General features: G+C 35.7%; 41 protein-coding genes (2 of these 41 running past the window's edge). 20 read left to right on the forward strand and 21 right to left on the reverse strand.

The window, feature by feature from the left end:
- The 3 genes from EW028_RS10390 to EW028_RS10400 form a co-directional block, all read right to left on the reverse strand.
- Positions 1-737: the start of a putative polysaccharide biosynthesis protein gene (locus tag EW028_RS10390; RefSeq protein WP_131520809.1), read on the reverse strand. 820 nt of this gene lie to the left of the window's left edge; 737 of the gene's 1557 nt are visible here — the first part of the coding sequence; the start codon lies at positions 735-737; its stop codon lies off the left edge, out of view.
- On the reverse strand, positions 734-1474 hold the full coding sequence (locus EW028_RS10395) for a WecB/TagA/CpsF family glycosyltransferase (protein WP_227744922.1): 741 nt from the start codon (positions 1472-1474) through the stop codon (positions 734-736). The genes EW028_RS10390 and EW028_RS10395 overlap by 4 nt, the downstream gene beginning before the upstream one ends.
- A 342-nt stretch (positions 1475-1816) precedes the next feature.
- Complete coding sequence (locus EW028_RS10400) at positions 1817-3667, reverse strand: S-layer homology domain-containing protein (RefSeq protein WP_131520810.1); 1851 nt, start codon at positions 3665-3667, stop codon at positions 1817-1819.
- A gap of 625 nt (positions 3668-4292) precedes the next feature.
- On the opposite strand from EW028_RS10400, the gene EW028_RS25630 reads away from it, so the two are divergent.
- Complete coding sequence (locus EW028_RS25630) at positions 4293-7586, forward strand: S-layer homology domain-containing protein (RefSeq protein ID WP_227744923.1); 3294 nt, start codon at positions 4293-4295, stop codon at positions 7584-7586.
- Positions 7587-7673: 87 nt separating this feature from the next.
- Positions 7674-9980, forward strand: coding sequence for a hypothetical protein (locus EW028_RS10410; protein WP_131520811.1), 2307 nt, complete (start codon positions 7674-7676; stop codon positions 9978-9980).
- 774 nt (positions 9981-10754) lie between these two features.
- Here the strand turns inward: EW028_RS10410 and EW028_RS25860 are convergent.
- Positions 10755-10877: a hypothetical protein gene (locus tag EW028_RS25860; protein WP_255501602.1), complete on the reverse strand. Its 123-nt coding sequence runs from the start codon at positions 10875-10877 to the stop codon at positions 10755-10757.
- A gap of 193 nt (positions 10878-11070) precedes the next feature.
- On the opposite strand from EW028_RS25860, the gene EW028_RS10415 reads away from it, so the two are divergent.
- From EW028_RS10415 to EW028_RS10440, 6 genes are all read left to right on the forward strand, one after another.
- Positions 11071-12258: an Ig-like domain-containing domain gene (locus tag EW028_RS10415; RefSeq protein ID WP_131520812.1), complete on the forward strand. Its 1188-nt coding sequence runs from the start codon at positions 11071-11073 to the stop codon at positions 12256-12258.
- 175 nt (positions 12259-12433) lie between these two features.
- A complete protein-coding gene (locus tag EW028_RS10420; RefSeq protein ID WP_131520813.1) occupies positions 12434-12787 on the forward strand; it encodes a hypothetical protein in 354 nt (117 codons plus the stop codon).
- Between the two features lie 96 nt (positions 12788-12883).
- Positions 12884-13255 (forward strand): hypothetical protein, encoded by a 372-nt coding sequence (locus tag EW028_RS10425; RefSeq protein ID WP_131520814.1) that lies wholly within the window; start codon positions 12884-12886, stop codon positions 13253-13255.
- 230 nt (positions 13256-13485) lie between these two features.
- Positions 13486-15249 carry a transglutaminase domain-containing protein gene (locus EW028_RS10430; protein ID WP_131520815.1) on the forward strand — a complete coding sequence of 588 codons (1764 nt, stop codon included), beginning with the start codon at positions 13486-13488 and terminating at the stop codon, positions 15247-15249.
- Positions 15250-15672: 423 nt separating this feature from the next.
- Positions 15673-17565 (forward strand): stalk domain-containing protein, encoded by a 1893-nt coding sequence (locus EW028_RS10435; protein WP_131520816.1) that lies wholly within the window; start codon positions 15673-15675, stop codon positions 17563-17565.
- Positions 17566-17631: 66 nt separating this feature from the next.
- Entirely contained in the window at positions 17632-20124 is a 2493-nt protein-coding gene (locus tag EW028_RS10440; protein WP_131520817.1) for an S-layer homology domain-containing protein, read from the forward strand.
- A 484-nt stretch (positions 20125-20608) separates the two neighbouring features.
- Here EW028_RS10440 and EW028_RS10445 read toward each other — a convergent pair whose 3' ends face one another.
- Positions 20609-21865 carry an HlyD family secretion protein gene (locus tag EW028_RS10445; protein WP_131520818.1) on the reverse strand — a complete coding sequence of 419 codons (1257 nt, stop codon included), beginning with the start codon at positions 21863-21865 and terminating at the stop codon, positions 20609-20611.
- Positions 21865-22542, reverse strand: coding sequence for a hypothetical protein (locus EW028_RS10450; protein ID WP_131520819.1), 678 nt, complete (start codon positions 22540-22542; stop codon positions 21865-21867). Before EW028_RS10450 ends, EW028_RS10445 begins: the two co-directional genes overlap by 1 nt.
- A 344-nt stretch (positions 22543-22886) precedes the next feature.
- On the opposite strand from EW028_RS10450, the gene EW028_RS10455 reads away from it, so the two are divergent.
- The 4 genes from EW028_RS10455 to EW028_RS10470 all read left to right on the forward strand — a co-directional run bounded on the left by EW028_RS10455 (position 22887) and on the right by EW028_RS10470 (position 31459).
- Complete coding sequence (locus EW028_RS10455; protein WP_227744928.1) at positions 22887-26897, forward strand: cell wall-binding protein; 4011 nt, start codon at positions 22887-22889, stop codon at positions 26895-26897.
- Positions 26898-27096: 199 nt separating this feature from the next.
- Positions 27097-28164 (forward strand): CAP and S-layer homology domain-containing protein, encoded by a 1068-nt coding sequence (locus EW028_RS10460; RefSeq protein ID WP_131520821.1) that lies wholly within the window; start codon positions 27097-27099, stop codon positions 28162-28164.
- A 221-nt stretch (positions 28165-28385) separates the two neighbouring features.
- Positions 28386-29297 carry a C40 family peptidase gene (locus EW028_RS10465; protein WP_131520822.1) on the forward strand — a complete coding sequence of 304 codons (912 nt, stop codon included), beginning with the start codon at positions 28386-28388 and terminating at the stop codon, positions 29295-29297.
- 233 nt (positions 29298-29530) lie between these two features.
- Positions 29531-31459, forward strand: coding sequence for an N-acetylmuramoyl-L-alanine amidase (locus tag EW028_RS10470; RefSeq protein ID WP_131520823.1), 1929 nt, complete (start codon positions 29531-29533; stop codon positions 31457-31459).
- A gap of 337 nt (positions 31460-31796) precedes the next feature.
- Here EW028_RS10470 and EW028_RS10475 read toward each other — a convergent pair whose 3' ends face one another.
- The gene (locus tag EW028_RS10475; RefSeq protein WP_131520824.1) at positions 31797-33767 is read right to left on the reverse strand and encodes an S-layer homology domain-containing protein; all 1971 of its coding nucleotides are present in this window, start codon (positions 33765-33767) and stop codon (positions 31797-31799) included.
- A gap of 276 nt (positions 33768-34043) precedes the next feature.
- Entirely contained in the window at positions 34044-35588 is a 1545-nt protein-coding gene (gene pruA, locus EW028_RS10480) for an L-glutamate gamma-semialdehyde dehydrogenase (protein ID WP_131520825.1), read from the reverse strand.
- 180 nt (positions 35589-35768) lie between these two features.
- Between pruA and EW028_RS10485 the strand changes: the two genes are divergently transcribed.
- On the forward strand, positions 35769-37106 hold the full coding sequence (locus tag EW028_RS10485) for an AAA-type ATPase lid domain-containing protein (protein WP_131520826.1): 1338 nt from the start codon (positions 35769-35771) through the stop codon (positions 37104-37106).
- A gap of 60 nt (positions 37107-37166) precedes the next feature.
- On the opposite strand, the gene EW028_RS10490 is transcribed toward EW028_RS10485, so the two are convergent.
- Positions 37167-38141 carry a proline dehydrogenase family protein gene (locus EW028_RS10490; RefSeq protein ID WP_036074906.1) on the reverse strand — a complete coding sequence of 325 codons (975 nt, stop codon included), beginning with the start codon at positions 38139-38141 and terminating at the stop codon, positions 37167-37169.
- Positions 38142-38719: 578 nt separating this feature from the next.
- On the opposite strand from EW028_RS10490, the gene EW028_RS10495 reads away from it, so the two are divergent.
- Positions 38720-39319, forward strand: a complete 600-nt coding sequence (locus EW028_RS10495; protein ID WP_131520827.1) for a TetR/AcrR family transcriptional regulator — start codon at positions 38720-38722, stop codon at positions 39317-39319.
- A 38-nt stretch (positions 39320-39357) separates the two neighbouring features.
- Here EW028_RS10495 and EW028_RS10500 read toward each other — a convergent pair whose 3' ends face one another.
- Together EW028_RS10500 and brnQ are read right to left on the reverse strand one after the other, a co-directional pair.
- Positions 39358-40725 (reverse strand): S41 family peptidase, encoded by a 1368-nt coding sequence (locus EW028_RS10500; protein ID WP_131520828.1) that lies wholly within the window; start codon positions 40723-40725, stop codon positions 39358-39360.
- 179 nt (positions 40726-40904) lie between these two features.
- Positions 40905-42224, reverse strand: coding sequence for a branched-chain amino acid transport system II carrier protein (gene brnQ / locus EW028_RS10505; protein ID WP_131520829.1), 1320 nt, complete (start codon positions 42222-42224; stop codon positions 40905-40907).
- Positions 42225-42474: 250 nt separating this feature from the next.
- Here brnQ and EW028_RS10510 point away from each other — a divergent pair, with 250 nt between their 5' ends.
- Complete coding sequence (locus tag EW028_RS10510; protein ID WP_131520830.1) at positions 42475-43368, forward strand: C40 family peptidase; 894 nt, start codon at positions 42475-42477, stop codon at positions 43366-43368.
- Positions 43369-43452: 84 nt separating this feature from the next.
- On the opposite strand, the gene EW028_RS10515 is transcribed toward EW028_RS10510, so the two are convergent.
- A complete protein-coding gene (locus EW028_RS10515) occupies positions 43453-44352 on the reverse strand; it encodes an accessory Sec system S-layer assembly protein (protein ID WP_131520831.1) in 900 nt (299 codons plus the stop codon).
- The gene (secA2, locus tag EW028_RS10520) at positions 44352-46715 is read right to left on the reverse strand and encodes an accessory Sec system translocase SecA2 (RefSeq protein WP_131520832.1); all 2364 of its coding nucleotides are present in this window, start codon (positions 46713-46715) and stop codon (positions 44352-44354) included. The genes EW028_RS10515 and secA2 overlap by 1 nt, the downstream gene beginning before the upstream one ends.
- 225 nt (positions 46716-46940) lie before the next feature.
- Here secA2 and EW028_RS10525 point away from each other — a divergent pair, with 225 nt between their 5' ends.
- The 3 genes from EW028_RS10525 (at position 46941) to EW028_RS25635 (ending at position 49950) form a co-directional block, all read left to right on the forward strand.
- On the forward strand, positions 46941-48008 hold the full coding sequence (locus tag EW028_RS10525; protein WP_131520833.1) for a glycosyltransferase family 4 protein: 1068 nt from the start codon (positions 46941-46943) through the stop codon (positions 48006-48008).
- A gap of 460 nt (positions 48009-48468) precedes the next feature.
- A complete protein-coding gene (locus tag EW028_RS10530) occupies positions 48469-48915 on the forward strand; it encodes a hypothetical protein (protein WP_227744924.1) in 447 nt (148 codons plus the stop codon).
- A gap of 3 nt (positions 48916-48918) precedes the next feature.
- Complete coding sequence (locus EW028_RS25635) at positions 48919-49950, forward strand: hypothetical protein (RefSeq protein ID WP_227744925.1); 1032 nt, start codon at positions 48919-48921, stop codon at positions 49948-49950.
- A gap of 204 nt (positions 49951-50154) precedes the next feature.
- Here EW028_RS25635 and EW028_RS26060 read toward each other — a convergent pair whose 3' ends face one another.
- The 8 genes from EW028_RS26060 to EW028_RS10570 form a co-directional block, all read right to left on the reverse strand.
- Complete coding sequence (locus EW028_RS26060; RefSeq protein WP_131520845.1) at positions 50155-50217, reverse strand: hypothetical protein; 63 nt, start codon at positions 50215-50217, stop codon at positions 50155-50157.
- Positions 50218-50389: 172 nt separating this feature from the next.
- Positions 50390-50593 carry a hypothetical protein gene (locus EW028_RS10545; protein WP_131520834.1) on the reverse strand — a complete coding sequence of 68 codons (204 nt, stop codon included), beginning with the start codon at positions 50591-50593 and terminating at the stop codon, positions 50390-50392.
- 120 nt (positions 50594-50713) lie between these two features.
- Complete coding sequence (locus EW028_RS10550; RefSeq protein WP_131520835.1) at positions 50714-51457, reverse strand: LytR/AlgR family response regulator transcription factor; 744 nt, start codon at positions 51455-51457, stop codon at positions 50714-50716.
- A gap of 4 nt (positions 51458-51461) precedes the next feature.
- Entirely contained in the window at positions 51462-52583 is a 1122-nt protein-coding gene (locus tag EW028_RS10555) for a sensor histidine kinase (protein ID WP_131520836.1), read from the reverse strand.
- 173 nt (positions 52584-52756) lie between these two features.
- Positions 52757-52903 (reverse strand): hypothetical protein, encoded by a 147-nt coding sequence (locus EW028_RS25295; protein WP_193767357.1) that lies wholly within the window; start codon positions 52901-52903, stop codon positions 52757-52759.
- Positions 52900-53502, reverse strand: coding sequence for an accessory gene regulator ArgB-like protein (locus tag EW028_RS10560; protein ID WP_131520837.1), 603 nt, complete (start codon positions 53500-53502; stop codon positions 52900-52902). Before EW028_RS10560 ends, EW028_RS25295 begins: the two co-directional genes overlap by 4 nt.
- Positions 53503-53970: 468 nt before the next feature.
- The gene (locus EW028_RS10565; RefSeq protein ID WP_004227597.1) at positions 53971-55029 is read right to left on the reverse strand and encodes an LCP family protein; all 1059 of its coding nucleotides are present in this window, start codon (positions 55027-55029) and stop codon (positions 53971-53973) included.
- 147 nt (positions 55030-55176) lie between these two features.
- Entirely contained in the window at positions 55177-55812 is a 636-nt protein-coding gene (locus EW028_RS10570) for a YigZ family protein (protein ID WP_131520838.1), read from the reverse strand.
- Positions 55813-55977: 165 nt separating this feature from the next.
- Here EW028_RS10570 and EW028_RS10575 point away from each other — a divergent pair, with 165 nt between their 5' ends.
- Positions 55978-57126, forward strand: coding sequence for a sensor histidine kinase (locus EW028_RS10575; protein ID WP_131520839.1), 1149 nt, complete (start codon positions 55978-55980; stop codon positions 57124-57126).
- Between the two features lie 35 nt (positions 57127-57161).
- Positions 57162-57671 carry the 5' portion of a response regulator transcription factor gene (locus EW028_RS10580; RefSeq protein ID WP_131520840.1) on the forward strand. The gene runs 165 nt beyond the window's last position, so 510 of the gene's 675 nt are visible here — the first part of the coding sequence; it begins with the start codon at positions 57162-57164; the stop codon falls past the right edge of the window.

Genomic DNA, 57671 nt, shown 5'->3' on the forward strand with positions numbered 1-57671 from the left:
ATTGTCACAGAACCGATCGCAATGGGAATCGAAATTTTTAAAATGGTTTTACTGTATTGAGAGAAATCTTTACCAGAATATTTCTCCTTACTCGTCACTTTTACAGAAGAACGGAAATATTTAAAGAGTAAATAGAAAAGTGATCCGAGGGCTCCTAATACAGAGCCTGCCATAATTCCACCAGCTACGATATCATTTGAATAATCCATTGCTACGAGGAAATACGCTACAATTAAAATTAACGCAACACGTACTAACTGCTCAATCACTTGAGAGATGGCAGTAGGGCGCATATCCCCAAAGCCTTGGAAAAATCCACGATAGACAGCCATATAAGGAGCTACCAGTAATGTAAGGGCAACAATAATTAAGGCAATCTCTGTTGAGGGCCCACCAAGTGCATTCGCTATCTGCTCTGAAAAGCCGTAAATGATTGTAAAACTAATGACGCCAAAGGATAATGCAAGGATTCTTGCAGTCACATAAATTTTCTTAATTTTGGCAGTATCATGACTCGTCCTAGCTTCCGCAATCAGCTTAGAAATAGCGATAGGGATACCCGCAACGGATAAATATAGTGCTACCATATAAACAGGATAGACAAGACTAAAAATACCAAGTACTTCATCACCAGCAATATTTTGAAGTGGTATACGGAAGATACTACCGATTACTTTTGAAAGTAAAGTGGCAATCGTTAGGATAAGTGTGCTTTTAACAAATGTTGACTGACTCATTTTGTTTTGCCCTGACCTTTAAGCTTTAATGCAAATACTTTTAAAGCAAAGCGAGGGAGTACAAGCATTCTGCCAAATCGACTTGGCTGGCGTAACAGTCGATAGAGCCATTCAAGATTTAACTTTTGCCAAAGTACTGGTGCACGTTTTACAGTACCAGCGATGACATCGAAGGAGCCACCTACGCCGATAAATACACCCTTTGAAAATTTTTCAAGGTTTTCGGTTATCCATTTTTCCTGTCTTGGTACACCTAATGCCACAAATACAAGATCAGGCTGTAAAGTTGCAATTTCATTTGCAAAATCATTATTATGCCAGTCGAAGTAGCCATCATGATAGCCAACAACATCAACGTTTGGATAGTTCTTATGAATATTGGCAACCGTCTTTTCGATAGTTTCCTTTTGCGCACCTAATAAATAGATTTTAAAGTGCTTTTGCTGACCAACTTCCAACAGACGTACCATCGTATCATAGCCAGTTACACGCTCAGGAAGTGAATCACCAAGGATTTGTGCAGCCTTAACGACACCAATGCCATCTGCACAAATGTAAGTTGCCTGCTTTAAGTAATTCATGACAGCTGGATTTTCATTTGCCTGCATGACAACTTCAGGATTGGCTGTCACAACGAAAGTTTTTTCTTGCTGTTCAATACGATTAACGAGTAAATCAACAAACCCTTGCTGACCAATATGTAAAAAGGGTACGCCCATAATCGTTACATGCCTCATATAGTGTTCAAACCTTTCTGTAATTCCATTTTCACTGCAATCTATCATACCACAAAAGCAATATTGACAGGAAATTTTCGATAATGGGTTTAACGATGATTACCTAAAGTATAGCTCTGTTCAGTAACGATTTTTACATGGTATAGCAATTGTCCTATTAAGCTTTTTTAGGACACTATTTCGACGTAGAATTTACTAAATTTTAGGGGGATAGTTTGAAAATTATATCCTAAAATTTCGAGTTTCTTCTATTATATAGCGCTTTCATCTCGGTGATAAAAAGAGATGAACAAAAAGAGTGCGAATCATCATCGCACTCTTCTTTTGCGCATCCTATTAAAATCATTTTTTTACAATATAATCGCCATGTACCCAGCCTGTTTTTCCGTTGTAAAGCACCTGATACCAGGCACCATTTTTTATGAATTCACCTTTATCGTCTACAGCCCCGATAATAAAGCCATTTGGTTTAACAGTACCTAAAATAGCACTTGTCGTAGATGGTTCGCTTCGAACATTAAGTGTAATATTCATATTAACAATTTGTAAGCCATTTTCAAGACTTACATAATCATCAATCACCCAGCCCTCTTGTCCATTGACACTTACTTTCAACCAACCACCATTTTCACCAAGAACTTTAAAGGAGGTATCCTTTGGCAAATTCGTCATAATCGAAGCATTATCTGCTGTATTCGGATACGTTCTCATATTGAGATTAATCGTCGTCTTCCCAGTTGCTCCAGCTAACCCTAAATCCAATGCGTATTGCTTCGATGGACTCGGTAATGAAGGAGCGGAAGATTGGCTTTGATAGGCAGGCACATCAAACACTAGATTTGTTGTCGTATGAGCACCAATTAATTCATAAATATCATAGATCTTTTTCGCTTGAATGACAGCCCACATCACATGTGTTGCATACTGGTGAACTGTCGGATTATCAGGATTCCAACGCATTTTATAGAGCGTATCCTGACCCCTGCTAATATACTGATCCTTGACAAATTGGGCACCTCCGATAATGGCATCCTGAACAGTAAACCAGCCATTTGTATAAGCGCGCTCCGCACCATACTTATTAGCATCTGCATCAATAGCGCCAATACCGTAAGCATTGTAGGTTGTCTTAATAGCAGTTAATTTATCACGATTTTCTGGTGTTGCTACCATCGGCTTGCCATTTGTATCTAAGCCAACCTCGATCCCTTTAATTAGTGCAGAACCACCATTCGCTGTTTCATGTAAGGCATGGGAGACTAAATAAATAGCATTGATCTTATTGTCTACACCAGCTTGAATGAAGGCATCCGCTGTACCTGCTAAGCTTCCTTTATTGGCAAGTACTTTATCATTTAGCTCTTTAGCACTCAGATTATTGACGACAGTAGATAATTTTAGGAATTGATAATAAGATGGGCTATCCTGCATAAAGCTTTTTGGGTGTACATAGTATGACACTAGTGCCTCGCTAGCCGTGAAATTGCCCGCACCATCGACCTTTGGATTATTCATGGTTTGTTTACTCACTACAGAGGAGTAATCATGTGAGTAATTCGTCGTCATATATTGCTTACCACCTGTCCCAGGCGCCTCTAAATGGATTAAACGATAGAGCACGGTAGCTGCCTCAGCGCGAGTTGTTTGAGCAAGAGGTGCAAATTGATTATTTGGCTTCCCAACAAGTAGTCCTGTTGTGACGACAGCTTGTACATCTGCATAGGCCCATTTGGCAATACGCGCATTATCACTAAAAGCAATAGGGGAGGAAGAAGTATTGATGTTTTGATAAGTAAGAGCTCTTTTTAACATAGCCGCCATTTCCTGACGATTAATGTGGTTATTCGGATGGAACTTGCCTTGCTCGTCACCTTTAATTAGCCCGTGATAGCTTGCTTGTTCAACTACCCCATAATACCAGTCACCTTTTTTTACATCTGTAAAGGTTGCCTGACTAGAAGCTGCTGGCAAGTTCAGTGTTCTAACAAGAAAGGCTGCAAATTCAGCACGAGTGACAGCATCATTCGGACGATAATGGCCGAATTCATCACCCTTCATTAAATCGTTGGTAATAAGATAGTTCATTTCATGGTAGGCCCAGTGCTTCGAAATATCTTCTGCTGAAGCAGAAGTTGGCGCAAGATATAACATGCCTGCTAGCACGGCCCCGTAAAGAGGAAATTTACGTTTCATTTTTTAAGCTCCCTTCCATAGCTGATATGTTCTATCAAACTATCAAAAGTGTAGCATAAAAAGTGGCAATCTATTATTACAACATGGGGACATTATTTACTTAATAAAGAAGAAACTCATAAAGTTGGTGAGGAAGAGACAGAATTCGCTAAGAAACGCCTTCTATATTTCTGTTTCTTTACAATTATAACTAAAATATTACGGGAGTCTTTAATTTTTGACAATTTAGTAACCATTCCAGAAAATGCTTGGTTATTATTGAGAGTAAGGTATAATAGGTAACGGAACTATATGTTACCAATACATTTTAGACAATAAATAGATGGTAGCTTATTGGTATCTATTATATACCATAATAGGTATGGTAAAATAAGCTTTCATAACTAAATTTATGTCCCAGTGCTTGAATTTAGGAAAAGTTAGTGTTATATTATTGTAGAAAGTGAATAAACTTACTAGAATGGTATTCTACTACTCTTTTTCTAGTAAATTTACTAACAAATTTGCTTTAGTTTTGTATTATTCAAGAAAGCTATAATACATACATTTAGGTAACTAATAAGGCGGTACTATAGTTTTCGTTGGATTAATATCAATTTAAGGAATTTTAGGGAGGAATACATTAATGGCAAAGCAAAACAAAGGCCGTAAGTTTTTCGCGGCATCAGCAACAGCTGCATTAGTTGCATCAGCAATCGTTCCTGTAGCATCTGCTGCTCAATTAAATGACTACAACAAAATCTCAGGTTACGCGAAAGAAGCGGTTCAATCACTAGTTGACAACGGCGTAATCGAAGGTGATGCTAACGGAAACTTCAACCCACTAAAAACTATTTCTCGTGCAGAAGCTGCAACAATCTTCACAAAAGCATTAGAATTAGAAGCTGATGGATCTGTAGATTTCAAAGACGTTAAAACTGGCGCTTGGTACTACGATGCAATCGCAGCAGCTGTATCAAACGGAATTTTTGAAGGTGTTAGTGCAACTGAATTCGCACCTAACAAATCATTAACTCGTTCAGAAGCAGCTAAAATCCTAGTTGACGCTTTCGGTTTAGAAGGTAGCGAAAGCCTAAGCCAATTCGCTGATGCTTCTTCAGTAAAACCATGGGCTAAATCTTACCTAGAAACAGCTGTAGCTAACGGAATCTTCACTGGTTCTGAAACAAACGGTAAATTAAACCTTAACCCTAACGCATCAATCACTCGTCAAGACTTCGCAGTAGTATTCGCTCGTACGCTTGATCTAGCTGTTGAAACAGTTGACGCTTCAATCAAAGCTATCAACAACACAACTGTTGAAGTAACATTCGACGAAGAAGTGAATGTTGATGACGTAAAAGCTTCAAACTTCAAAATTGATGGTTTAGAAGTTAAAAACGCTTCTGTTAAACAAACAAACAAAAAAGTTGTTGTTTTAACTACTGAAGCTCAAACTGCTGATAAAGACTACGTTTTATCTTACAAAGATGAAGAAATCGGTAAATTCAAAGGTATTGCAGCTGTAATCCCTACGAAAATCGATGTAACAACTGCATCAGTACAAGGAGTTATTGGTAAAGAAGTAACTCTTAAAGCTCAAGTTACTGTAGCTGACGGTCAATCTAAAGCTGGTATCCCAGTAACATTCAACATCGTAAGCGATAACGCTAACGTTAACGCTAAAATCGAAGTTGAAGCTTTAACTGATGAAAATGGTGTAGCTACTTACTCTTACACTCGTTACTACGAGCACAACGATAACGTAGCAGCTTACGCTACTAGCAAATCTTCAGTTTCTTCTACTGGTAAAGTATACTGGGCTAACAAAATTCAATTAGCAGTTTCTGAAATCACAACTGGTAATGAATTAGCTAACAATACTAAAAAATCATATAAAGTAGTTGGCGCTAAAAACACAACTTACTATGTAGCAGTTAAAGAAAACATTGATGTAAACCCAGATAAAATCACAAACCTTTATGTACAAGATCATGCAAACTCAAACAACTTTGTAATTCCTTACGAATTAACAACTGGTTCTGAGAAATTTGCAAAAGTTCAAACAAACGCTAACGGTGAAGCAACATTTACTGTTTACGGTTCTGACTTAACTGCAACACCAATCGTTTACTTACCATCATCAGTAAACAAAACTGCAACTGATTTCTCTTACTCTAAGCTTGCATTACAAGCTGAAGCACCAGCAGTTAAATTCTCAAAAATCGATAAATTAGCGATTACTGTTGCTGCTGAAGGTAAAGCAGATTCTGCAGAATTCTTAAATACACCAGTAGCTTATGACCAAAACTCTGTTGGTGGACGTAACTATACTGTTACTGTAACTGACAAAGACGGTAAATTAGCTCCAGAAGGTACAGCTGCTTATGTAACATTTGATAAAGAAAACCTTTCTTCTATCACTACTGATGCAGTTTACTTCTCAACAGCTAAAGAAAACTTTGTTAAAGTAACAGCTGGTACAGTTTACAAAGTAACTGTAGGTAAAGAAGGTAAAGCTCAATTCCGCGTAGCTGGTAAAGGTTCTACTGCTTTCGCAAAACCAACAGTATTCTTAAACACAGCTGGTAAAACTGCTCCTGTAGAGCTTGACAAAGCTGACGTTCAGGCTGTAGCTGAAGTAACTTACTTCAAAGCTCCAGAAGTAACAAACGCAACATTAAAAGTTACTGATGAGTATGGCCGTACAATTACATCTACAACTGCTGGTAAAGATGCAATCTTCACTTACCAATCTGTAGATCAAAACGGATTCGACTACCGTCCAAATGGTTACAACTCAACTGGTCAAACAACTCAAATCGTTTGGAAACCAGTTACTCAACCAGATGGTACAATCGTATGGGTACAAGAAGTTATCACTAACCCAGGTAACACTGTTTACGAATATGCTTTAGCATTCGATGTAACTTCTACATTCGGTAATGCAAAAGTAACAAATGCTGCTGGTACAGTATTAAACCCATCTCAAAACTTAGGTAACACTAAAACTTACCAAGTGAAATCAGATGCATATGGTAAAGCAATTGTACGTGTTACATCTGACACTGCTGATACAGTAAGTGTAAACGTAACAGGTGCTAGCAACATCCTACCAACTCAAACTGCTTCTGTTTCATTCACAAATTCAACAGTTGTTCCTGCACTTTACACTGGTGTAGTAGAATCATTTGATTCTATCAAACAAACTCTTAAATTTGTTGGTAAAGATTCAGTATCTTATGTTGGTGAGAAAGTATACTACCGCGGTCTTAACAACACACCAATCGCAACTGCTGATGACTTCGTAAAAGCATTAGAAAACGCTACTGGTACTGTTCAAGTTACTTATGAAGTAAAAGACGGCGTAACTACATTCTACATCTACAGCATTGCTGCAACAGGTAACAAACCAGTTGAAACTGGTGCTACAGCAACTTCAGAATTAGCAAAAGCTATCCAAGCTGCTGACGCTGTAACAAACACTGGATACACTCAAGCTTCTTGGGATGCATTCCAAGCTGCATTAACTAATGCTAAAGCAATCGCTAGCAACAGTGCTTCAACTGATGCACAAAAACTTGCTGCTAAAGATGCTTTAAACACTGCACGTGCTAACTTAACTGTACAAACAGGTGAATTAACATCAGTAGTAATTACTTCATTCGAAGCAAAAGCTGCTAACTCAGTTGCTGCTGCATTAGGCATCTACTCTGAGTACGCTGTAGCAGGTACTGTAGCTGACACTGCTATCACTTCTGTGGAACTTGTTTACACATTAGAAGATGGTACGACTGTTCCAGCTCGTACAGTAACAGTAACAAACGGTGCATTCACTGATGCATTACCAGTATCAACTGGTACTGTTAAATCAGTTAAAGCTCAAGTTGGTGGCAAAGCTACTGCTGACAAAGCTGTTACAGTAAAAGTACAACCTTAATTATCATAATTGAATAAAGATATAAACCATTTTAGGTTTATATCTTTATTTTTAATAAAAATTGCCTAATTATAGGAGGACATAGTAATGAAAAAAGGATTTAAAGCGGTAACAGCTGCAGCATTAGCTATCTCGGCATTAACGCCAGTTGCAGCATTTGCAGCAGAAAACACTGTAGAAAACGGTGTTTATACAACTACAAACTTCTACTCACTTGACGCTTTCAAAAAACTTTCAGGCTCAGCTAAAGCAGCAGCTTTAACATCTGAAGGTGCTGTAATCGTTGTGGCTGGTAAAGTTTACACTGGTGCTAACGTACTTAGCCTAAATGATACACAATTAGATGCTTCTGCAGTTACTGTTGATGCTTATAATGCAGCTAATGATAACAAATTAGTTTCAGGTAAACCAATTGGTGAAGGTACAGAAACTGGAGAACTAAAAGTAGCATCAGTAAATATGATTAATGCTACACAGCTTGAAGTGAAATTTAATCAAAAAGTAGACAAAGCAACAGCAGAAACAATTGCTAACTATACATTTTTTGCATTAGATGACCAATCTGCAACTAGCACAACAACTGCTGAGTTATCAACGGATGGCAAAACTGTTACTGTAACAGTCGATAATGCATTATCAAAAAGATATCAAGTAAAAGTTAATGACGTTGAATTAGATGGTAATTCAAATATTAAAGTAAGCTATAACGAGACATTAACATTTAAAGCAGATACAACTGCTCCAACAATTACTGGTTTTGAACAAATTAGCTCTTCAGCAGTACGAGTTAAATTCTCTGAGCCAGTTGACGATCTAGCGGCTACTGGAATTACTTATAAGGATTCTAAAGGAGCAACAATAACAAAAGGATCAGGTACTGGACAAATTCCATCTGTATCTATCACAGGTCCTGTATCATATGTTGACTTCGATTTAACTCAAATTACAGCTGGTGAAAAAGTAACAATTACTTTCAATGGTCTAGTTGATATGGCAGGTAATTTAGTAAACCCTCAACCAGCTTCAGTTGTTGTTGAGAAGAAAAACTTAGATGCATTTGCACCTACAATCTCTTCAATTTCTCAAACTGGAGCAAAAACTTTCAACATTAAGTTCTCTGCAGATTTAGATGGAGAATTAGCTACTGATACAGCAAATGTAGCTACTAATATTGTACTAGATCCAGCTAATGCTGTTACAGCAATTGATAAAGTTTCAGATAACGAATATAAAGTTACTGTTACAAATAACCTAAGTGGCTTAGCTACGGTTAAGGTATTAAAAACAAAAGTTGTGAATAAATTAGGTCAAGCTGCAGGGGCAACAGGTACACTTGATAAGTTAGTAACATTTAAAGAAGATGAGAAAACGCCAACTGCAACTTCTAAACTGACTACAGATAAATCTGGAAATGAAGTTATTGAATTAACATTTGATAAAGATGTTACTTTGGTTGGTTCAGCTCAAGTTACAGTATCAGGCTCTTATGTAAAGAATTATTTAACAACTTCAGTGCCAAATACTGATATTACAGCGGTATATGCAGATGGAACAGGCAAAAATAAAAAGGTTGTTCATATTCCATTAACGGCTCTAAATGTTGAAGGAGCAGTTTATAATTTATCTATAGTTAATAAGGCTTCAAATACAAATGGAATCATTAGTGATGCTGGCGTTGCAATTGATACTACAAAAGTATCGTTTACTCGTGGTAAAGATGCTTCAAACCCTTCAGCAAATACTCATGTAATTACTGCTGATGATATTGCTATTGGACCTGTTATTGGCAATAATAATGAAGTAACTGTAACGTATACAATTCCTAATGGTACTTCTCTTGAGGGTTCTACAGCTACTAACATTGCGAATTATACAATTGCAGGTGCAGAAATTGAGTCTGCATCACTAGCAGCTGCAAGTGGTACAACACAAGTAGTTACATTAAAATTAAAAGCAAATTCTAACACATTTACTGGTGTACGAAATGCTACAATTAAAAATGTTAAAATTGCAGGATCATCTAAAGTAATGGAGACAGTAACAAAAGCAACTGCTTCATTAAATGAAAATGTATTACCAACAATTAAATCTGCTGAAATTACTGGTGCTGATGAAATTACATTAACATTCTCTGAGAGTGTAACAAATGTAAACAGTGAATCATTCATCGTGAAAGCTGGTACATCAGCTCTTGCACAACATTCAACAGGTGCTGTAGTTTCATCTTCAGATGATACAAAAGTAACGATCACTTTAAATGCATCTTTAAGCGCTGCTGATTTAGCTGAAACAATTACTGTTGCTCCTAATACAGATGCCACAAAATTCAGTGTGGAGGATTTAGCAGCTAACAAATTAGCTAAATTCAATCCTATTACTGTAGTAAAACCATAAGCTTATTAATAATTTAAAAGTCTGTCAGAGGGAGATCTCTGGCAGACTTTTTATAAAATTTTTAAAGTAAATAAAACATGAAAAATAATCACCTTTTTATCACGAAAACACAAAAAATGTATTTTTATATAACATGTAAAGCGCAATTTTTGGGAAAATCACCGTAATAGCTAATTTAATTATTAATTATATATTTTTATCTATTACTTAACTTGGATAATGAGACCAACTTCTATAATTTTATTTTAGTATAATCTTTTATTAATGTAACTGCTTAAATGTTGGTCCTGTTTGAATAATATTACAAGTATAAACTAAAAATACATCAGGAACATAATAATGCTACTAGTATTAGATTGAAATTGATAGTATAAATAGATGGACAATAATATATTAGAAATCAAAAAAATTTTTTATTCTTTATTGGCTTAAATGATTTATGAACTGACCAAATAAAGTATTCATAGTAATATTTAATTAAAGACCATTCTCAAACATCTATTAGATACCCTCGCTAAAACTATCAGTGCCATTTTTGTAGGTTCATTGCTTTTCTGTTTCTTAGTGTTCCCCTATTTTATAATTTAATTCTGCTATGTTTTCTGTTTCTTCATAATCTATTACAACTTTAAATGTCTGAAGAATGATTTCATTGGTAATTTTTCTAGGTAATTTCCTTGCCGAGATATTGAATCAAGTGACTACATTTTTGGGAACCACTTTTGAAATACCTGGGTATGTAAAATGGAAGACTTAATGAGAATGAATCAAAGTTTATAGATATTTATTATCATTAATATGTTCTTTTAATTTATTTTCAGCAGATAGGTTATCTTTTTGTGTGGCCAGAACATCCCTTTCCATGTGTATCCCCGCAAATGCTTGCTTATTCTCCATGAATTTTAAAATGCCAATATAATAAAGATGCTTACGAATTTTTTTAAATAAAGATGCTTATTAACACATCTTATTTTCGTTAATATTTATTTTCAAAAAATCATATATTACATGGAACCGATTGTATTTTAATTATAATTATGTAAAAATTACATATAATGTTGTCAAATTGAAATGATCATGAGGTGAGTGTTTGAGGAAATTAGTGTTATTAAGTTGTTTGTGCTTCTTCTTTGCTATGAATCCACATACTATTTTTGCAAGTGAACCGACCTTTATAAAAGAGAATGTTCCATTAGATAAAGTATGGACCATTACGTTTAATCAAGAGGTTGATTTTTCGACAGTCAACAACGAAAACATTTATGTAACGGATCGTTACGGGAATAAAATCAGTACTTTTTTCGGGAATGAAATGAATACACCTAAAAATCAAGTGAAGATATCTAGTACCAGTGGATATACCTATTCCACTGAATATTTATTGCATCTCACACAGAATCTAAAAGACAAGAATGGAAATAGTCTGAATAAACCTACCGTCCTAAAGTTTAAAACGGTCGACAATCCAACCATAGGTGAAATAGGTAATATACATACTGCTGAAGAATTGTCTAATTATCTAAATGCTCATTATTCAGTGCTCGATACTGCGGTAGGAAAATGGGGAATGAAATTTACATCATCAGGATCACCGAACAGTAAATTAAGGATTGTTACGAGTTGGCAAGGTGGTTCACCTTATACCTTGCATTATGATGATGATGAGCTAGAAGCTTTGGAGTATGGTAGACCGATCACTAATGAAGAAGCTACCTTGGTGAAGAAGCAGTTGCGAGACTTCCAACGAGAAGTAGCGACAATTGCGATGGCTGTTTTTCCAAATGCGGCCATCGAGGGTGGCTATTATCAGGGTGGTTATAAATATCCTAACTTACAAGTTGGCTATTGGAGTGTACCTTTTCTAAGTTGGAAAAATTTTTATGGTGATGGTTATGATACTACCAATACCTCCAGGGATTTTCATTGGTATCCTAAAAATGATGATTACAACTTTGTAACGAATCAGCCCATAAAGAAAGTTTATGTGATTGATCCAACTACAGGTAAATATATCGCTTATGAAGATACCAACAAAGTTATCAAGATAAAAAAGGGTGAACAAGTTCAATTTGCCTTTGACATTCCAATAGATTCCAATTTAACGTATTCCGAAATTGGCTTAAGTTATACCTATTCCGATTACGCTAAGAAAAATATCATTTCTATCGATGAAATGGGCAATATCACTGGTAATAAGGCAGGAGAGCAAAGTATAAGTGTATCTTACTATTGGGATCCTTACGTCTACCATTACTTTACGATTAAAGTAGAAGAATAAGGTTGCTTGTTAATCTCTCAATCATTCCATTTTGAAATGGTATATTTTTTACACTAATATACCAACCATAAATTAATGTAATTTCATTATTTAGCCAATACTGTTCTTGTGGAGAGAGAGAATATCGTTTAAAATATACAATATCAGTAAGAAATAGATTAGCAGGAGGATACGTATGAAGAAAAATATAGGTGTACTATTTTTAGCGATTTTCATGCTTACTACGATTCTTTTACCTACTAGTAATACCGCTTCTGCTGCAAGTGATACGTTAGAGGTTGGTATTTACGTTGATGGGAAGTATCATATTAAATTTGCAGACTTTAAAAAGTTAAAGACTGCTGATAAAGCTAAGTTACTTATGAAGAATGGGGTTTACGTTTCTTTAGGAAAACAACTTGTTGAAGCCAAAAATATTTTTACAATGAATGATAAGCAGTTAGAAAGTTCTAAAATTACTGTAGCCGAATATTTAAACATAATTGGCGGAGGGCAGACCTCAGAATTTAAAGTAGAATCAATTGAGTAATAATTTGAGACCAGTTGAGGAGAAAATCTTCAACTGGTTATTTCATCTTGGTGAAATGAATTGATGTAGACCATATAGAGATAGGAAGTTTTAAAAGTGAAATTGAAATGGATGAGTGCCCTCATGATGGTATTCCTATTAACAACAGGATGTACAGATGATAAAACACCACAGAAGCAGGAAAAAGAAGCTGAAGAATTTCTAGAGCAATTAGAAACTACTAAAAATGAAACACTTGAATCGCAAGTGGAAAATGAAAAGGCGATTATAGAGCATCAACTATTTATTATGGAAAAATTAGATATAGCAGGTGGGAAATTTGTTGTAGGGAAAGAAGTAAAAGACGACGAGGCAAAACATCTTGCAGAAAAATATGCGGAACAAATGAAAAAAGAATATCCCAATCTCTCAGTAGTTATTACCATTATCCGTGATGGAAAAGAAATCACGAGTGTAGAGTTAGATTAATTGGCAGAATAGTGTAAAGTCAATGAAGGGTGTGCGTATTTAAATCGCCGCCCTTTTAGTAGTTTGTTATGAGTACCTTAATATTACTTCTCATACACCGTTGATTAAATAAGCTGGTGAATCATTTTAATTACTTAATCGATTTACCGATAATAAAAGTATTAATAGATAGATTAATCATTTAATAAATTCGGAAAATTTAGTTTTATAACTTAAGGGAGGATCTTCCATTGAACAAACGAAAATTAGCACTGTCTGCCTTTATGACTGTCCCAATTGTAGCAGTATCAGTTGTTCATCCAATAGAGAGTCTTGCGGAAAATCAGGATTGGGTTAATGAAGAAAGTGAAGTAATCGCCAACCCCGACATGAATGGCGTGAATGCTTATAGCGATATACAAGTATTAGCTGAAAGTGTACCGACTTTAACAGCTTCGACAGTTCAGGAACTTAGCGCACTTATTGAGAGTGGAATGAATCAATTTCAGACAAATGTGTCTATCCAATACACAGGCGATAGCTCAATCATTATGGAACAAATTAATGGCATCATAAAAAACAACCTACGCAACAATGATTATTTAAATGGAACAGTTGCAAGTTGGAAATATGGCTATAAGGGTACTGCTAATAATGTTGTCATTAGTATAAATTTCAACTATCATACGACATCAGAGCAGGAGGCCTTTATTCAGTCAGAGGTGAGACGGATTGTACAAAAAGAAATTAATCCATCAATGTCTGATTTTGAAAAAGTAAAGGCTATCAATGATTATATTGTATTAAATTCAACATACTCCTATAATTCATCGACAACACCGCATGCAGCCTATGCCATTCTTAATGAAGGGAAAGGGGTATGTCAGGCATACGCACTACTAGCCTATCGTTTATTGCAAGAGGCTGGAATGGAAGTACGCTATGTTACTGGCTGGGCTGGTGAGGCACATGCATGGAATATCGTAAAGGTAGATGGTCAATGGTATCATCTAGATACAACTTGGAATGATCCAGTATTCTCCGGAAGTGCGGGAGATATGTCTGATTATGTTAGCTATAAATACTTTTTAATCTCGGATAATGCTATTTTCCAAGACCATCAAATTGATGATTTAGGCTATCCAAGTGCAACAAGTGAGCGTTTTGTGGCAATGAGAAATGTAGAAAGCCCAATACAAATTAATAAAGTTTTATATTATCCAAATGGCGCTGACAATCAAAAATTATATAAGATCGATTTAGGGAATATGAATTTACAAGAAGAGAAGGTATCTGATACCCGTGTACAACATTTGTTTTATGCAAATGATTGGTTATATTTTAGTAACTATTCAAATGGTGGATATCTCTATAAAATGAAGGCTAATGGCTTAAATAGTACGATGCTTGCAAACAAACGAGTGACAAAGATAACACGTGAGGATAGCGATTTAGTAGCTTATAATAACAATGTTGAAATCTATCGTGAAAGTCTACAAGAGAATCCTATTGATGATACGAAAATTAACCAAGTTACAGAATTGACGAATCAAATCGTATTTCTCAGCAAAGATTTTAAAATGAAGGCAGAGCAATTATTTTCATTATTTGGTGATCTCCCGCAATCTGAGCAATCCCGACTTTCAGATGGAGTACAGCAGCGCATTAAGCTCATACAAGAGAAGTATCAAAAAATGGAGTCACTTACCTTTAATGACACAACAGCTTGGATATCTGTGCCGAAGGTGAATGATGTAAAGAAGCCTTGGACAATTCAGTTAAGCCAAGAAGTGTTAAACACACCTGAAAACTTAAAGCACATTGTATTACTTGATATGTTTGGCGATCCAATAGATATTTCTGTTCGAATAGATGGCAAAAAAATAACAGTGACGCCAACAAACAATTATATAGAAGGTATCCCCTACACGCTTGTCATCAATTCCAAATTGAAAAACGCAAATAATCAAACGTTAGATAAAGGCATCCATTTACAATTTAACTATCAAAAATGATTGAATTAAGAGAGAAGAAAATAAGAGTTTCGTGGCCAAATGCGTCACGAAGCTCTTATTTTTTTATGGTACAAGCTTGTAGTTTACATTCGTTTGAAGTATTCAGAAGATGGTATTTCAAACACTGCAATACGTCGCAATTGTTCAATTTCTTAAAAGGAAATTAATAATTATGTAACTTTTTGAGGCTATGACAAGTCTACTTTAAAGGGATGTACTAATAGTGTGAAAGCAACCAAAATAAGTTTAATAGAAAATAATCATGGTATTTTAGAATATCATTTGTTCCATATGAAGCTTTTGAAGGAGAAAGGCTAGCACTCTAGTACCGAATTCTACTTTATTCGATAAAAATCCCACATTTTGGGCTTTGTTCATGTTAAGATGGTAGAGACGATTTTAAGAGGAAAAAAGGAGATTGAGATGTTTAGAAAACTAAAGACTACATGTATTGTATCAGCAGTTGCGTTGGCTACGATTTTGCCAGGACAAGCGTCTGCATCAGCTACTAGTAACAATGGAATTCAGATAAAAAACAATGTTTCGATTACGATTAATGGAGAGACGATTCAAGTCAATGATCCTATTTTAAATAAATCGGATTTCTTATTATTACCAATGCGTGCATTGTATGAAGCGGTTGGTGCAAGTGTGGATTGGGATAAGGAAACGTTGACGGCATCAGCGATTCGCAATGGTAAGATGGTTGATTTAACGATCGATTCGAATACGGCTTTAGTAGATGGTCAAGAGGTTGCAATGGATGTTGCGCCATTTATGTATAAGGATCGTACCTACATGCCATTACGTTTCGTCAGCGAAAACTTTGATGGTGTTGTTAATTGGGATGAGACTACTCAATCGGTAGATATTACATTATCAGATGAAACAACAGCACCACCACAGGAAGACCCATATATCTTACATATCAATAACAAACGTATTGTCATGAAAGATCCGATTGTTACAAAGGATGGAAGAACATATCTACCTGCTAGCTATATTTATGATTATTTAGATGATTCATCTGGCACTTGGCAACCTGATGGTTCCTTTGAATTGCTAATTGGTGGTATGAGTTTTATTTTCAATGATAACAGCAATCAGGCTTTGATTAACAATGAGGCAGTGACAATGATCGAAAAGCCATTTATACAAAAAGGCAAAATGTATGTTCCTGCTAAGTTTCTTGTGGATGCATTAGGCGGGAATTTGCGTTATATCACAGAAAAAAAAGAAATGTATATTTATGTATATCGTTATATGTATACAAGCTCTTTCCTTGAAAAATCATACGGCACTACGTCATCGCCAGAGGTTATTCCTTCTGCTCGTTTAGAAGGGGATCGTGATCTATTTATTAGTGATAATCCAGAAACATTAACACGTAAACTTGTACCAATAAATAATGTAACACTTGCACAATACGACGTGAAGCCAACGAAAGCAATGAACAAGCACCGTGTCTTTGGCTGGCACTATAACACGCTAGGAACAGATGTCAATATTGGTATTACTGTTCAAAACAAGTCTATGACAGAGAGCATTAAAGTGACTGATTCGAAAGGCATTAACCAAAAAACAGGTAATAGCTGGGTAGGTCATGATATTGGTTTAACAATTGCTGATGCTGAATTAAATAATAAACTAAAAAAATCAGAGAGTAGTGGCATTGTTATCGCACCAGGTGAAACGAAGCTAATTGAAACATATGACCTACACTATGATTATATTATTGGTTTTTTACATGATTTAGATATTCAAGCAGTCAATGGTGGAAAGCCAGAATATACAATACGTACAGTGCTTTCAAAGGATAATACGGATTTAACAACCATCCATTCGGACCAGGTTGCGGTTGATGAGTATGCGAAACACCCAAGAGGTGCGTGGCCAAGTGCTTCAATTCTAGCAGAGCTACCAGCCTATACTGTAGATTCGCCTGAAGTAGGCTATAACATTTCCAATGGCCGTACAGACCATCTTCAAACGGCTGAAAATTCACTTTCTCAAATCAATGGAGCGGTTGGGAACCCAGGTCACTTCGGTATGAACTATAAAGTATCTATTCCTGTTGTCAATCCAACAGGCTCTACAAAAACGATTAAGCTGAAGTTGGCTGGTCGAGGAGGTTTATACAGCGGAGCGATTAAGGTGAATGGCAAAGTGTATTTAGTGCCTTCTTTAAGAGTCGGGGCAGAGTATGTTGAATTACCAGATTTTAAGATGAAGGGCTCGAAAGACACGATTGAATTAGAGCTAATGCATGCTGGTGGTGTCAACCTTCCAGTAGCAATCTATGTAGAAACAAAATAAAAAAGTCACTGGCACGGGCCATGTGACTTGGTACGTGCCATACTTTGAATTAATTCGGAGTGAAAAATGGCAAGAAAACTAATAACGATTATTGTAGTCCTTTTCATGCTTACACTAACAGTTAGCCCCATCAATGGACAAGCTGCTGGTTTAGGCAATAAAGTCAGTGAAGTTAAAACAGAGGTTTCACCACAGGTAATACATTCACAGCAAAACTATACGTCAGGTTCGATACGTCAGTTTGTAAATGTTTTAGATGTTAATTTAAATAATACATACACAAAACTAGAAATTGGTATGCCAAATCCTATTAATTCATTAAAAACAACATCAGCGATGGCTAAGCAAAACACAGTTGATGGGCATCGTGTTGTTGGGGCTGTCAATGCCTCTTACTTTTTAGGAAATGGTATGCCTGCGAACTTGTTAGCAGAAAACAATGAAATTGTGAACTATGGTATTTTGGGAGATACATATGATAGCCCAACACAAAAGCCAGTTGCATTTGGTTTATCGAAATCAGGGAAAGCGATTGCAGATTATTATTCTACGAATCTAACTTTCCAAGTGAATGGCAAAAGCTATCCTATTGATCTTATTAATAGTGAACGAGGAACAAATAAAAACGTTTTATATACACCGGAAAAAAGATCAACAGGGACAAATACATGGGGTGTAGAACTTGTTGTGTCAGGCGCTAGCCAAGATACAAGTACCCTGCATTTTGGTGATCAGTTCTCAGGTACAGTATCTCATGTAACAGCCTATGGAGCAGAAGGTAACTCTTCTGTACCAGCAGATGGCTTTGTTATCTCTGTACAAAATAAAGAGTTAGCCGCTGAATTAAGTAGCATTCCAGCAGGTACAAGCGTGGATGTCAGCTTATCGATCGATCAAAAATGGATGGATGCACAGTTCATTTTAGCTGCTGGACCAATGCTTGTGCGTAACGGCAAAGTGGATATTTCTATGCCAACGAATTCAGGGTTTGCTTCTACACGTAGTCCGCGTACAGCAGTAGCTATAGATGCTACAGGTACAAAGGTATCTCTTGTGACGATTGATGGTCGCATAAGTGGTCATAGTAATGGTGTTAATTTATCGGATTTAGCTGCTCATTTAATTTCAGTGGGTGCTTCTTCGGCTATTAATCTAGATGGAGGCGGCTCTACAGCAATGGTGGTGCGTAATCCAGGAGGTTATTTCGCTAATTTAGTGAATAGACCGTCAGAAGGTAGTGAACGTCGTGTATCTGCCATTTTACAGGTAGTGAATACAGCGCCACCAGGGAAAGTAAAATCAATTACGTTAAGTAGTGTTGGTCAAGTAATGAAAGGATCTTCTGTAGATATGCAAGTTGCAAGGGCTTATGATCAATACTTGAATCCAATGACCATCAACCCAGCAAATATGAACTGGACAGTTGAAGGAAATATCGGCAAAATGGACGGTGCAACCTTCACAGCAACACAAAAGGGTGAAGGGAAAATTATTGGGGAGTATGAAGGAATTCGTACGTCTGCGGCTGTGAAAGTAGTAGATCTAGCAGAGAAACCAATTGTACTAGATAGCTTTGATAATACTTCTTCTTGGACAACAGAAACAGCGAAAGCCAATGCTTCATTAGCAAGCTCTAAAGAGTATGCTAGACAGGGAACTGCTAGCTTACAAGTAAACTATGATTTTACAACAGCAGGCACAGGCACAAAAGCAGCCTATATGGTTGCGAAAACACCAATTGCTATTTCAGGGCAGCCTAAAAATATCGGTCTTTGGGTATTTGGCGATGCTGGTAAGCATTGGCTAAGAGGCGTTGTGATTGATGGTGCTGGAGCTAAGCATACAATTGATTTCACAAGTCAGGGCGGTTTAGACTGGAGTGGTTGGAAGTACGTGACGGCAGATATTCCAAGTGATCTACCACAGCCACTAAAATTCGAACGTTTGTATGTTGCTCAGCCAACAGCTTCTCTTCAAAAGAAAGGTCAGCTGTATTTCGATCAATTACAAGCAGTATATAAAGACAATCATGTGGAATTAGTTTATACAGATGTAACAAAAGGGCATTGGGCATTTTCCGAAATCCAAAGCTTATACGATCAATCTCTTATTAAAGGATACTCAAATGGAACGTTCAAACCTGAGGCATCCATTACACGTGCAGAGGCAGCTACGATCATCGCTAGGGCTTTAAATCTAACTACAACGAAGGATTCCAGCTTTAAAGATGTGAGTAAGAGCCATTATGCATACAGTGCCATTGCCGCAGTTGAGCAGGCTGGCATTATTAAAGGGCAAGAGGCAGGGAAGTTTAATCCAAACGGACAGCTTTCACGTGCTGAAATGTCTGCCATTTTAACAAGGGCCTATAAATTAACAGGTACAAGCAAAGTAAGCTTCTCAGATGTGAAATCAACACATTGGGCGTACAGCCATATCCAAGCACTTGTCGCAAATGATTTAACTGGCGGCTTCCCAGATAACACATTTAGACCAGATGCACAAATTACACGTGCTCAATTTGCAAGCTTCTTAAATAGATGTTTATCATTAAAATAAAGAAGACAAATCCTCTGTAACAGCTACAGAGGATTCTTTATGTTGTCTTGAAAAACAAAACAATTAACAGAATTTTTGTGAAAGGTGAAGTGGATATCCGTTGCTTGCTTACCTGTGAGCTAGCGAAAAGCACAACAACCCAAAACTTTTTATAAAGGTTTTCACTAATCATTTTATTGAGGAGTGCTGTCACTCAACATTTCTCCCCATTTTTCACTACTGTTAGTATGAAAGAAAAGGAAAGACACATTTTCAAAGAGGTTGATTGGAGTGGAGTCAGCGACACTCCTAGGGGATTGAGCGTCATAGATGAGACCCTGGAGCGAACGTAAGTGAGTGAAGCGGCTCATCGGACGCCCCCTGGAAAGGACGCTGGCGGCACGGAAATCAACCCATCGCTCGCTTTGCTAAATGTTTTTTTAGTGTTATCTTCTTTTCTAACAAAAAAACCGCCTTGTCCATAAAAGGACGAGGCGGTTTTAGATTAGAAAACGATATATTTCACATATTGCTTCCAAGTTAGCTCTTTAAAATGGCTCCAATGTATTTTCTCAACAGGTAATGTTCTGAAGGTATAGGCTTCGAGATTACGTTTCTCATTCGAAAGCATTGGCGTACCTTCATCAAGATAATCCATAAAGATAGCTGACTTAGCCGTTTTAAATTGCACATTGACATCAATTAGCTGTATTTTACCGTCCTGATTGATGATATACAATTTTTTGTTCCCTTTTTTAGCTGTAGCTAGCCACGATTTATCGACTTTATAAGAATCGAATGCTTCGTTAACAATAATAGAGGCTTTGCCAGTTGTTGAAAATGGAATGTCCTCAAGTGGGGCATCCTGCTGTAAGGTCACTTCATAATTAGTTGGTTGTGGCAAGGCAGCCGTTTTAGCTAGCTCATTTGCCCAAACTGTCTGATCGTCAGTAGCAATCGTTTGTTTATCTAATACGATGCCAGATAGATCATCCTTGACATGCTTCACCTTGAAATCTACAGTTTGTCCTTCCTCCACCTTTTGCCATTCCTTTTCTGATAAATAGGCATACATTGCTTTTTCATTCGAATAGATTTCAAAAGTTAGCGCACCAGCTTCTTCCTTAATCGCTGCCACCACACCATCAATAGGGCTGATAATACCCTGACGAGATTGAATTTGTGTAATTTGGGCTTCAAGTAACGCAATTTGACGATTTGTTTCAGCAATATGTCGATTTAACAGGGCAACTGCTGTAGATGCTGAATTTTGTTGAGCAAGCTCTAATTTTAGCGTTACAGATAGCTTGTCATTGATTTGATCCGTATTAATGGAGCTTTTTGGATTTGAATCGTCTCCATATTCATCCTCAATTTGATCAAGTGCATCCTGTAAATCTTGTAATTCTGTTTCATAGGCAGTGCGTTCAGATTCAAGCTTTGTTAACGCCTCATCCACCTCATCCGTTTTATAGGTAGCAAGTACATCATTCATCATCACTTCTTGGCCACGCTTTACATTCACAGCTGATAAGTTAGTTGCATCAGCAGTAATCGTGTATGTCTCAGCAGGTGCTACAATCGTTTCCTTATGAAGACGCTCTGTATTCGTGCCGATATAAGCTTTTTGAAATTCATCGATAAAGTAGGATCGTGTCACGTTGCTATTATCTTTAAAGACAAAATAAGCATTTATGCCGATTACTAGCATTGCTAACACGATGGTCGTAGTTGTCCATGGTCTTGTTTTGAGAAATGCCATCATCCTAACCCCCTAGCAATCCATTCTTTAATTGGTAGTACACTAATCAAACCAACAAATATGGCCATAAATAGCTGTACTCCAATCAATTTGACTACTAACATTTTTCTACTAGCTTCTTCCTCCCATTTTGATAAGAAGAGATACTGTACAATAGTGATTAAAACCGTTGTTACCGTCAATTGATTGAGGGTAAATAACACGAAATCTGTTTCAATCACCTGTAGGGCAGCAGGAGCTAAGGAGAAGAAAGAAAACATGGTTGTATAGCCTACTGCATAGAAAACAGCAAAGAGGATTGCTTTTTCAATTAATAGAAAGGCTACAACATAAAGCTGGACTTTTTTTATCCAATTATAAGGAATGTCCGTTAATAGATGTAATAGATAGGTAACACCATAATAGTGGAAGCAAAAATAGACGATTGCCCATAAAACGGCACCAAGCATCGAAAGGATACGTGCTACATAGTATTCATTTTGTAAATCCATTGCGAATAAGGATGTTAAATTTTCTGTCCCCATTCCCCAATATTCGCGAGCAGCAAACAACAGGATGAAAAGAATGAACACCGTTAGTACTCGTTTTTTATATCCGATGACCTCGCCTTCCTCTACGATGCTAGTAAAGTAGGTAGGATTTTTTAAGCTATGCCAGAACTTATAATGGTAAAACATAAAACAGCGTCCTTTCTTCCAAAATAGGATATCAAAGTTGTAGTATACACCTTGTAAAGATATTATGACATATGAAAAAAGCTGTTTTTTTCCAATAAATTCGAAAAAACATATTTTCTTATTATATGTCGATTGGTGAAAACCTCATATAACACCATTGTATAGTATAATTGAAATAACTTCCTGTTTTTCTAGCTAGTAATTTAGAAAAATTACTTTTGATATGTCTCATTTTGTAAATATATTAGAATGGCTTGAAATCAAGCAATTTACACCGATACTAAAGTCATAAATTCTAAATGAAAATGAATACAATCATTTTCCTATACATAAACGATGAAAGGGTGGTTCGATTGAATCGAAAATTGACAGCAGGGGTCATAACGGGTCTTTTATTGGCACCTACGGCTATAGCGAACGCACAGGAAAATGATGCACAATCTCGCGTCACAACACATACAGAGCAAGTTGCCTATATGAATGAGGTAGCGGCTGCCACGACAAGAGAGCAGCTTATTGCTCAATTTGGTAAGCTGTCAGAGAACTCATCGGCTGATGACATGGTCATTGCAAAAGGAGATCTTCAAGTTTTAAGTGCAGCAGGCTTTAATGAACACGAAGTTGCATTTATTGAAGCGAAGTATCGCTATGTGGAGGAGCAGCGTAGCTTATTAAGTGAGCTACAAAAATTAGGAAAAGAAATGACGGGAATCTCGTTTACAAGTAAAACATTTATTGCAGAGGTAGCCGCATACGATAGGAAATATGATAACTTTTTAAATATTGGCACGGATAATCTAAAAGCGTATGTAACTGTTCAAAAGGAATTTGAAGCAGCTGTCAATGAGGCGCTAGTGAATAATGCAAAAGACATTGCCAGTACAATTCGCGGCACTTCTTTACAATACGGCTATACTGATGCAGAACGCAATGCCTACTTTAAAGGCAAGGGAATGGATGTTGACAAATTAAATAAGTTAAAAGTGGATGCGACTAAAGCAGAAGGAGTAGCTACAGAATTAGTTCTGTTAGTTGAGTTATTGGAAAAATCCTCAGATTACTCAGCTGTTTTGCCTAAAATAAATAGTTTTACAGCGAATTATAATGGGTTGACAACAGAGCAAAAGAAAGTAATTGAAGCGTACAATCCAAATGATGATAAGGTTACACCTTTTAAAAAGTATAAGGATGCATTAGCAGGTTTGTCTGCTCTAGAAAAAGTGACTTCTAGTATTGCCGAGCTAAAAGGCAAACAGCCAGCAGATTTCACTTCAGCATCAAGCTTAATTAATGCGGTAGCAGCAATTGATAAAGCCTACAATAATCTGGATGCAGCGTCTAAAAATTTAGTAGAAACAGAATATAAGAGCATCGAACAATATCGTCAGGCGGCCAATATTTCGAAAAGCATTTCTACATTACGTGTATCCAAAGATGACGCTTATCGTATTGCAGTTAATGAGCTAAAAACAAAATACAACGGCCTAACAATTAATAAAGAATTTGTTAAAAATGCGAGTGAATTACAATCATCAATTGACAATATTACTGTGGCTGAAAGTATCGAAGCCCTTATAAAATTGATTGAGCCTAAAGCAGACAGTGAAAAAGTAGCTGCCATTAAAGCAGCACGTGCAGCTTATGATAATCCACCTGCTCCAACTGGAATAACAATCAATCCAAGCAATGTAAAAAAAATCGTCAGTAATTTAGCCGAGCTGACAGCGTGGGAGAAAAATTTAGGTGCTGCGTTAAAGGTAGATAAGTTAATTGATAGCTTAAATCCAGCTGAAAAAACTTTTGAAAGTAAGACACTCTCTGCCTGGACTGCCTTTAACAAGTTAAATGAAAATGATAAAGCGTTAGTGCAAGGAGCTGCAAAACTAACACTGTTTCAAAAATACGCTGATCTATCAAAAACAATCCATACATTAAAACCTTCAGCAGATTACAGCGCACAGCTTGCCGCAATAAGAAACCAAGTAGATAAATTAGATGCACAAGGTAGTGGCTATGAAGAAGCTCTTAATAATTTAAAAACACAGCTGATTGTAAAAATAGATGCTTTAATTGATGAAGAAAAAGCGGTAAAAGAAGTTATAGAGGAAATTGATCTGCTAGATAAAAATATAGCTATTGAAAAAATATTAACCGCACGAGCAAACTATAATGCGTTATCACCAACAGCTAAAAAGCGCGTAACGAATATTAAAGAGCTAACAGATTTAGAGAAATCCTATAAATCGGTTGTTAATGTCATCTCTCAATTTGAAAAATTGGATCCTTCCTCTAAAAGCTATATTTCTAAAGCAAAATCAGCTTATACGGCTTACTCCAAACTAGATAATGCTAATCAGGAGTTTGTTTTAAATTATAAGGGCTTGAGTAAAAAAGTACCTGTTATAGATGTTATTGTTCAAATTGATGCTTTAAATACTTCAAAAAAGACCTATAAAGATGATGTGCAAAAGGCAACGGGTGCTTATAACGCATTGAATAATATAGAGCCAAAACTTCAAGACGAGGTCATCAATTATGTTCACCTAACAAACGCACAAGGCTATATCAATACGGCCAAAGCATTTGATGACCGTATTATAGCCTTAGCAAATGAAGGCCCTGACACATTTGTCAAAAAGGTAGCCGAACTTACATTAGAATATAAAGCAATGGATAAGAACGCACAGAAGCTAGTGGAGCAAGCCAAAATGTTAAGCTCCTATGAAAAGGATAACAAGGCCGTAATCAAGGTGATTCAAATGATTGATGCCTTAAATCCAACAAATAAGGATTATACAAAAAGGGTTCTTGATGCACGTAAAGCCTATAATGCACTTGATCAAGTTTCCCAAAAGCGTGTAACAAACTATGCTAATCTCACTGCTGTAGAGGATGTTGCTTCCTTGATTGGTCTTATTGCGTCGTTAAAACCAACGAGTAAAACTTTCTATCAAGATATGAAAACAGCACGCGAGCTTTATGATTCCTTGCCAGCAGAGAAGCAGCAAGCGATCGTAAACTATGATGCACTGGTAGCAGCAGAGAATGAACAGGGGTTAGCACAGAGTGTAGTCGAGCTAATTAACTTAACCGAAGTGCAAGATGCAGACTACTTAACGAAGCTGATGAATGCTCGTGTAGCATATGATAAGCTATCATCTAACCAAAAGAAATTAGTGACGAATATTAAAGATTTAACAACTCGTGAAAAAGCAGTTAAACCAATTTTAAGTGTGATGGTTCAAATTAATGAATTAGACCCAGAATCAACAAGCTTTGTTAGTAAGGTAAACTCAGCACGTAAAGCGTATGATAAACTATCGAAGGAGCAAAAAAAATACATCGATAATATTGATATTCTCTTAAAATTTGAGCCTGTCTCTAGTGTGATGGAATTAATTAGTAAACTAAAATCTTCAAGTAACACATTCCTTCAAGATACATCACGAGCACGCTCACTTTACGATGCACTACCTGACGATATGAAGCAATACGTGACCAACTACTACTTATTGCAAGCAGCTGAGTCTAGTATTTTAGGTGCTGGAAATGTTATGCAAATGATTAATGACTTACCGTCCATTGATCCAAAGCAGTATGTGAAACGTATTCAAGAAATCCGTGCTGCATACAATGCTTTACCAAAAGATCAGCAACGGGCTGTTCAAAATTATAAAGTGCTACAAGATCAGGAAAAGCTAATAAAGCCTGTAATGAGTATTGTAGAAGATATCGATCGATTACTAACGGCAAAAGATATGAATAGCCAATACCAAAAGATTTTAAAAGCCTATGATAAGCTTAATGCGGATCAACGTCGCTATGTTTATAACGACCAGCTATTGCTTTCGCTAGATAATGTTATCAAGGTTTATAATAATATTGCTAAATTGAATCCAAAGGATAAATATTACTTTGGCATGGTGGAAGCGGCGCGTAAAGAATATGATAGTTTGAATACGACAGATAAACAACGTATCTCCAATTATTCTCTTTTACTCGAAGCAGAGAAAAGTTTAGCTGATGTGAAGAAGGTTGTGGAGATCATAGCGGGACTGTCTCCAAGCTCGTCGACGTATATTGAAGATGTGGCAAATGCCGTTGCTGCCTATAAGGCATTGGACTCTAAAATTAAAGGACAGGTCATTAATGAGGATGTCTTAAAGCAGGCTGAAAAAGATGTGGCTGCCGTTCTCAAAGTTGTTCAAGCAATCGGCAATATTGATCCAGATAGCTCATCATTCGAGAAAAAAGTGCTAGCAGCTCAAAAAGATTATAGTAATTTGTCCATTGAGCAACAGGGCTTAGTATATAATTACCGCATTCTAGAAGACTATCTTAAAATGATTCAATAGTATGATAAAAAAGGAGTTTTCCCAATGAATATAACGGGAAAACTCCTTTTATAAGTAAGAAAAAATGAATCCTAATATTAATTTCCAAAAAAGTGAAACTATATCATCTGAAATTCGTATCTTATAGTATAAATGGTCGCTTTGATGGGGAGGTACCATTCATACATTTTTATTTTGCCAACGTGAGGAGGTCGCCCTGTTGAAAAAATTATTGAGTATAATGGTACTTTCAATAGCTGCAACCGTAGGAAGTTTAACTAGTTTTAGTCAAGTAGAAGCAGCGTCTGCTAAGGCAGTAGATGTGACAAATTCATACTGGGCAAATGCTTCGATTCAACATATGCTCACAAAACAATATATGACTACATATAACGACAACACTTTTAAGCCAGAGCAAGCTATTACAAGGGCAGAGGCTGCTGCTGCCATTGCTCGATCCCTTCAAACAAACATTGACATTGAGAACCCTGTAAAATTCAAGGACGTTCCTACAACGCATCCATATTACAAGGAAATTTGCCAGCTTGTTAAACTGGGAGTTATTCAAAAAAGTGATGCCTTTCATCCAGAAGAGCCTTTAAAGCGTATGCAGGTGGCAAAAATGCTAGCTCTTGCGTATCAACTTAGGGTAGATAGCAAAAATAACAGTCAATTTGCGGATATTACACGTACGCATTGGGCAAAAGATTATATCGAATCCTTAGCAGATATCGGCATTATTAGTGGGGTAGATGCTAAGCATTTTGCTCCTGACCAATTGGTAACACGTGCGCAGTTTGCTGTATTTGTTGAGCGTAGCATGGCTTTTCAACAAAAAATTAAGGCGTTGGAAGTAGCCTATGACTATCTAGCAAAGGATTATATCCCAACTGTAAACCTTTCTTCTGAGTGGTCAAAAAAGGTGATTGAATTAATAAATGTTGAAAGACAGAAGAATAAGCTAGAACCTGTTGCTTATGATTCGGAACTTACACAAATTGCCATTATCAAAGCACAGGACATGGTAAATCGCCATTATTTTGAACACGTTTCTCCATTTTATGGAGCACCTTGGGATTTAGCGACATTATTTGATTACAACTATACAAGTTTTGGAGAGAATATTGCTAGAAATATTAAAACTCCTGAAATTGCTGTTAAGGCATGGATGGCTTCACCTAGCCATCGAGATAATATTTTAAAAGAGCACTATACGAACACAGGTGTTGCAATAGCACAGGATAGCAAAGGAAATTACTATTGGGTCCAAATGTTCTCTAGTCAATAAGTTGTTGTGTAACAAAGAATCGCTAATATTACAGAAATGTTACGAAAGTTCCAAATTACGATAAAAAAATCCCCTTTTTAACGCTGGAAATACCGCCAAACGTTGGTATTACAGCGTTTTTTTGCTGTCTAAAACCGTTACACAATTGAAAAATAACATTCGCCTCTTTTGTGATAGTCTATGTATAGGCAAAAAAGTTTTGAGAGGGGTATAACAAAAGTATGAATAAGAAATGGTTATTACCGATTTTTGCATCATTTATGTTATTTTCAACTACTAATATTAATACTGCTGAAGCAGCGTCTAAAGCAGATTTAACTGATACAGCTTCTAAATATTTAGGTGTTCCATATAAATATGGCGGTACTACAACTAGCGGTTTTGATTGCTCTGGCTTTACTTCTAAAGTATTTTCAGACTTAGGCATTCAATTAAACCGTACGTCAGGATCTCAATATCAACAAGGTAATGCAGTTGCCAAAAGTGATCTTCAAGTTGGCGATTTAGTATTTTTCAATACAAGTGGTAGTGGTATTTCACATGTGGGGATATACATAGGTGATGGTAAAATGATCCACTCTCAAACTGGTCAAGGTGTAAGCTACTCAAATGTTAATGACCCATATTATTGGGGCGATCGTTATGTAGGTGCTAAACGTGTGGCAACATTTGATGCTCAACAACAAGCTGAAGTAAAACAAGCAGCTATTGACTTTTCCGTATATGCTTCTCGTGCAGAGGTAGCAGTACAAATTGCAAAAGCTTTAAACTTAGATACATCTGATACTACTACTAGTTTCGTAGATGTAAAACCTACATATGCGCATGCAGGTGCTATTGCAGCTGTAGCAAAATTAGGTATCTTTGAAGGCGATGCAAATGGTAAATTCAACCCGTCTTCACCGATTACGCGTGCCCAAATTGCTAAAGTATTAGTGTTAGCGTTTGGTCTTGAAAATAATGGTGGAAGTGTAGCATTTAGTGATGTGCCTCAAAAGAGCTGGGCTAATGAATATGTTTCTACTCTAGCGTCAAATGGCATTACAAATGGTGACGGAGACGGTAGCTTCGGTTCCGATGAATTACTAAAAATCGAACAATTAAAAGTTTTTATTGAAAGAATCCAACAATAAGTTCATAAAGTTAACACTTTAATTGTGTCATAGATTGCAAGAAATGATCTTTTGAATAGCGTATAATGGAAGAAGGGTTTGCAATAGCAGACTCTTCTATTTTTATGATAATTTTGTAGGAAAGGATGTGAATTGGAAAATTAAATTTTAACAGTTCTATTGTATGATGCTTTATTTAGCTAATTTTGTTAAAATGGACACGTTAAGAGAACAAGAAGGGAGGAAATAAGACATTGAACATCAAAAAAATTAGTCTTATCTTGTGCGTCTTATTCATTTCGGCTTCTATGTTTACGATACATAGTGCAAGTGTCAGTGCAGCTAACAATTCGAATATAACATTTGAAGATGTTACTAAAAATCACCCAGCCTATGAAGAAATCAATTATTTAGTAAATTTGGGGGTAATTCAAGGTTACTTTGTGAATGGTAAGAGAGTCTTTGGCCCAAATAATAGTGTAACAAGAGGACAAGCAGCCAAAATGGTTGTTGTTGCCTCTGGTAATAAACCATTAGTGGTAAATAAATCTAGCTTTTCAGATGTGACAGTCGGCACTGAAATGTCAGGTTATATAGAACGTGCTGTACAGCTAGGATTTTTCGACAAAAATATAAAAGGTCAATTCTTACCAAATAAGCCTCTAACTCGTGGAGAAATGAGTTATGTATTAACAAAGGCTTTTAATTTAGATACTAGTGAGTATGAGGGGATCGACTCACCTTTTACTGATGTAGGAATCACACATGAATATGTGAAATACATCAATACAATCTATTATAATGGCATTACCAACGGAACAGGTAATACGTATTTACCGAATGGCACTGTAACACGTTCCCAATTCTCACTATTCGTTGCACGTGCAAACAGTGAAAAATATCGCTTAGAGCTTCCTGTAAAAGGTGTACAAGTTCCAGATACATCACAAGTCATTGGCTTAGTGAAGGTCACTACAGATGGGTTAAACATCCGTAAGACAAAAGATTCTACTTCAAGCACGAACATTGTGGGCAAAGTCAATACAGGCGGTAAATTATCAGTCTACGCTGTTGAAAGTAATTGGCTAAAGGTTACTTATAAAGGCGCATATGCCTATATCTATAAGCAATATGCAGAATTTGTAGATGCAGATGGCAATGCGTTAGGAACAGTCGAAAAAGAAGTAACGACAAAAAATGCTGTCAATTTATATGTGAAGCCTACATCTTCAGCAAAAGTCATTTCATCGATTAAAGCGAACGAAAAGCTTCCTGTTTACAAAACAATTGGTGGCTACTATTTAACACAAGTAAATGGTTTACCAGGTTATATTGTAGCGAATAGCACTACGGATATTGTGGAAGAAGAAAAGCCAAATCCAAATCCGAATCCAAATCCAGATCCAACGCCACCAGCTTCTGGTGATGTGCTAGGTAGAGTCACAGTGGCTAATTTAAATGTTCGCAGTCAAAGTAACTCTACATCAGCCGTGTTATTTAAGCTGAATAAAGGGGAGTATGTCCAAGTTAATAACATCAATGGTTACTGGGCAGAAATCACCTATAATGGCCAAACAGGCTATGTTCACAAGTCTTATTTGAAACTATTAAATCAAACAGCTAAACCTTTACAAAATCGTATTATCATCCTAGACCCAGGTCATGGTGGTAAAGATCCAGGTACAGTAAAGGGCTCTGCTTCTGAAAAGAACATTACATTAAAAGTCAGCACACAAGTGAAACAATTACTAGAGAATGCTGGTGCAAAAGTTTATATGACACGTACTGGTGATACGTATCCATCCTTACAAGATCGTGTAGACTTTACTCAAGCAAACTATGGTGAAATTTTTGTAAGTGTTCATGTCAACTCTGCTGCTAATACGTCAGCGTCTGGTACTGAAACATATTATGCAATATCTACAGGAGATATGTATCAGGAAGACATTGATTTAGCGACATATGTTAATAATCAAATTGTCAACAATTTAAATATGAAAAATCGTGGTGTCAAGCAAGAGCAATACTACGTAATTCGTAATATGGTGATCCCGTCTATTCTAGTAGAACTTGGTTTCTTAACGAATGCAGAGGATAACAGTAAAATGACAAATGATCAATACGTTAAATTATTTGCAGAATCTATTTATAATGGTATTTTGCAATACTATAAAAAACAATAATTGATTAAAGAGACGATTCCAAAGGTGTACGAGCCTTTGGGATCGTTTTTCTTATTCTCTATATACCCACATAAGAGAAAGACAAACTAATTGATAAAATTAGCTATAAAATTTTTCTAATCATACAAATAATGGGCTAAATTGATCGCTACGGCAAAGATAAGGAAAAGACACATTTGCACATATGATTGGAGTGGAGCCAGCGTCACTAGCGTCACAGATGAGAACCTGGCGGAACGGAAATCAACCTCCTGCCTTATGAAACGGCCTTTTTCCGCTAGTGACTTTATCAAAAAAAGTAAATGACTGCCTCCTTTATAAGAGGCAGCCATTTACGCTATTTCACGGTATTGATGAATTTAATATAATCCTTACTTATATATCCAGGTTCAGTGTTTAGTTTATCGGAAACAACTTGATACCAACCATTTGAGCTTGTATCTGTAACGATGACAGGCATATTACTTTTACTAAATGTGAAAAGTGGACTTTGACTTGTTGATGCATCTGCACGAACATTTAGTCCAGCTGTTGTTGTGAGAGCAATTTTATAAGGATTATTCGCATCTTTAAAGCCTAAAGCTTTTTCTGCACGATAGTAATGTCCTGCAATTTTTGCGCCCCAGAATGGATCTGAAGCGTATTTTACGTTAAAGCCGATAGCCTTAGAACCAACAACTGCACCATTCGTATAGCGTCCACCTGGCGTAATATAATTTGGCTGAAGGAATTTTTCAACTAGCTCATTAATATTGGCTTCCACACTATCAAACTTCTTGTTTAATGGATTTGTATCATAGACATATAATCCAAATAGATTGTTTAGATTTTGAGCGTGATCACTCATACCATAGGCACTCTCATGCTGTGCTAAGGATAAAATAAGCATAGCATTGATATGAGAATTGGCTTCCACTTCTTTTAATACAGAACCTAAACCAAGTAGTTTACTTTTAGTTGTGGCATTTTTATAAATCGTAGCACCTGAGCTTTCAACCTCTGCTAATTTTCCCACAATATATTGATCTAGCTCTTCTACAGTATATTGAGTTGTTGCACGAGCTGGTAAGAATTGATAGTAGTTATAGGCTTCTCCCTTTGAAGAACCATCAGCATTGGTAAAGTTGATGCCATCCCAGCTAAAGTATTTCTCACCCTGCTTCATAAAGCTAGGTGCCTTTCCATACACGTAACTAGCAGAATATTTATTAGTTTTATAATCATACAAGGTATGTTTTATTTCACCGTACTCATTTGTGTAATAAGAACGGCCTTTCACTAAAGCAGAAGGAATTAAGGTAACGTCAGCCTGCTTTAAATAGCCAGTATGACCAGCTAAGCGTACTTTTACTTGTGTGGCATCGCTACCTAGATATTCCATTTCTGTATTACCAGCAACTGCGATTTGATCCTTAATCGTTTCAGAATTTAGAGCAACATAATTATTCGTTACAACATAACCTGAAGTCATTTTAATAATTTTATCATTTTGAGTAATCACTAAGGAACTAGTCGTCATCGCCTTTTCTGCTGCTTCAAAGCTAGTAAAGGTTTGTTTGTCTACCAAGTTACCATTGGAAACTTCTTTGACGATATAGGCGGTAGTATGACCGTTATTACCATTATTATTGTTGTTCCCATTATTATTGGTATTACCGTTATTTTCGGAGTTACCATTGTTTTCATTTTTACCAGCGTCAACCTGATCAGCAAGAAGAATTAACCGTAGAATAAATGTCGATGCCTCACCAATTGTGGCATTGTCTCTAGGTAAAAACATGCCGTTGGAGCTTCCTTTAATAAGTCCTAATTGCGCACCGATTGCAACATCCTGTCGGAAATCTTTAAAAATAGTTGCATTGTCTTTGAAGGTAATAGAAGAAGTACCTTTTGGTATTTTTAAATAATCAACTGCTCTAATTAGCATAACTGCCATATGCTCTCTTGAAATACGGTCATCTGGTTTAAATGAGCCATCCGTATAGCCAGTAATAATTCCAGCAGTAGCAGCAAGCTTAATTTCATTTGCAAATAAATATGTGTCTGACACATCTGTAAACGTTATCTCGTTCTTTGTGTCCAAATTTAATGCTTTTGCTATGTATGTGGCGAATTCACCGCGTGTAACCGTAGCATTTGGACGATAGCTTCCATTTGCATCCTTCAGTAATGCATTTTTCTGAATTAAATAGCGTAGACCACTTTCATGCATATGTCCTGATAGCTCGTCTGCATAGGCAGATTGAGGCTGCCAAATGACTAGACTAACAAGCATCATGAGTAACATAAAAATTGATAGTTTTTTCATAGTTTTACCCTCCTAAACTGATATCATTTTAACAAAGTTACACAATCAAGATAAGGGTCAAATGTTAGAAATGCCATAAAATATACCAGCGTTTTATAGGCAATAAGTATGCTTTTATAATTTGATGTGACGGTTAGTTTTAAAGAGGGGAAGAAAAGTGAACCGAAATTCACATGAGTTTCTTCTATTATATATGTCGTTTGTGTTACCCCCAAAAAAATAATGCCGTACATTGCTTACTAAGAAACAATGTACGGCATTTTATTGAAATAATTATTAAAGCATTTCTGAAGTTGTTTTTGCTTGCATATGCAGCTGTAGGTAGTCTGGGCCACCTGCTTTTGAATCTGTACCTGACATGTTGAAGCCACCAAATGGTTGGTAACCAACGATTGCACCTGTACAGCCACGGTTGAAGTAAAGGTTTCCTACATGGAATTCTTCACGCGCTTTTTCTAGGTTCATGCGGTTTGTTGTGATAACAGCGCCTGTTAAACCGTATTCTGTATCGTTTGCAATTTCAATCGCATGGTCGAAATCTTTTGCTTTTGCAATGGCTACCACTGGTCCGAAGATTTCTTCCTTCATAATACGAGCAGAAGGATCTACGTCCGCGAACACAGTTGGTTGTACGAAGTAGCCGACTGAATCGTCTGCTGTACCACCAGCTACTAAACGACCTTCGCCTTTACCGATTTCAATGTACTCTGTAATTTTATTGAATGCTGCTTGGTCAATTACTGTTGCCATGAAGTTGCTGTAATCAGTTGGGTCACCCACTGTTAAAGCGTTTGTTAACTCTTCTACGCGATTTACCACTTGCTCATACACATCTTCTACGATGACAGCACGCGAACATGCTGAACATTTTTGACCTGAGAAACCAAATGCTGATTTCACGATGGATTGGGCAGCTAATTCTAAATCTGCTTCTTTATCCACTACGATTGTATCTTTACCGCCCATTTCAGCGATGACACGTTTAATCCAAATTTGGCCTTCGTTTAATACAGATGCACGTTGGTTGATACGTAAGCCAACATCACGTGAACCTGTGAAGCTGATGAAGCGTGTTTTTGGATGATCGACTAAGTAGTCACCTACTTCAGCACCAGAACCTGGTACGAAGTTCACCGCACCTGCTGGAAGACCAGCCTCTTCTAATACTTCGATAAATTTATACGCTACAACTGGCGTTGTAGAAGCTGGTTTTAATAACACTGTATTCCCTGTTACTAAAGCAGCTACTGTTGTACCAGCCATGATTGCAAATGGGAAGTTCCAAGGAGAAATGACAATACCGATTCCTAATGGAATGTAGTCATAACGGTTGTATTCACCTGGACGGCTTTCGACTGGCTGACCGTTTTTAATGCGTAGCATTTGGCGGCCATAGTATTCTAGGAAGTCGATTGCTTCCGCTGTATCTGCATCAGCCTCTGCCCATGGTTTCCCCGCTTCTTTTGTTAATAATGCAGAGAATTCATGTTTGCGACGACGGATAATCGCTGCCGCTTTGAAAAGAACGTCCGCACGAATGGCTGGATCAACTTTTTTCCACGTTTTGAATGTTTCATCTGCCGCTTGCATCGCTTTTTCAGCTAAATCTTTGCTTGCTTTCGAAACGCGACCAATGACTTCTGTTTTCTTTGCAGGATTGTACGAAACGATTTTATCTTCTGTTGTAATGCGCTCGCCACCAATAATTAGTGGGTAGTCTTGACCTAAATAACCTTCAACTTTATTTAAAGCCTCTACATAAGCATTGTAGTTTGCCTCTTGTGAAAAATCTGTGAATGGTTCGTGTTTGTATGGAATCATGTCAGTTTCCTCCCAGGTATAAGTAGTGCCAAATGATTATGCACCTTTTTAGATTGTGTTAATTATATAATGCAATATAATTTGGCATTAATCAACTCAAACTTTTAAAACTTTTTTAATTTTTGCATCTGCTTTTCATATTGGTGTTAGAATAAGCTTAATGGAATACAGGAGGACAAAATGGATAACAATGTACTACTAAGTATTTATAAATACGTCATTGAAAAAGGCGATATGGGAATTTGTGTGGTAGACACAGAGGGCAAATTGCTTATATACAATAAAAAAATGAGAGAATTAGAAGGCGTTAATGAGGATGAATTTGAGGAGAGGCGAGCCTTAGAGATTATTGATTTTGAAATCGAAAAAAGCGATATTTATAAGGTCCTCAGCTCTGAAACGCCAGTGCACAATATAAAAAAAACGTATTGGAATAAAAAAAATCAAGAAGTGACCTACATAAGCAATATTTATCCGTTGCACTATGAAGGCTCTTTAATAGGCGCTGTGGAATTTGCCCGAGATATTACACAGCTTGAATACATGATGTATCAGCCATTGAGAAGGTATGGCGCTCCATTGACATTTGACATCATCACGGCTGTATCACCAGTCATGAAGGATGTCATTGAAAAAGCAAAAATTGTGGCACTAAGTAGAATGCCTGTTGTGTTAATAGGGGAATCAGGTACTGGGATTGATATGGTTGCAGAGGGAATACATCATGATCTAAAGGTACAAAATGATATGTTTATTGCTTTAATTTGCCGTCGAGATGAGAAAACGGTATTAAAGCAATTTGAAAAATATATTGTGGAAAAGGAGAAAATAACCTTCTTTGCTGAGCGCATTGAATATTTATCTCTAGAAGCACAAGAAAAGATTGTTGAACTTTTTAATAATCATCCTAATCATCAGCATGTTTTAATTGCTAGTGTTGGCAAAGATCCAATTGATTTGATTCAAAAGCATGAGCTATCCAAAAAGCTTTACAGACTTTTTTCGGGTATTACGATTTATGTACCTCCTTTACGAGAAAGAAAAGAAGATATTATGCCTTTTATCGATGATTATTTCAAAAGACATCGTGATAGCTTTGGCTCATCTATTCACGGGCTTTCAGAAGAAGTGCGAGATACCTTTTTAAAATATGATTGGCCAGGAAATTTAAAGGAATTAGAAGTACTGCTGGATGAAATAACCTCATTGATCACCAATGAGACGATAGTTGAATCACATATGCTGCCAGTGCATTTCAAATGGAAAATCCAAAGCTCTTGTGAGGAGACGGAAAAAGAGATTTCTACGAGTGACTTGTTTGTCATTAAAAATCAACAGGATATTCGACCATTAGATGTCTATATGAAAGAGGTAGAGGAGTACTATATTTCAAAGGCATTGGATTTTCATCAAGGCAATATCTCCAAAACAGCTGCTGCCTTGGGGATTCGTCGACAAAGTTTACAGTATCGAGTTAAAAACTATAAGCTCAATAAAAAAAGCGAAAACAATGATTAACAATGTTTTCGCTTTTTGGATAGGTTCCTGAAACTGATGGATAGCTTCATGCTTGTATAATTATTTTCCTTTTTTCGAAAGGCGACCAAGCGCAAATGCTGCTGCTCCTAAGCCGATTGCCATGTTCGTTTTTTTGTTAAACACTTGTTTTGTCACAAGTGCTACATTTTGTGGACGCTCAGCTAAACGGCGCATAAAGTAACCGTACCAATCATTACCGAATGGTAGGTATGTGCAGAAATTATAGCCCTCACGAGCAAGGTCTAGCTGCATTTCTTTACGGAAACCATATAGCATTTGGAATTCGAATTTTTCATTTGGAATATTGTGTTGTTTCACAAATTGTTTTACATGGTTGATCACATTATGGTCGTGTGTTGCAATCGAAGTAAATTTACCATGTAGCAAATGATATTCAATTAGTTTTAAGTAATTATGGTCAATATCAGTTTTAGATTGATAAGCCACATTCTCAGGTTCTTTATAAGCGCCTTTTACAATACGTAAGCGGAAGTTTTTATATTTCTCAATATTTTCCTCTGATTCGAAGAAGTAAGCTTGAATAACTGTCCCTACGTTATCATACTCTTTGTGTAATTCCTCTAATAACTCAAAAGAGCTATGTAAACGCTCGTAGTTTTCCATATCAAAATTCACGAAAATATTATATTGATGTGCAAGAGCTACGATTTCTTTTAAGTTTTCATAGCAAAATGCGTAATCAATATCTAAACCCAGTTGTGAAGGTTTAAGAGAGATGTGTGCATCAAGCTGTTCATCATGAATTGCTTGTACAACAGCTAAAATATTATTTTTGGCAGCAGTTGCCTCTGATTTTTCGTAGACGAACTCGCCTAGATTATCGACTGTACAAGAAATATTGGCCTTGTTTAATTCTTTAATCGATTGCACAACTTCTGGTAGACTTGTGCCAGCAACAACACTTTGCGCACCCATTTTTAAACCATATTTTTGTGCAGCGCTGTTTAATAATTTGTTCTCTGATAAGTAAATGAAAAAGTCACGTAATACCATCATATGCCTCCAAAAATGAAAAATTTAAATTCTTGGCGATTATAACACTTTTTTTGAAAAGTAAAATAGTTTGATTTTCAGAAAAAATATTTTTCAAAGTCAGTTAGTGAGATAAACTATTGCAGTCATTGACTTTTTCATAAAAAAATTTTTCATAAAAAAATTTTTTTCAAAAAAAAAGGACTTTTCAAAATAGTAGATTTGCTTTATGTTGATTAGTATATGTCTAAATTTGCGCATATGTATAATATAGGGCTTTTTGATAGTGGGTTACTTGAATGGCAAGAGAGTATTTAAACTTAAAATATAGAACTATTAGTTTTTTAATATAATTTATTGGTGGGTATTCTTAGAAGTGATTCTTAGATATCCACTTTTTCGTTTTTCAATTTAAATATCATATTAATAGTAGTTTATAGTAAAAAAGGACAGGGTGTATTATAATAAAATGGTATATAATCAAGATTAAATTATGTACGTTTTGTGAATTTATAGTTACTTTTGATTTAGAATAGTGTGTCTATATAAGCAATACAAAAGGGAAAATGACTACTCTAAACTAAGATAAGGTGGAAAGTATGGCAAGAGGCAGAAAAGTTAATTCAAATGGCGAACAAAGTAAACAACTATTACTTGAAAAAGCGATAGAGCTATTTTCTGATAAAGGTTATCATCACACAAAAATTAGTGACATTGTAAAGGCTGCCAATGTAACTCAGCCTACCTTTTATCTCTATTTTAAAAGCAAGGATGCCCTTTATAACGATTTGAATGCGCAATTTCAAAGCGGATTCTTGGCAGTAATGAATAGTAAGTCAACTGACATTATTGAATATGGATTACAGGGTTTTATCACGCTCTTAGAGCAAAAGTTATTGAACTTGTTCGTATACATAATTGAAAATCCTGAATTAACAAAAATAGGTTTTATTGAATCCAAGCAAGCACATTTGGTAAAAAACCAAATGACACAGCAATTGATCCACCTTATTTATCTGCATGATTGTGACAAAGATCTACAATTGTATAGTGTGGATATAAAAATCATGATCGATAGTTTAGTAGGCTCAGTAGAAAGACTCATCATCACGAATTTATTAGAAGAAAAAAGGTTACCTGCAGAACTTGCGAATGATATTGTACAATTATATTTTTGGAAAACCAAAAAAGTGATATAAAAAACTGTCATCGATACTTATTATCGATGACAGTTTTTTTAATTGCTTATTTTTATATGCTGATAGTAGCCCTTCTGATCTTTGCTCTTTGGGTGAATAAGTAGCATATATTCCTGATCCGCTAATAAAGCACTCTTAGGTGTAACAGTTATTGAACGCCCTTCAATTTTAACTGCTACGGGTACTTCCTTAGCTCCTAGAGCAGCCAGTTGAATGTTGCTCTTAGCGAATTGTGAAGTAAGCCCTGTAGGAATTTTCACGGTAAATTTTTGTGTGTCAGCTATATTTTTTACTGTGGAAAGTTGTTTATATTTAGGATATTTCTCCTTCAATGCATCATAATGTGCCTGGAAAATAGGTGCTGTTGAGGTTGGAACATTTGGCTTAACGCCTACTTCATGAATAGTATGACCCGCAGGACCCGTAAATTTACCAACTGTAAGCTTTAAATAGCTTCCATCCTGTAATGTGTAAAAGCCTTGCATAGCACCTTTCCCATAGGTTGTTTCTCCGTATAAAATAGCAGCCTTTTGGTCTTTCAATGATGCGGAAAGCATTTCAGAAGCACTGGCACTATAGCGGTTTACAAGGATACGGGTATCTTTAGGAAACTTTGTATCTTGTTGAACTGCTGGGATGGTATAAGAGTTATGCGCTTCTTCTAATAAATACGCCACTTTAGCAGATTGGAATAATCCTGTTAGTTCTTCAGCTGTTGTCACATAACCTCCACCATTATTTTGTAAATCTAAGATGAACGATGTTGCACCCCGTTTTTTTAAATCTATCAGTGCATTTTTAACAAGCTGTGCACCATCCTCTGAAAAGGAAGCCAACGAAATATAGCCCACATTCCCAAATAGCAGGTCAGTTTGTACATTCGGTAATGTGAATGTTTTACGTGTAATAGTTTTGGTAGTATTTGAACCGTCACTATTCTTTAATGTAATTTCCACCTTAGTCCCTTCATTACCGATTAAAAGGGAAGAGGCCTCTTGTGTAGAACGCCCGATAATGGATTCACCATTAACGCCAATTATGATATCTCCAGCCTGAACACCAGCCTCAAATGCGCCACTGCCTTCAATTACTTGTAAAATATGAATTCCATCTTCGCGTTCTTCAATCACCACACCTATACCTATAGTAGCTAGGTTGATGCTATTCATATAATTTTCAAATTCTTGTTTAGTGAAGTAGGTTGAGTAAGGATCAAGCATACTCATGATTTCTGAGATGGATGTAGCCTTCTCTAAGTTTCCATTAATTGTTCCAACGTAAGTATCTTTCACAATCTCCTTAATTTCCTTGATAAGCTGTTGATCATTTTCAGCAGCGTGAGTAGTTGTAAAAGGGAGAAGGAAGAAGCCTAGAACAAATACGAATGACCATAATAACTTTTTCATTGGACACCTCTTTTCTAGAACTCAAAATAGAATGTATCCTTATTAGGTATTAAATGGATGGTTACATTATGCAATTGAGTATCTATTTTTTATTATACATGAAGCCATAGCTATAGTGGTGGACTTATGAGATAGAAAAAGAATCTACTTGTCGCTATGGGCAAGTAGATTCTTGTAAATTATTTTTTTATCAATTTATGAATAATAATACCAATTGATGCACCAACAATAGCTGGTAAAAGCCAGCCTAAATTTTGTTCATACATTGGCAATGCTTTTAGGATAGTTTCATAAGGTGTAATTTCAACTTTCATTTGTTTTAAGCCATCATATAGACTGACAAGGAAAGTTGGAACGAGCGCTAAAATATAAACAATTTGTCCACCTTTAAAGAAATGATCTGCTAGTGACAAGACCATCAATACCATAGCTAAAGGATAAATAATTAATAGTACAGGTAGTGATGCACTAATTATTGTTGAAAGTCCCACATTTGTAATAGCTGTACTAAAAATAGTGAAGACAACTAAAAACGTTTTATATGAAATTTGAGGGAATAGCTTATGGAAAAATTGTGCATTAGCAGTTAATAAACCAACAGCTGTGGATATACAAGCTAGTAAAATAGTCGCAGACAAAATAATACTTCCAAGATTTCCAAAGAGCACCTCAGCTGATTTTGCAATAATATTTCCGCCATTATCAGAAATACCGATTGCATTGATACTTGTATTACCAATATGCCCTAGAGAGATATAGACAAAGGATAAACCTATTGCAGCAACGACCCCCGCAAAAATCGTTGTTTTAACTTGTTTTCTTGTATCTTTCATACCCATATCACGCAAGGCCTGTAAAATGACGATACCAAAAACAAGAGCACTTAGAACGTCCATCGTTAAGTAACCTTGTACAAATCCTTCAGCTAAAGGTGACACTTTATAGTTTCCTACAGCTTCTCCTGGTTCTCCCATAGGAGAAATAAAACTTTTAACAGCAAGCAATAAAATAACGAAAAGTAGGGCAGGTGTCAAAATTTTTCCTACTCGATCAACGAGCTTCGAAGGATTAATAGATAAATAGAGAATTAACGTGAAAAACAAAATAGATGTGATAAAAAGTGGTGCCCAATGATCCCTCATACCTTCAGAGAGAAACGGAGCAATGCCTATTTCGTAGGACACAGATCCTGTTCGTGGTACAGCAAAGAACGGTCCAATTGCTAAGTAAACAATGGAGGTGAAAATCACCCCAAAAGCAGGACTAACACGGTTAGCAAGCAGTTGTAAATCGCCTCCTGCTTTGGCAACAGCAACAATCGCTAACAGTGGTAGACCAACACCTGTTATCAGGAAACCAATCATGGCTACAGTGACGTTTTCACCTGCTTGTTGGCCTAATAATGGTGGGAAAATAATATTACCAGCACCCAAGAACAAGGCAAATAGTAGTAATCCTACTGCTAAATTTCCTTTGATGAAATGCAAGATGTTTTTCATAAGTATATTAACTCCTTTAAGATTGAAAAGATAAAACTTTCTAAAAATTTTAAATACAGAAATGTATGTTATCATAGGAACACTAATCTTGCAATGAAAACAGTATTTCAATATAGTCGGATTTCGTCGTATTCTATAAGTTTCCTATAATGTTTGAAAAATAGTCAGTTTTTCCGATTTTTCATGCAATAATTATCTAGTATGATAGACACACAAGAGAATATTCTAGCACGAACGGAGGCACTTTGGTATGCAAAAGACAAAAAAATGGAGAATTCTTGTTCTAAGTACTTTAGCAACTTCATTTTTAGCATTACAAACAGCAGAAGCAGCAACATATACTGTACAAAAAGGAGATACTTTAACGAAAATCGCTCAAAATCATCAAGTCACGATTGGGGATATTATGAAGTGGAATAATCTATCGAAAGATACGATTTATGTAGCTCAAAAGCTTGAGATTCCAAAACAATCATCGAATGAGGAAGTAAAGCCTTCCACTCCATCAACATCTGGAAAACCAGCAGCAAGTTCTCATACAGTAGCTAAAGGTGACACATTATCAAAAATCGCAAAGCTATATAATGTGACAATTAAGGAGATAATGGATTGGAATAAGCTTGAAAAAGACACAATTTTTGTTGGGCAAGTGTTGAAGCTTTCTCCAGGCGCAGTAATACCCGATGGCGGTACTATACATAATAATGTGACTTCAGGTACGGGCACTCCGTCAAAAGTAACTGCGAAAGACCCTACAGCTAATGGACAAGCGATTTATAACAAAACAGTGGAAGTTGCCAATACATTGGTTGGAACACCCTATCTATATGGTGGAAATACACCTGTAGGGCTTGATTGCAGTGGTTTTATTTTTTATGCCTTTAATCAAGGCGGTTTAAAAATAGGAAGAGCAAGCAGTGAGGGCTATTTTTACGGGAATACTACCCATGTAGAAAATCCAGTACCTGGCGATTTAGTATTCTTTGAGAATACGTATAAAGAAGGTATTTCTCATATGGGAATATATCTCGGTGATAATAAATTCATTCATGCAGGTACAGATGGTGTAGAAGTTTCGGATGTTACGTACTCTTACTGGTCTTCTAAATTAGTAGCCTACAAACGTTTTGATAGCGTGAAATAAAAAGTAGCGATTTTTGTCTAGGCAAAAATCGCTTTTAATTTTAGTAAAACCCCCTTCTCTTTTTTAGGAGAAGGGGGTTTTAGGTTATTGTGTTACACGTGCTGTCCAACGAGAGAGGTCAGCGTCTTTAGCATTCACAAGTTCTGCTGGGAAAATAAACGTCCAAGGCTTTGTAGAGTTTGGTTGAACAGTTAAAATTGGATTCATTTTAAATGAACCTTTTGCAATTTGTTTTCCTGTTGCATCAATAATTTCTAACGGTAATTGCTCTAAATTGATTGCTTTCTTATGCCCATTGCGGATAAAAATGGTTGCATTTAAATTACCATTTTCAGCTAGTTTTGCCTGTAAACCAGTGAAGTTTACCTCTGTTTCGCCTAACTCTGGTAAAGTTTTGACGATTTTCGCAAGCTCTTCTTTTTGTGCTTCTGGTAATTGTTCTTCCCATGATGGATCTAATTCTAATTGATGACCACGAAGGGAAACTAGGTTAAAGGCAATTTTCCAACCATCTTCTGGCACTTCATCTGCCTTAATTGTAGCATTTTCAAACTCAAACACCCATGGACGGGCACTTTCTGCTGGAATTGTACCTAGTGCTTTAAAATCGAATTTTTTAGATGCTACAAGCTCATCGTTTTTATCCAAGATGAAAAGCTCAATTTCACCTAGTTCAATTGCTTGGGGTAAGGATGAACGGAAAAATGCACGAACAAGCCATTTACGAGTGAGTATGTCTTCTTCAATACTAATAGAAGATAGTGATAATTGATTTGGTTTCAATGGTTCTAGCTCATTCGCTAGGAAGTTAAAAATGTATTTTTGTTCTTGTGGCACATCCCACTCAGGATGGAATGATAATTTTGTTTCTACATCACGATTATCACCCGTGTTTTTTGCAGTATTTCCTAATAAATCTTTTGAATCAATTGTGTTTTCCTGAACAACTTTATCAGATTTTTTAAAGAATGAAAATAAGCCCATTATTGTGCCTCCTGTTGTGCCTCAACTGTTTTCATGAAGCCTGTAATTTCAATGATTATTGAACGACGTAATTCCTGGAAGTTTTTACCGAATAATTCAAGTCCTTCACGTTGGTAAATACGCATTGGATCTTCTTGCTGATAGTGACGTAAACCGATTCCTTCTTTTAAATGACTCATTGCCTCTAGATGCTTTACCCAACCACTATCAATATGGCTAAGCATGATTTGAGGAAGTACTTCCATTACTCTTTCGTTTTCAGCAAATTTCTCCATATGACTTAACAGTTCTTGTTCAGAAGGCTGAACATCCATTAAAATTTGCTTTACTTTTCCAACTTCGCGATCGATTGTAACGGGTGTGATGAACAGGGAGTTAAGTGCGTACTCCATTTGATCATAATCCCAATCAATAGAAGATACATCTTCAGGTGCAGCGTCATGAACAGCAAATTCAACGGTTTCACGAAGCATTTTTTTTAGCTCACCCATCAAGTCTTCACCAGCTAAAATTTTGTCGCGTAAGCCATAAAGAACCGCACGCTGGTCATTAATGACATCGTCTAGCTTTAAGTTGTATTCACGCATGCTGTACTGTGAACCTTCAACAATACGCTGTGTACGGTCTATAAGCTCTTGTACCTCTTTATTTTGAATAATGCCCTTATCATCTACAATCATTTTTGCAGAGAATTTTTCTACTTCTTCTTTTGCGTAGCGTCGGAACATATCATCTTCAATAGAGAGAATGAAGCGGCTTTCACCTATATCACCTTGACGACCTGAACGTCCACGTAACTGATTGTCTACACGGCGACTTTCATGTTTTTCAGTCCCGATTACATATAAACCTCCAAGTTCATGGACATCATCACCTAGCATGATATCTGTACCACGACCAGCCATGTTTGTCGCTACAGTAATACGACCCTTTTGACCTGCCTGTGAAATAAGTTCAACTTCTTGTTCAACTGTTTTTGCATTAAGTAATTGGAATGTTAATTTTTCCTTTTTCAGATAGTCAGCTACAGTTTCAGACTGTAATATCGATGTTGTTCCAATAAGAATTGGCTGGCCTTTTTCGTGGCGCTTTTTCACCTCAGCTGCAACATACTTATATTTTGCTTCTTGTGTGCTAAAAATAATATCAGGCTGATCAACACGTTGACGTGGACGGTTTGTTGGAATTTGGATAACTTCCATGCCGTACACTTCGCGAATTTCCTTTTCCTGAGTTTTCGCTGTACCTGTCATCCCAGAAAGCTTAGGATACATACGGAAATAGTTTTGAATAGTAATTTGCGCTTGGGATTTATTTTCATCCGTAATGACTACGCCTTCTTTAGCTTCAATTGCTTGATGTAAGCCATCAGAAAGTGAACGACCTTCTAAAATACGACCAGTAAACATGTCAACAAGCTCAATTTTGTCTTCTTTTACAATGTAATCAACATCGCGCTTAAACATAACATGTGCACGCACAGCTTGGATTACATAATGGAAAAGTGTTTGATGCTCTAAGTCATACAGATTGTCTACATTGAAGGCTGCTTCAACCTTTTCTATTCCTTTATCTGTAAGAGAAGTAGCCTTTGTTTCTTCATCGAAATCATAATCTTCGTCTGCTTTAAAGCGTTTCGCTAACATAGCAGCAATACGATGCAATTCATCGTTAGAGGGCATTTTACCTGCGATAATTAACGGTGTTTTTGCTTCATCGATTAATACACTATCCACTTCATCAATAATAGCAAAGTGATAAGGACGCTGTACTTTATCTGCTAAGCTATAAGCCATATTGTCACGTAAATAGTCGAAGCCAAACTCAGTACCCACACCGTATGTAATATCTGCATTGTAGGCTTCTTTCTTTTCACCAGGTTCCATCATCGGTACATTTAAACCGACAGTTAAGCCAAGGAAACGATGGATTTGACCGACTAGCTCATAGTCACGTTTCGCTAGGTAATCATTAACTGTAATGACATGAACACCTTTACCTTCTAATGCACGCACATAAGAGGGGAGAGAAGCAACAAGTGTTTTACCTTCACCAGTAGGCATTTCAGCAATATTACCTTCTGTTAATACTAGACCACCGATAAGCTGCACATCAAAATGACGCATTCCTAATACACGCTTTGAGGCTTCGCGTACTACAGCAAATGCGTCTGGGATGATTGATGTAATAGGCTCACCTTGTTCTAATTGATCTTTGAAAATAAAAGTCATTTCTCGTAATTCGGCATCTGACTTGTTAACATATTTTTCTTCAAGATTGTTAATTTGGTCTACTATTTTGTAGTAGCGTTTTAATTGACGAGCACTAGTTTGCTCTTTATTACTTTTGAAAATTGAGAACATGAAATATACGCTCCTTTAAAGTTGTCTACATGCTAGACACTCCATTATTCTATCAAATTTTGCGAATGGTGACTACATTTGACTGTATAGGAATCTATTAATGCTAAAATGTACAAAATATTTGTGAAATCGTGGAAAATGTTTAGAAAAAGTATATTTCAATGCTTGTTCATGCTATAATCAATTTGGATTTCAATGTAGATTATTTATTTGAGGAGGAGAGACATGCTTTACGTGTCTTTAATAGCAGCATTTGTTGCATCCATTTTGTTAACTCCATTAGTGAAACGTTTAGCGTTTAGAATAGGTGCAGTCGACGCACCAAACTATCGAAAAGTACATGCTCGAATTATGCCAAGACTTGGTGGTTTAGCCATTTTCCTTGCCTTTATTATTGGCGTGACTATTTTATACTCATTTTTAGTTCATACAAAACATGGTAGTAACGAGGCTTTATTAGCTATCATTATTGGTGCTTGTATAATCGTTATCACGGGTGTTATTGATGATATGCGTGAGATTTCTGCGAAAGCAAAAATGCTTGGTCAACTAGTTGCAGCACTGATTGTTGTTTTTGTAGGCGGTATTGAAATTGAAATGGTTAATCTACCGTTCTTAGGTACATTAGACTTTGGGTTACTGAGTATTCCATTAACGATTATCTGGATCATCGGTATTACAAATGCCATTAATTTAATTGATGGCTTAGATGGTTTAGCGGCAGGTGTTTCTACGATTGCGCTGATAACAATAGCTGTCATGGCGTTTATTTTGAGCAATGTGTTTGTTTTAGCGTTAGCAGCCATTTTAGCTGTAGCTTCACTTGGTTTCTTATTTTATAATTTCCACCCTGCCAAAATTTTCATGGGTGATACAGGAGCATTGTTCCTTGGATTTATGATTTCCGTGTTAGCGTTACTTGGTTTCAAAAATATTACATTCGTAGCTTTAATCATCCCAATTATTATTCTTGGTGTTCCGATTTCTGATACATTCTTTGCGATTGTTCGTCGTGTTCGCATGAAGAAGAAATGGTCTGACCCAGATAAATCCCATTTACACCATCGATTACTCGATATGGGCTTTACACATCGACAAACAGTTCTAATTATTTACGGAATTGCAGTAATGTTTGGATTAGCAGCTATCATTTTCTCTATGGCAAAGGTTTGGGGAGCTATATTACTTGTAGCGGTCATCCTAACAGCTATTGAAATCTTTGTAGAGGTCATCGGATTGGCTGGTAAAAACTATAAACCATTATTAAATTTTGTACGGATATTTAGTAAATAAAATATAAGCAATCATACAATTTGTATGATTGCTTTTTTGTATTTATAAATAGCGTGGATATAAGGATTTTATCAAATTGAAAACCCTGAACTATATATGAAATGTTCATTTATCGTTTCGTTAGAGTTAGAGATTCTTATTAATATTGCTTAGTTAATGTTATTTATCCATATTCAATAATAGACAAGTTACTAAATTAAAACCAGTTAATAATAAGTACAAAAATACTTATATATGTTTAAAACTAGTAATATGATAATTTCAAATTTCTTTAAAGTGTTTTTCATTCATAATGAATGCGGATAGGATTAAAAAAATCGCAGTTAAGAGAAGAACACCCTTTTTTTTCTATAAATGTTAAAATATTTGTAGTTCTATAATGTTATAGGATGAATGAAAAAATGAAATTGAGAGAAAAGAAAGGAAGATTAGAATGAAGAAAAAAAGTATTTTACGTAGCATGGCAGCTAGCATGGCAGTTGCGGGAATGATGTTTGCTAGTATTCCAGCTTTGGCTGCTGAATCGCCAGAATCGCCAGAATTGCCAAAGTCAATTACTATTGATGGCAAAGAGTATGTCATGGATGAGACAGCAGGTGGTGGAAGCGATACGGCAACACATGACAATAGTATGAGTAAGGTTCAAACTTTTGCTTCTTATAAACTTTTGGGTAGTGACGTTGGGTTATACATTAATCAAAATAACCATGGTGGTGATCATTATGCGTATGGCTGGGTAAGAACAACAGCGCCAACTTTCACAGCTCGAGCTGAAATTTGGTCCAATGGGAAGGTTAACACTACAGGTCCAAATAAGTTAAATTCAGGTGATATCGCCTATGCATTTTCTAATCAAGCTATAGGTCTGGTTCCAAATGCGACACCTCGTATTTTCTACGCTTGGTAATAAATGGTAAATTTATTGTTACGCTTAGTAAAACCTATTTATTTCATTATAGGAATGATGCTACTTGTTATGTTGATAGCATGTAGCAAAACAGATGAAGTTAGTGTATCAGATATACAACAAACTCAGACCGAAACAGTTGTACCGGAAGAATCCCAAACTATGACACTTGAACCTCCGACATTTGAAGATTACAAGGATTACATAAATTATATCTCTGGCATACCTGCATTTGAACCGTACTATAAAACCGTTTTTGCTTTTGAAGAGGTTTCCGGTGGTATAACAAATGTTCCAATTGATGAGGTAAAGGCTATGTATGAGGAAATGAAATCAACTTTTGATTATATTCATGTGGCCGAATATCCCTTAATTTATAGGGGGTATTATGGACGCAATAAAAGTTTTGTGGATGGATATGATCAGAATCAAACTTCTAATGCTGAGATGGTGACTTCAAACCTAATTAATGTTGTGAAGCAAGATAGGGAAGGCAATGAAATTTTAACGACACCACTAAAGACGGTTTTATTAAGTGAAAGCATTTTCGATCGCTTCGATGACAGTATTGATGAGGGAAGAAACCTTCGGACGTCTGATTTTACGCTTACGGCACCGAGTGAGCCAATTAGTGTTGTATTGGGAAGTGCATATAAGGATATTTATGAACTCGGCGATACGTTTTCCTTGGAAATGATTTCTGAAGTAATGAATTTTCAAGTCGTTGGTTTTTATAAGGCAGGCGTTGGTTTTTCAAATGATGTTGGGGCATTCCATCATGTGAATTTTGATCATACTATAGTTATGCCACATTTTATACCAGAGTACGAACCTGTTGGTGAAGCAGCTGTATTTCAACATGCATTCCACCTCGGTGAATTGCTATCAGGTTATATTCGAATTCCAGAATCAATTGATAAAATTAATGATGTTACCTATGATCATACAGTTGATTTAATGGAAGAGATAGCGGAGAGGAATAATCTCTCTGGTCACTATAAAATTGCAAATTGGCCGGTGGGATTTGTTTGGTAAGACAGAAAAAATGGCTATATCAGTATTAAAAAATTATTTGTAACTGGACTGAAAAAAACGAAGGTTAATGGTATAACTGTATTTGTTATAGCTAGTTCCGAATCAAATTCATTTTTATGTAACCCATAAAAAACTGCGAATAAATTTGGGACTAATCCCTTTATATAAGACAGGATGAACCGGCAACTGGTTGTTTAATTTCGTTTATATTCGAATATAGTTATAATAATTTATATAATCTTTGACGTTTTGTTCTACGATGGCTATTGTAGTACGCTTTCAATTTTCTAAGTAGAACGTTTCAGACATTAATGCAGAAATGAAACGATTTGATTGAGGCATTATCAGCCGGTGTACCTTTACAGGACATGCTGATAATGCCTTTCCCTTTTAGGCTTATTGGTAACGATAGATGTGTATACCGAGCATTAATACTAGGCTACGTACAACCTTCAGGCAAATGATTTAGTTGGGTTAATGTATGCAACACGAAAATCGTATCATGGTGCTCACCAATTGAATAAGCGTTAATCTCACCATTATATAAATCTTGAATACTTGAAAGGTCCGTTGTCGCAAAGTCACGATTGAATAAATTCATGGCGATATAGTAGGGTTGTCTTGTTTGTTTATGTTTTTTCACTTTCTCATAAAAAAGCACCTCCTAATTGAAGTTTAAGTTTTTAATCCCAAATTCAATCCAAGATGCTTTTTTATTTGTATTATTTTATTGGGATCAGTCCCGTTACTATTTAAAGGTTTTTTATAGGACGCGTATATGAGTATTTCTTTTTATGTTTTTTGAATACCTATATGAAACTAAACATTCATGTCCATTATTCATTAGTAGAGATCCACTTTTAGGAGTAAATTCTTTTACATATTCAATATTAATTAAATAGCTATTATGACATCTACAGAATCTACTATCAAGTTTTTCCAATTCCTTTAATTTACCATAGAATTCATAAATTCCGTTTTTTGTATGTAATTTTATTTTATGGGCTACTGAAGCTGTTTCGAAATAATAAATATCTTCAAACTTAATATTTTTAATGCTATCACCAATCTTGATTTGTATGATGTTAGCAGTTTGGGTTTTACCTAAACTTAGGTACCGTTTATAAGCAGTATCTAGAGCTTCAGTAATATTTTTAGATAGAATAGCCTTATCTATTGATTTAACAATATAATCCATAGCAGCTATTTTATATTTAAAGGTCAGTTTTAGTTTATTGGCAAATGCAGTAATAAAAATAATATTAGCAAGTGGATTTTTTTCTCTAATTAATCTAGCTAACTCTAAACCATTCATATCACCTTCTAACTCGATGTCTAAGAAGTAACAATCTCCTTGAGTATGACTAGTATAATTAACAACATCTTCTGCGTTGGAAGCTATTAAGGCAATTTCAATACTAGGTAAATGAAAACTTGCATACGTTTTTATCTCATTTTGAATAAATTGACGCTGAGAATAGTCGTCTTCACAAATGATAACTCTCATTAAATCACTTCCTATTTGTTAATTCGAGTTCCTGAATAAATCTATTATTTTCTAATCTTGTATTTAAAAAAAGGTTCGGATACCCTTTTTTTATATCTAAAACATTTTTTAAACCGTAGCCCCGATTACCACCTTTTGTGGAAAAGCCTTCTTGAAAAATTTTACTATTATCAACTTCTCCATTGAAGGAGTTTTCAAGGACAAATATACAACTATTTGGTGTTTGTAAAAATACGATATTAATTTCTGGTTCATTGGATTTTTCACTAGCTTCTATTGCATTATCAATTAAAATACCTAAAATTCTAGAAAAATCTATTATATCCATTGAAATATCTTTGATTTTATCCGGAATTTCAATCTGGACATTGATATCCTTTTCTGTCGATAAAATAAGTTTTGTCGTTAGTAGCCCTTTTAGCTCAATGATTTCTAAATTGCTAAAGTCTTTCATCATCAAGTTTTTTTTAAATGTTTCTTTTTCCACTTTTATAATTTTATGATTAAAGTAATTTTTTAGTTGTTCCATATCTTCGTTTGCAATATAACTAGATATCGTTGTTAGAATGTTTAAATAATCATGTCTAAACATTTGCATATCACTATTAACTTTTTCTAAAGATTTCATGTAATCGTTGAATTGGGAATGTTTTATTTTTTGGTATTTTAATCGGCTTTTTTCTTTATTATTTTTAATTAGAAACATTGATACTACGAAAATGATAATTAAATAACTTAATTGAATAATTAAATTAATTTTGGTTAATTGCTGTTCTTCAAATGTACTAGGTACAAAAATATTTAAGTAAAGGACAATAATAGTTATACAAGATAATAAGGAAAGGAATACCTTCGAAATAGTTGCTAGAGATGTATATTGATTATTTGTATAAAATTTATGTACAAAAAATTGTAATAGATAAAACAGAATTAGATAAAAGCAAATGAAAATTAATAATTGCAAGTAGTCATTATTTATAGCACTTGTACCTGATATAATTTGGGCTAAATGGTCTGATACCATCCCAATAAATATAATTTCAGTAAAGTCTAAACAAATTTTAAAAAAGCTAGAATTGAGTAATAAAGCAATGAAACTTGTACAAAAAAACACGATTATAGCCATCCAGGGTACAAGAAATACGTAGGTTATCACAGTCAATATACAAATACTTACACTAATTAAAAATGTAATTCTGCTAGGTTTTAATTTTTGCAAATAGAAAAGTGATATTCCAATAGTAAGAAACTCCAATAAAATTGTAAAAACAAGCTTTTCTTCGATTGGTCTTCCTCCTACTATTTGTTAAATTCATGTTGATTTCGTAAAGACTCAGGAACATCTAACTCATTAAATAAAAAAGTACAGCCAAGGACTGTTGCTGAACTTGCAAATAAAATTACCAGACCTGATATTTTATTAAGAATTGTTTTTTTTATTTTCATTTTAGTTTACCTCCTGCTAGTTTTTGAAAAAGAACGAATACTGCTATTAAAGTAACGCCAAATGAAATAAAGTTCGTAATGACATTATTATAGAGTACAAAAATTATTGCCCAAATAATTAATAAACGAATAAGTAACTTCTTTCTTAAAAAAGTTTTATGGCGCTGATTATATACAGGCCTTTTCTTAGTTTCGGCCGGAGCAAATATAGCTAGAATTAGCGATGAGATTGCAGCTACTATTGTCATATATTCTTGAAAATAATTCATATTCTTGATGATGTAAACGCTAATTGGTAAAGTTGTGATACTTGCAATTAAGCAAACGAGATTATTTTGAAAGTGAAATCCAAAACAAACTTGCCTTAAGAAATAAAAGACTAAATGTGCTACCAAAGTTGCTAAGAAACAATCTAACAGCATAGCGATTATATATACGATAATAAATTTCCAAAAATCATTCAGTATCATCCTGACACCGAATAAAATTTTCTCCCGTTCAACTTCAAAATGACTTTCTTGAATAAGTATATTTGTAATTCGTTTCTCTAAACTAGAAAAAATACATGCAGCCCCCTTTATAAATAACAAATAATTCAAATTATGACAATTTTTATATTACTAAATAAACTTCTAACAATCAATCTTATTTATAGTAATAAGTGGTAAAACTTTATAATGTTATTTAGTATAGTTTCACAATACGTTTGAAGAGTAGAGCTCTCTTATGGTTATTAGACAAGACAGAACAGTAAGGTTAATTTTAAGATTGGAAAATTAGCGGATAGTGAATATCACTAAACTTTCTTGTAGATGATAAGAAATTATAAATTATTTTGTTTGTTTAATAATGTATCCACTTAGCTGTTGGGCTTTGATCAGCAGTTAATTATGGGGCTATAAAAACTGTCAAGAGGTGAGTATAAGAGGCAAATAGACGGATAGCACTATCTTGATGATGAAATAAGCGTTCTTAGAGTGACTGTTGTTAATACATTGGAGTAGTGTCTAATAAGAGTTCATATAAAAAAGCCTTTCCATGAATTAAAATGGAAAGGCTTTTTAGATTTATTGAGGTTGCTCATTCGTCGAAGATTCTTCGCTTATGGCATTTCTTTCAGTACGGTTACTAGTAAGACTTGATGAAGATTCATTTAATCCAAGATGATTTTTTAATGTTTCTTTCACTTCATTAACAGATTCTTGATTTAATTGATAATAATATATCCCAGTTGATGTATCATTAGTACCATCTAATGTTAAAGTATCGATTCGTGGTACACCCTCTGATAAATAGGACAAGAAAGATTTCATTTCAGTAAATGTCATATTAGTCTTCATGTTATCACCAAGTGCCTTAATAACATCATCGTATTTTGTTATTGTCTTAACAGAGGCAACTTTTTTGATAATAGCTGAAAGAATCTCTTGTTGACGTTTACCGCGCTCAATATCATTATCTTGTTTACGTGTTCTTGCAAGTGCAAGTGCTTGGCTACCGTTTAACTGTTGTAAACCTGGTTGTAGGTTGATTGTATACTTGTCGAATTCATCTAATTCATGTAAAGCATAAGGTACTTCAGCTTCAATACCGCCTAATGCATCAACTACATCAATAAAAGCATTGAAATTCATACGTACATAATAGTCAATTGGAATATCTAATAATTTTTCAACAGTATCAATTGATGCCAGTGTGCCACCATATGCATGAGCATGGGTAATTTTATCTTTATAGCCTACTTCAGGAATATAAACGTATGAATCACGGGGTATGCTTAGCATTTTAATAGTTTGTGTTTTATTATTTAATGTAGCTAAAACGAGTGCATCGGAACGTGAATGGTCCGAACCCTGTCCTCGATTATCACTATCATCAACCCCGACAAATAAAATGGATACATTATCATGTACTGGCTCTACTTTTTCTTCGCGAAGTGTAGAAACTTCTCGGCCTTCTAATTCTTCATGTGCAGAATCGGCAGCATGCTCTACCTGTTTAGTCAGGTAAACAGCATAAGCCGTTACACAAATTACCAAGCTGGCAACTAATAGAAGTGTAACTTTTATAATTAATGAAGCTTTAGAAGACCTCTTTTTAGTCGGACTAACAGATCTTTTTTTCATAATAGATATATTCTCCTCTAATTATTGGGAATAATAATGCGATAAAGCTAACTTTTATTCAATTTTAACTAAGTAATTGTGTGGACAATAAAATAGCTTAACAAAAAAATTATACTATGCATATTTAGTTTCGACAATTAAAACTATTTAATTGACAATAAATTCTACAAATTGAGCATCTTCGAAAGTGATGGAAGCTTGTCCATTAGTCATTTCTGTTATCCAACTTCGGAACTGTTCCTCGTCCTCTTTTAGCACAGAAACAATGATTTCAACACCCTCCAAATAACGTATTTCCTCTAAAGAATATGATGAACTTCTTATTTCATTTTCGACTTTTCCTAGCCATGTATAATCAATAGCTACTTTCATGAAATGATGCAATTTACGTTCAACTATCTGTGCAGCAATTAATCCCTCTGTAGTTGCTTTTCCATAAGCACGAATAAGGCCACCACCGCCGAGCTTAATGCCTCCAAAATAGCGGGTCACAACAACGACCGTATCTTTTAACCCTTGTTTTTTTAAGACCTCTAACATAGGGACGCCAGCAGTACCACTAGGTTCCCCATCATCATTTGCCTTTTGAATATGATCATGCTCTCCAATAATATATGCGGAGCAGTTGTGTGTTGCATTATGATGCAATTTTTTTATACCATCTATAAAAGAAATTGCATCCTCTTCCGTTTCTGCACGTTCTATATAAGTGAGAAAGCGAGATTTGGAAATGACAATTTCGCTTTCACCATATCCTTTTACTGTTAAATAGTTTTCTCTCATTCGTATCAATCTCCTTTTAACTAGAGTTCTATTCTATAATTTTCATGAAGAAAAAGCATTAAATTTTAGCATGGTAATGCTATAATAGGTGTAGACTATGGAATATGTGATTTTAGTCTATTAAATTAGTAAGTAATCATAAGACATTAGACTGGGGAGTATACTATGTTTTCAAATGATACCTTCGATTTAAAGTCGCTTGATGACATTTTTAATCGAATGTTAGATACAATCATGAGCTCAAAGGATGATATCTTTATTATAAGTGAACAAAGCCGCAGAAGCTTTGAAGATATGCAAAAAGAGCTGGAAATTGTTCGAAAACAAATATCAATCGTAATTGATGATGGCGATGCATTGGAAAAAAGTACGCAGCTTGCTAAGCAACGACTTGTGCTAGTGAGTAAAGCTTTTGATAATTATACCGAAGAACAAGTTAGAGAAGCCTATGAAACTGCACATGATTTTCAAGTAAAGCTCTCCGTTATTAGAACACAAGAAAAACAGCTACGGGATAAAAGAGATGATCTAGAGAGAAGATTAAGAGGATTACTCGATACAATTGAACGTGCTGATCATATTGTTAATCAGGTAAATGTCGTTTTGAATTACTTAACTTCAGATTTAAGAAATGTTGGTTTAGCCCTTGAACAAGCAAAAATGAAGCAGGATTTTGGGATACGTATTATTGCAGCTCAAGAGGAAGAGCGTAAGCGTTTATCGAGAGAGATTCACGATGGACCTGCTCAAATGCTTGCAAATGTCCTTATGCGCACTGATTTAATAGATAGAACGTATCGTGAAAAAGGTATTGAAAAGGCTTTGGCTGAAATTGCCGATTTAAAGAAAACGGTACGTAATGCTTTATCTGAAGTGCGACGTATTATTTATGATCTACGACCAATGGCACTTGATGATTTGGGAATTATTCCGACATTAAAGAAGTATTTATCGACAGTGACTGAATATAATCCAGGTGTTGAAATTCATTTCCAATCGAGAAGTACAGAAAAACGTATACCTTCAAATTATGAAGTATCCATTTTCCGATTAGTACAAGAATGTGTAACCAATGCCATGAAGCATGGAAAGTGTAAAGACATTTGGGTAAAGCTTGAATGGTTAAAAGATGCCGTCAACATTGTTGTAAAAGATGATGGCATAGGCTTTGACCCACAAGTAGTAAAAGATCATTCCTTTGGGATTTTAGGAATGAAAGAACGTATTGAAATTTTAAATGGTACAATCACCATTACGAGTGAAATCAATCGAGGGACAACGGTGTTATTTAAAATACCGTTTGAAGTAGAATGATGTAACTGTCGCAGAAATCTAGGGGGTAAAGACAAATGACAAAGATTATTATTGTAGACGATCACCAGCTATTCCGCGAAGGAGTAAAACGCATTTTAGATTTTGAAGATACGTTTGATGTAGTAGCAGAAGGTGATGATGGTACAGATGTGGTTACGTTATATGCTGAAAATGAACCAGATGTTGTACTTATGGATATTAACATGCCAGGTAAAAATGGAGTGGAAGCAACGTCAGAGTTAATTACTGAATTTCCAGATGCAAAAGTGATTATGTTGTCTATACATGACGATGAAACATATGTTACGCATGCATTAAAATCAGGTGCTCTTGGTTATATGTTAAAAGAGATGGATGCAGATGAAATCGTTGAGGCGATTAAAGTTGTTGCCAACGGCGGTTCTTATTTACATCCAAAAGTAACGAAAAACCTAGTAGCAGAATTTAAGCGACTTTCAGAACATGAAAATAAAGGAAACTTCCATCAAACTGAAATTCGTCGTCCATTCCATTTGCTAACTAAGCGTGAATGTGAAGTATTACAA

Source organism: Lysinibacillus sp. OL1, from assembly GCF_004332175.1.
Taxonomy (GTDB): domain Bacteria; phylum Bacillota; class Bacilli; order Bacillales_A; family Planococcaceae; genus Lysinibacillus; species Lysinibacillus capsici.

Excerpts from the sequence above, each read along its gene's own strand:
- EW028_RS10395 (WP_227744922.1), bottom strand. The coding sequence starts at position 1,474 with ATGAGGCATGTAACGATTATGGGCGTACCCTTTTTACATATTGGTCAG.
- EW028_RS10400 (WP_131520810.1), bottom strand. The coding sequence starts at position 3,667 with ATGAAACGTAAATTTCCTCTTTACGGGGCCGTGCTAGCAGGCATGTTA.
- EW028_RS25630 (WP_227744923.1), top strand. The coding sequence starts at position 4,293 with ATGGCAAAGCAAAACAAAGGCCGTAAGTTTTTCGCGGCATCAGCAACA.
- EW028_RS10410 (WP_131520811.1), top strand. The coding sequence starts at position 7,674 with ATGAAAAAAGGATTTAAAGCGGTAACAGCTGCAGCATTAGCTATCTCG.
- EW028_RS25860 (WP_255501602.1), bottom strand. The coding sequence starts at position 10,877 with ATGGAGAATAAGCAAGCATTTGCGGGGATACACATGGAAAGGGATGTT.
- EW028_RS10420 (WP_131520813.1), top strand. The coding sequence starts at position 12,434 with ATGAAGAAAAATATAGGTGTACTATTTTTAGCGATTTTCATGCTTACT.
- EW028_RS10435 (WP_131520816.1), top strand. The coding sequence starts at position 15,673 with ATGTTTAGAAAACTAAAGACTACATGTATTGTATCAGCAGTTGCGTTG.
- EW028_RS10440 (WP_131520817.1), top strand. The coding sequence starts at position 17,632 with ATGGCAAGAAAACTAATAACGATTATTGTAGTCCTTTTCATGCTTACA.
- EW028_RS10445 (WP_131520818.1), bottom strand. The coding sequence starts at position 21,865 with ATGGCATTTCTCAAAACAAGACCATGGACAACTACGACCATCGTGTTA.
- EW028_RS10450 (WP_131520819.1), bottom strand. The coding sequence starts at position 22,542 with ATGTTTTACCATTATAAGTTCTGGCATAGCTTAAAAAATCCTACCTAC.
- EW028_RS10465 (WP_131520822.1), top strand. The coding sequence starts at position 28,386 with ATGAATAAGAAATGGTTATTACCGATTTTTGCATCATTTATGTTATTT.
- EW028_RS10475 (WP_131520824.1), bottom strand. The coding sequence starts at position 33,767 with ATGAAAAAACTATCAATTTTTATGTTACTCATGATGCTTGTTAGTCTA.
- pruA (WP_131520825.1), bottom strand. The coding sequence starts at position 35,588 with ATGATTCCATACAAACACGAACCATTCACAGATTTTTCACAAGAGGCA.
- EW028_RS10485 (WP_131520826.1), top strand. The coding sequence starts at position 35,769 with ATGGATAACAATGTACTACTAAGTATTTATAAATACGTCATTGAAAAA.
- EW028_RS10490 (WP_036074906.1), bottom strand. The coding sequence starts at position 38,141 with ATGGTATTACGTGACTTTTTCATTTACTTATCAGAGAACAAATTATTA.
- EW028_RS10495 (WP_131520827.1), top strand. The coding sequence starts at position 38,720 with ATGGCAAGAGGCAGAAAAGTTAATTCAAATGGCGAACAAAGTAAACAA.
- EW028_RS10500 (WP_131520828.1), bottom strand. The coding sequence starts at position 40,725 with ATGAAAAAGTTATTATGGTCATTCGTATTTGTTCTAGGCTTCTTCCTT.
- brnQ (WP_131520829.1), bottom strand. The coding sequence starts at position 42,224 with ATGAAAAACATCTTGCATTTCATCAAAGGAAATTTAGCAGTAGGATTA.
- EW028_RS10510 (WP_131520830.1), top strand. The coding sequence starts at position 42,475 with ATGCAAAAGACAAAAAAATGGAGAATTCTTGTTCTAAGTACTTTAGCA.
- EW028_RS10515 (WP_131520831.1), bottom strand. The coding sequence starts at position 44,352 with ATGGGCTTATTTTCATTCTTTAAAAAATCTGATAAAGTTGTTCAGGAA.
- secA2 (WP_131520832.1), bottom strand. The coding sequence starts at position 46,715 with ATGTTCTCAATTTTCAAAAGTAATAAAGAGCAAACTAGTGCTCGTCAA.
- EW028_RS10525 (WP_131520833.1), top strand. The coding sequence starts at position 46,941 with ATGCTTTACGTGTCTTTAATAGCAGCATTTGTTGCATCCATTTTGTTA.
- EW028_RS10530 (WP_227744924.1), top strand. The coding sequence starts at position 48,469 with ATGGCAGCTAGCATGGCAGTTGCGGGAATGATGTTTGCTAGTATTCCA.
- EW028_RS25635 (WP_227744925.1), top strand. The coding sequence starts at position 48,919 with ATGGTAAATTTATTGTTACGCTTAGTAAAACCTATTTATTTCATTATA.
- EW028_RS10550 (WP_131520835.1), bottom strand. The coding sequence starts at position 51,457 with ATGAGAGTTATCATTTGTGAAGACGACTATTCTCAGCGTCAATTTATT.
- EW028_RS10555 (WP_131520836.1), bottom strand. The coding sequence starts at position 52,583 with ATGGCTATAATCGTGTTTTTTTGTACAAGTTTCATTGCTTTATTACTC.
- EW028_RS25295 (WP_193767357.1), bottom strand. The coding sequence starts at position 52,903 with ATGAAAATAAAAAAAACAATTCTTAATAAAATATCAGGTCTGGTAATT.
- EW028_RS10565 (WP_004227597.1), bottom strand. The coding sequence starts at position 55,029 with ATGAAAAAAAGATCTGTTAGTCCGACTAAAAAGAGGTCTTCTAAAGCT.
- EW028_RS10570 (WP_131520838.1), bottom strand. The coding sequence starts at position 55,812 with ATGAGAGAAAACTATTTAACAGTAAAAGGATATGGTGAAAGCGAAATT.
- EW028_RS10575 (WP_131520839.1), top strand. The coding sequence starts at position 55,978 with ATGTTTTCAAATGATACCTTCGATTTAAAGTCGCTTGATGACATTTTT.